We start from the raw sequence: 57671 nt of genomic DNA on the forward strand, positions 1-57671 counted from the left end.
TAACAAAAGACAACTACAGAACGAACAAATATCAATGAGTTGTTAAAAAGAACCAAACATAAAAGTGTAAGAATATTCTGCTATATCTTATTTTCTTTTTTAGGATAAATAAAAATATATTCTTGTTTAAGAAAATAGAGTAAAAATAGGAAAATGTAAAATAATGTAATATATAAGAAAAACGTATTTACTTAGAGATGCCTTCGCGCTTTATACTGAAAGTCGTTATTCACTGGATGATGTATTTTCATAAATAAAAATAATGATGAACATTCTTCATTTAATCTAAATATTATTTTACCTTAATTAAAAGGCACTAGGAGGCGAAGATGGATATATCCACATTCATTCCATTATCTACATACTACTCATATTTAAAACGGTTTGTGATCTCACCAACCACGATGGGTACTATTGCGCCTTCATCTCGTTGGTTATGTTATGAAATGTTAGATAAACTCAATTGGCAACAGGATCTTCAGGTTGCTGAGTTAGGTGCTGGCACAGGTGTTATTACTCAACAGATCTTAAAAAGAATGTCGATAAATTCATCATTAGATGTTTTTGAAATAGAACCCAGTTTTGCGACAGAATTAGATAAAATTAATGATAATCGATTAAGGGTTTATGCTGCATCGGCAGAGAAATTAAATAGTCATTATAATATGATTATTTCAGGGCTACCTTTTTTATCTATTCCTAAAAAAACAGGTTTAAGAGTTTTAAAAAGAGTGCATAACGAGTTATTAAAAACCCAAGGTTGTTTTGTATTATTCCAATATACAACTCGATATGAAAAAACGTTATCTCGTTATTTTCATTTAGAAAAAAAATTAGTTATGCGAAATGTTCCTCCTGCTTGGGTTTATTATTGTACGCCAAAACATAAAATAGGGTAAATACAAAGCTTGCTCGACGTTTATAGGGTAAATAAAAACTAAGAATAAATGTTATTTATTTAGATAATGCTTGAGCAAGCAAAATAATACTCTTTTCAATTTCAATAGGATCATGAGCTGCATATCCTAATAATACGCCTTGTTTCGGGTAAGTTTGAATGCAATAACGAGATAAAGGCTGTATGGCTAATCCAATTTCTCGTGATTTTTTTACAATATATTCTTCTGTATATCCAGCCTGTAGCCAGCAGACAATATGGATACCTGAGTCTGTTGGTTCAACACAGAAAACCTGAGATAAATGTGTTTTTATGGCATTAGTTAACACTTGATAGCGTTCATAGCAGGCTTTTCGTATTCGTCTAACATGGCGTGCATAATGCCCTTGAGAAATAAACAGCGCTAAAGTTGCTTGTTCTAAAAAGCCAGAATGTGAATCGGTATAATATTTAGCCGCTTTAAATGCATCAACTAAAGGTAAAGGAACGACTAAAAAGCCTAAACGAAATCCGGGATACATCATTTTTGAGAATGTACCGGCATAAATAACGCGCTGATATTTATCTAAACCTTGTAGCGATTGAATGGGTTTAGAGTGATAGCGAAATTCACTATTGTAGTCATCTTCGAAGATCCACACATTATTGGATGATGCCCACTCTAATAACGCAATACGGCGTGAAAGTGAGAGGGTATTACCTAAAGGAAATTGATGCGAAGGTGTTGTAAAAACAAGTTTTGCTTCAGGGCATTGCTCTATTCCTTGAGAAATATCCATTCCATCAATATCTGAGCTGATTGGGTGCGATTTTATCCCATAAGATGCGAAGATCCCGCGTGCGCTGTCATAGCCAGGATCATCTAACCAAACAGTATCACCTTCTTTTAATAACACTCTGGCGGTGAGATTAATCGCTTGCTGTGTTCCATTTACAATAATGATTTGTTCAGGTTGGCAATAAAGACCCCGAGTTGATTGCATATATTGGCATATCATCTCTTTTAATGGTGTATAGCCAGTTGGCGAATTAAAGGTTGCGAGTGCTTTTTTTGATTGCCGCCAAACTCGTCCTAATAACCTTCCCCAAAGTTCATGTGGAAAAAGATCAACACAGCCAATACCAACATGAAATATCGGATTACTATTGATATTCGGTTGCGATTGTTGCCAAAAAGCCTGTGCTTTTTGCATATTCGGATTTAGCGTTTCTAAGGGGCTTTCAATTGACGGTAAGGAAGTTGAGTCGGTCGTTTTAAACCATGTATCTGAAATAATGGCATCAGGGATTGTGCTCGCAACAAAAGTACCCGCACCGCGTCGAGTAAATAAATAACCTTCATCAACTAAACGTTCAAACCCGGCAATAACAGAATTACGGGAAATCGACATCATTTCAGCTAAGGTGCGGCTTGATGGTAGACGACTACCTGATGTTAAGCGCCCATCTAAAATAGCCTTTCTGATCGCGTGATAAACCTGAGAGCCAATAGGCCCTTCTTCTAAAACAAGGTTAGGGAAATAAGCTGTTTTTTTCTGTTTCATAAAGTGGACCCTATAAAAACACAAAAAGTGTACCTTATTGAGAGCCAAAATTAAACGTACCATGACCACGATTAAAGGCAGGTGACAACTTGTTATAGCATTTATAAAAGTAGAAGGAAGTGAAGAGATGAGCACAACACCAATAACTGTTTCAATTCAGTTTGTTGAGCAAGAGCATTATGCTCAATGGTTGCCGCATTGGTTAAATTACCAAACATTTTATAAAGTTGAGTTATCAGAAGAAATTACATTAAAAACATGGGCGCGTTTCTTTGACGAAAAAGAGCCTGTTTATTGTGCCATCGCGATGGAAGGTAAAAAGGTATTGGGCTTTGTTCACTATCTTTTTCATCGCTCAACATGGGCTGAAAGTGATTTCTGTTATTTAGAAGATTTATTTGTTTCACCAGATACGCGTGGTCGCCATGTGGGTAAGCAACTTATTGAGTTCGTTAATCAACAAGCAAAACAGCGTAATTGCGCTCGTTTATATTGGCATACGCAGGAAACCAACTTACGCGGTCAACGTTTATATAACTGGGTGGCAGAAAAACCGGGTGTGATTGAATACCGCATGGCGCTGTAAAAGAACATTAGGTAAGACAGATAGGGTATAAAAGAGATGGCAAGATTTACCTTCTCTTTTCTGAGTTAGGGTTATTTATTAGATTTAATTTGGGTTAATTAAACGCTTGTTGGCAATAGAACTCATTGCCAACTTTTTTTGCTTCTTCACAAGCCTACAATTGTGCATTGTGATTTAGTGCTTCTGCACGGATTTGTTCAAACTCTTTTTTCTTATTCTTTAAAAATTAGCATGCAAAGAAGAATGAGAAGAAAAGGGTCATTAAACTGATAAAGGTCGAAATAGATTTAGTCAATATCATGTAGAGTATCATTTGTAATGATTTTGAAAATCTTAACAATAATAATAGTATAAAAGCAGTTTATTTCTTCGACTTAATCAAACAAATAACAATATTGGGAGCGCGATAATGGCGATTGACCTGAGCAATCTTGTCACTGAAAGTAGAAACCATCACAGTGAAAATATAGACACACTTTCAACATTAGATATGCTAAAAGTCATCAATAGTGAAGATAAAAAAGTGCCATTAGCCGTCGAGAAAGTGTTACCTGAAATTGCCCAATTAGTTGATAAAGTTGCAATTGCTTTTTCTCAAGATGGTCGCCTTATTTATTGCGGAGCAGGTACATCGGGCCGATTAGGGATTTTAGATGCTAGTGAATGTCCACCAACCTATGGTACACCTCATGAAATGGTGATTGGTTTAATTGCGGGTGGACACAAGGCTATTTTACAAGCTGTCGAGAACGCAGAAGATAATACTCAATTAGGTGAACAAGATTTACGCCAACTTAATTTTAATGAACAAGATGTATTAGTGGGTATTGCCGCAAGTGGCAGAACCCCTTATGTCATTGGTGCTTTAAAGTATGCAAAATCATTAGGGGCGACAACAGGTGCAATTAGCTGTAATCCTGAAAGCCCTATTGCACAAATTGCGGATATCGCTATTACACCGATTGTGGGAGCCGAAGTGGTCACAGGATCATCACGTATGAAAGCGGGCACAGCACAAAAGCTTATCTTAAATATGATAACAACGGCTGCGATGATAAAAATTGGCAAAGTGTTTGGTAATTTGATGGTCGATGTTGAAGCCACCAATGCCAAGCTTGTTGAGCGTCAAATTCGTATTGTGATGCAAGCAACGGAGTGTGAAAGATCTATCGCTGAAGAAGCATTATCACAATGTCAGCGCCACTGTAAAACGGCAATTTTGATGATTTTAGCAGGGGTAGATGCACTTCAAGCCGCGCAGATGCTTAATCAAAATAAAGGATTTATTAGAAAGGCGTTGGGTGAGTGATGAGTATTTATAAAAAGCCAGCTAATACACGGTATCGGCTGGCTTAATGATGGCTGTAAACAGCTAAGAAATCTTACTCAATATTTTGGATCTGCTCGCGCATTTGTTCAATTAAAACTTTTAATTCAATCGCTGAATTAGTGACTTCAGTATTAATTGATTTCGAAGCTAATGTGTTGGATTCACGGTTAAATTCTTGCATCATAAAATCAAGGCGACGACCTACCGCTTCTTTTTTAACGAGAATTTTGCGTGTTTCTTTAACGTGGGCTTCTAATCTATCCAACTCTTCAGCAACGTCTAAGCGTTGTGCTAACATCACTAACTCTTGCTCTAAACGATTATTATCGATTTGAACCTGCGCTTCTTCTAATTTGCTGGTTAAGCGTTCACGTTGCCATTGTAAAATTTCTGGCATTTGAGTTCTTACTTTAACTACTTCTGCGCTAACCGCATCTAAGCGTTGCTCGATAAGTGCTTTGAGTGATTGTCCTTCAGCTTCGCGGCTTGCAATAAAAGCATCGATTGCTAGATCTAATTCAGCTAAAAGCTCTGTGCCAATTGCATCTAAGTCTTGCTCTTGTGCTGAAATCACACCCGGCCAACGTAAAATATCAAACGGGCTGATAGTGCCTTCATGGCTATGACTTTTTACCCAATTTGCAGAAACAATCAGTTGTTTTGCCAGATTTTCATCAAGATTCAGTTCACCTTGAAAGCGAGCATTAAGATCAAAACGTAAGTTACATTCAATTTTACCGCGCGTTAAGCGATTACGTAGACGTTCACGAATAACAGGCTCTAAACTACGTAATTGTTCAGGTAAACGAATATAAGTTTCAAGGTAACGTTGGTTAACGGAACGCAGTTCCCATGCAGCGCTACCCCAATCTTTTTTGATGTCTCGGCGAGCAAAAGCGGTCATGCTACGGATCATAATAGGGTCTCAATAATGTAAAAGATAAGACGATTATAACCCTATGCATCAATACAAGGATAGGCATAAGCCATTTTAGGTCGTATAATGCGCCCCCAATATGTCAGAGAAAGCGGAGATAACACTATGCGTCCAGCAGACAGACAAGCAAACCAAGTACGCCCTATTACCATTACTCGCCACTATACAAAACATGCTGAAGGTTCTGTATTAGTCGAATTTGGTGATACTAAAGTCTTGTGTAATGCCACTGTAGAAGACGGTGTACCTCGTTTTCTGAAAGGACAAGGGCAAGGATGGGTGACCGCAGAATACGGCATGCTTCCTCGCGCAACAAATAGTCGTAATGCTCGTGAAGCGGCTCGCGGTAAACAAACGGGTCGTACTATGGAGATCCAGCGTTTAATCGCTCGCTCATTACGTGCCGCGGTTGATTTGAAAGCATTAGGTGAATTTACCATCACTGTCGATTGTGATGTTATTCAAGCTGATGGTGGTACACGCACAGCATCTATTTCTGGTGCTTGTGTCGCGTTAGTTGATGCATTAAATAAAATGGTTGAAGACGGTAAACTGAAAAAAAGCCCTCTAAAATCAATGGTAGCTGCAGTTTCTGTGGGTATTGTTGATGGTGAACCATTATGTGACCTTGAATATGTTGAAGATTCAGCTGCAGAAACAGACATGAATGTGGTGATGATCGATGATGGTCGTATGATTGAAGTTCAAGGTACGGCAGAAGGCGCACCATTTAGCCATGAAGAATTACTTGCTTTACTCGCCCTTGCGAAGGGGGGATTAGAGAAAATATTTGAAGCGCAAAAAGAGGCGCTTAAGCAATAAATTCTATTTTTAAAGGCGACTGAGAAGTCGCCTTTTTTATGCCTAAAATTTGTCATCAAGTAACGTAGAGAGGAGAAAGAAATGAAAGCCTACCAACGCCGCTTTATCGAACTAGCATTAGCAAAAAATGTCCTGAAATTTGGTGAGTTCACACTGAAATCAGGAAGGGTGAGTCCTTACTTTTTTAATGCCGGTTTATTTAATACAGGGCGTGATTTGGCTTTGCTGGGGCAGTTCTATGCGCAAACATTATTAGATAATAATGTGTCTTGTGATGTGTTGTTTGGACCCGCTTATAAAGGGATCCCTATTGCCACTACAACGGCAGTCGCATTGGTTGAACATCATGATATCGATATCCCTTACTGTTTTAATCGCAAAGAGGCTAAAGATCATGGTGAAGGAGGAACATTAGTAGGAAGCCCCTTGAAAGGTAATGTAGTAATTGTTGATGATGTCATTACAGCAGGTACTGCAATTCGTGAGTCAATGGAAATCATCAAACAGCATGATGCAACGCTTTCTGCGGTGTTATTAAGTTTGGATAGACAAGAGAAAGGGCGAGAAGAACTTTCTGCGATACAAGAGTTAAAGCGTGACTATCAATGCCAAGTGTATTCGATTATTACTTTGGATGATTTAATTAGCTACCTCAGTGAGAGTGAGACTCTGTCTGAGCATTTACCTGCAGTTAAAGCTTATCGTGAGCGCTATGGTGTGAATTAATAAAGTTAATACGCGATAAACGAGTTGGTCAATTATAGATAAAAAAAAGCCCTCGCCCAATTATGGGCGGGGTGAGTAGTACAATGAATCTTCTGCGACAATTATCACAGATATTGAAATATAAAAAGGACTTTTACAGCAGGGGCAAAGCGAGTCGCTAATGCCACAATGTAGGAACTGCACAAATGCCATTCCTGATAAATATATTTAGGTAACTCTGTACCAGAGGACGCATGTTAACACAAATAAGAAAAAAACGGCATATCTGTAAATTTCAAATTGTTGAGTTAAATCACGAGTCCATCATTTCATTGTAACTGTGCCAAAATTAATGGCCAGCGAGCTTCAAATTCTTGAGTGGGTTGATAGCGAAATTCTGTGCGTACAAAGCGCGCTAGCATACCTTCACAAAAAGCCAGTAATTGTGAAGCTAGCAATGCTTCATCATGTAAGAAGGCATTTCCTTCACGAATTTTACGTTCTTTGATAACTTGTCGAAGCTGGACTTCAATGCGTTCATAAAGTTGGTTTATTCGCCCTTGTAATCTGTCTTGTTCAAACATCAAAGCGTGACCCGTTAAAATACGAGATAGCCCCGGGTTTTTCTCAGCAAAACCGAGGATCAAGATAAGAATTAAGCGAATTCTTGCTACAGTGTCTTTTTCGTCTTTTAAAATCAAATTAATACGGGAGACTAAGCTATCTTCGATAAACTCAATTAAGCTATCAAACATTTTGGTTTTACTTGGAAAATGTCGATAGAGCGCGGCTTCAGATACACCAACCGTGGCGGCAAGCTTCGCTGTTGTAATGCGCTGACTACCGTCACTTGATTCCAACATTTGGGCAAGTGACTGTAAGATTTCATCCCGTCTATTTCTTTTCTTTTTGGTTTCTTTTTCTTCTGCCATGACTGATAAGGCCCCTGCTAAAAGCAAAACAAATCAGTAAACCTTTGCACTAAGGGTTTTAGTGCAAAGGGAGTGATATCGTCATTGATATAATTAATGCAAGACGTCTTTATTATTGGCGGCCGGAGTGACCAAAGCCACCGCTACCACGTTCCGTTGCGGTAAAATCTTCAACAATATTAAATTCAGCTTGAACTACGGGCACGATAATCATTTGAGCAATACGTTCACCTGGTTCGATGGTGAACGCTGTTTGGCCGCGATTCCAAACTGATACCATCAGTTGACCTTGGTAGTCAGAATCGATCAGTCCAACTAAGTTCCCCAAGACAACACCGTGTTTATGACCTAAACCTGAACGAGGAAGCACCATTGCTGCCAATCCTTCATCGGCAATATGTACAGCAAGACCTGTAGGTAATAATTCGGTTTGCCCCGGTTCAAGAACTAATGGTGCATCAAGGCAAGCGCGTAAATCTAAACCAGCAGAGCCTGTTGTGGCATAAGCAGGAAGTGGATATTCTTGACCAATACGTGCATCAAGGATTTTAACATCAATTTTTTTCATCATAATGTTTGGCTATCTCGTCAAGTAGGCGATGGCTAAGTTGTGCTTTACTACTGTGTGGTAAGCGCGTTTCTCCATTAGCCCAAATAAGGTGTAATGCATTGTTGTCACTGTTAAAGCCTTGATTTTCTGCTGAAACATCATTGGCACAGATTAAATCGAGCTGCTTTTGTTCTCGTTTTTTGCGGGCATATTCTTCCACATTCTGTGTTTCAGCTGCAAATCCAACAACAAAAGGACGGTGTTCAACCATTTTTCCAACACTCGCGACAATGTCGGGGTTTTTTACCATAGTGATGGTGACTTCATCACCTTGTTTTTTTATTTTTTCAGTCGCGATAAGTTTAGCGCGGTAATCAGCAACAGCCGCACAACCAATAAAAATATCTTGTGACGGTGCGATTAACATCACTTGTTCATACATTTCTTGTGCGCTTTCAACGTCAATACGTTTAACACAAGCCGGTGTCGGTAATGTGACAGGCCCTGCGATAAGCGTGACATCTGCTCCACGTAATGCGGCTGCATGTGCAATTGCAAACCCCATTTTCCCTGAGCTATGATTGCTGATAAAACGCACGGGATCTAAGGCTTCACGAGTAGGACCTGCGGTTATCGTGATTTTTTTACCTGCAAAGTCTTGTGACTGTAAAGCAAGTTGTTTTTCAGCTAATGCGACGAGTGCTAGAGGATCTAACATTCGCCCCGGCCCTACGTCACCACAAGCTTGACTGCCAGAGTCAGGTCCCCAAATTAAACAGCCCCGTTGTTCTAAAGCTGATAAATTTTCTTGTGTAATTGTGGCTCTGTACATTTGCTGATTCATTGCTGGCGCAATAGCGATAGGTGCGCTACTCGCTAAACAGAGTGTGGTAAGTAAATCATTTGCCATACCCACTCGTAAACGTGCAATAAGGTCGGCAGTAGCGGGTGCAAGTAGAATTAAATCAGCCCATTTGCCTAATTCAATATGCCCCATAGCGGCCTCTGCTGCGGGATCAAGTAAATCATCAGCAACAGGGAAACCAGAAACTGCTTGTAGTGACAAAGGCGTCACAAATGCATGAGCCGCGGGTGTCATTACAACTCGCACAATTGCGCCTTTATCACGTAAACGGCGTACAAGTTCGGGTGCTTTATAGGCCGCAATACCACCACTGATACCAAGAATAATCTTTTTGTCGTGAAGTGTAGTCATGATGAAATGCCTAAGTACATAAATAATTGCCCGTAATTTTACCACAAGGTAATCGTGAATTCGGAATTCTATGTAACTTCATGTTTTATAGATTAAATTTTTGCGATTCATCTCGCATAAATTTGTTATGTGTCTTTTTTATACAAGATTAGCAGTTTATAGTAAATTAACTGTATAAAACAACAGTTGTTTTGCGATTAGCATTTAATGATGAGTAATGTTTCCCCTAAATCCTAATGCTTATGTGAATAAATAAAATAGCTCATTAATACCACTGCCTTTACTTATTAAGGAGTCCACGGATGGAAAATCAATTGAGTAGTGAACTTTTACCTAGAGAAAAACTATTACTTTACGGCGTGGAATCACTCACTGACATTGAGTTATTGGCACTCTTTTTACGCACCGGTACTTATGAAAAATCTGTATTAGAGCTTGCTGCTTTTTTACTTAAAGAGTGTGGTTCTCTTTATCACGTTATTAATGCTGATTATGAAACATTAGGGCGTTTTAAAGGCGTTGGTGTGGGAAAGTTTACCCAGTTGCGAGCTATCAATGAAATGGCTCAGCGTTTTTCTACAACACAATTTATGTATAAAAATGTACTTTCTTCTTCTGAAGACACTAAATATTACCTGCAAAAATTACTTCATTGGCGAGATCGAGAAGTGTTTGTGGTGTTGTTTCTTGATAATCAAAACAAATTGATTGCATTTGAAGAAATGTTTAAAGGAACAATTAACCGAGTAGAGGTTCATCCAAGAGAAATTGTCCGTCAATCGATAAAAAAGAATGCAACATCCATCATTCTTGCTCATAATCACCCCTCTGGTCATTCAGAACCAAGCCTTGCAGATAAACAGTTAACTGAAAAAATTTTTACCGCTTGTCAATTGGTTGGTATAAATGTACTCGATCACCTTGTGATAGGGCATGATAACTGCGTTTCTTTTGCAGAACGTGGTTGGCTATAGCAAATATTTTTGTAATTATTGTCAATCTTTATTTGTACGGGTCTTGAGCGTTGAGGCCATTGGGCGTATACTACGCCACCTTTGAGGATCTTGGGTTTGGCGAGAAGAGCCTATCTCAGCAAGTTTTTTCTGAGGTGTTTACACAGTTTTTCAATCGTTAAAAGTTGCTGAGATGGGCTCCAAAGCCTGACGAGGCGGTCAAACCTGATATTAAAGCTCGAGCTGATTAGATTTTTGGAGAATAGACATGTCCCGAGTCTGCCAAGTTACCGGCAAGCGTCCTGTGAGTGGAAACAACCGCTCTCACGCATTAAACGCGACTAAACGCCGTTTTCTGCCAAACCTGCACTCTCACCGTTTCTGGGTTGAGTCTGAGAAACGTTTCGTAACTCTGCGTGTATCTGCTAAAGGTATGCGTGTGATTGATAAGAAAGGCATCGAATCTGTATTAGCAGATTTACGTGCCCGTGGTGAGAAGTTCTAAGGAGCTGAAAAATGGCTAAAGGTATTCGCGAGAAAATTAAACTCGTTTCTTCTGCTGGTACAGGTCACTTCTATACCACTACGAAGAACAAACGCACTATGCCAGAAAAACTGGAAATGAAAAAATTCGATCCAGTTGTTCGTCAACATGTGCTTTATAAAGAAGCTAAAATTAAATAATTTTAGTTTTCTTAAAAAACCCGACCTTAGTGTCGGGTTTTTTGTTATCTGGAGTCTGCTAAGTATAACAAAGTAAAGCTATTGTGATCTTCGCTTGCTCTTTAGTTATACTATGGCTCTTTTAAAATCATCAGATGAATGGATTGCGGATGAGTAAGTCAGTATTATCAATATTACATACAGAATCATCTTGTGGGTGGGGTGGTCAGGAAATTCGTATACTGACGGAATCTCAGGGCATGATCCGCAGAGGGCACCGAGTTGCATTAGTGTGCTGTCCTACATCCAAAATTGCTAAAGCAGCTCCTGATTATGGTATTGAAGTTTTCACATTACCGATTGAAAAAAAACGTGGTTCAGCATTAAAAGCACTTCGCCAATGGCTGAAACTGCATCGTCACCAATTTGATGTTATCAATACCCATAGTTCAACTGATGCATGGTTAGTTGCCGCTTCTTGTGCCACATTACGCCATTCACCCGTAGTTGTTCGAACTCGTCATGTTTCTACGGATGTTTCACGCTCCTTACCAACACGATGGCTTTATCTTTCATCTTGTGCGCATGTCGTGACAACAGGTGAGAAATTACGCCAGACACTCCATCAGCATAATAAATTTCCATTAGAAAAAATGACATCAGTTCCTACAGGAATTGATTTGCAACGTTTTTTTCCACAAGATAAACAAAAAGCTAGAGAGAAAATTGGAATACCAAATAAACCGACATTAGGTATTGTTGCGACTATGCGGGTGTGGAAGGGACATAAATATTTAGTAGAAGCATGGAAATCATTGCATCAGCAGTTTCCCGGTTGGCAATTAATTTTTGTTGGTGACGGACCTCAACGTAAAAATTTAGAACCCATGGTTAAAGAAGCGGGATTAGAACAAAGTATCTTCTTCCTTGGTAATCGTAATGATGTGCCTGATTGTTTAAATGCAATGGATCTCTTTGCATTACCCTCTTTTGGTAATGAAGGTGTACCGCAAGGTATTATGCAAGCAATGGCATGTGGTTTACCTGTTGTGTCAACGACGGTTGGAGCAATTAGTGAAGCCGTTATTGATGGTAAAACAGGCTTTACATTAGTACCGCAAGAACAAGAATTATTAACCAGTCATTTAGCCAAATTAATGAGCTTAGATGAATTGCGTGAACAGATGGGAAAAGCCGCGCTTGAACATACCATTTCACGATTTGGTTTAGATAATATGTTAGATAAGATGGAAAGGATCTTTATTCAGGCAATCAACGATAAAAATAAATCAGTATGATTAATGTTGATAATAAAGTCGTGAAACGATTATCTCTATTATCAACTTGGTGTATTCATCTTATTGATGAATATTTGTAATACTTTTTAGTGTATAGTCTGAGAAGTAAATGTATCATTTAAGCCAAATAAAAAGCATATGGATCCAAAAAATATATTGGTTATAGCGGTAGCGCGTTTTGGTGATACATTACTTATCACTCCCGTTATTCATGCCTTAAAACAGCGCTGGCCCAATGCTCATATTCATGTATTTGCACATAAGCGTAGCGCATGTATTCTTGAGCATAACCCTGATATTGATAGTATTAGACATTTTTCTAAAAAAAGAGCGGTTTGGACAGGTTGGTTACCTCATAAGCCTTATGACTTGGCTTTGGTGTACGGCAATGATAGTGAGCTGGTGAACTATGCTCGTCGCCAATCTCATCATACCGTTGCTTTTGCTGATATTTCTCAGCAGCAAGGTAATGTGACTTGGGTTGCGCGCCCCAAGTCGCCGATGGTGGCACAAAAAGAACGTGCCTTATTAATTAATGCATTAGGGATTTATCCGAGTTGTTGGCAATTACGTTACTTTGTCAATGATGAAGAAGCGACTTTCGCACAACAGTTTTTAAAAGATAATTCATTAATTAATAAGAATATTATTGGTTTTCAACTGCAAAGTTTTCCGGCTAAAGCCTATCGGGATTGGCCTGTGGAAAATTTTCTACAATTAGCAAAACAGATTATTACCCATGACGCGAGTACGTACTTTTTGCTATTAGGTAGTAAGGAAAGCGAACAATTATCGATTGATTTAGCTAAAAAAATTGGTGAGCAGCATTGTTTAGCCTTAGCGGGTCGAGTTTCAATGCGACAAAATGCGGCAATTATGGCGAATCTATCGCTTTATGTAGGGGTAGATACAGGACCTACACATTTAGCTGGGGCTTTAGATATCCCAATGGTGGCGTTATATCATAGTTATCATCCAGGGTGTTATTTAGCGCCATTACAGCATTCTTGTTGTCAGGTTATCCAACATCCAACGTCGTTGGAAAATGCCCACCGTGAAGATAATATGGCTGAAATCTCGGTTGAGAATGTGTGGAATGCGGTAAGTAATATTATGAATGGAATGAAGGTGAAAAAGTAATCCATGAAGATCGGTATAATTGATGTCACAATCACCATGTCTTATGGCGGGATCCAAACTGCGGTTTGGGAACTGGCTAAGCAATTACATGATGCGGGGCATGAAGTTCATCTTTATGGTGGCAATGGCGATATTCGACACAATCTAGCTGGACGCCAAATACAAATTCATACTTATCCTTATACACCGCGAGATAAAGTGATTGATCTTGGTGGTCGTTTTCGCCGTATTGTTGAACGCTACACTTTTGCACGACACGCTAAAAAAGATGTTATCAGTCAAAAGTTTGATTGGGTTATTTTAACAAAACCTTTTGATTTTTTTTGGCCTTCTATGATGCCTAAATCATCTTCAACACGTTTTTGTTATATGAGTGGAGGCACTAGCTTTTTTAAAGGTGACCGCAGATTAGGTAAAAAGATTTCAGCATGGGTAGCATGTAGCCATTTTAATGCTTGGCAAATCCAACATCATTTTAAGCAATTCCCTCGTGTGATTTATAATGGTGTGGATATTGAAAAATTTAAACCTATGGCGACCTCGTTACGAGAGCAATTAGGAATAAGTGAATCTACTTTTTTACTCTCATTTGCTGGACGATTAGTCGGTTGGAAAGGCTTGAGTGTCGCGATCGATGCTATCGAAAAGCTAAAAGGTGAAGATGTGAAGCTCTTGATTATCGGTACAGGCGATGATCTAGAACGATTGAAGAGTAAATCGATGACAAAAGGCATTGCTGAACAAGTTATTTTTCATCAACCCGTTGAGCATAACCAATTACCTAAATTCTATGCAGCCAGTGATGCGGGTATTTTCCCAAGTACTGGCGATGAAGCATTTGGCATTACGATTGCAGAAGCGATGGCATGTGCCAAACCAGTTATTGCCAGCCATATCGGGGGTATTCCTGAAGTGGTGGGTAATGAGGGCACTGCGGGATTATTGGTTGCCCCTGGCAATGCAGATGAAATTGTGATGGCAATTAATCATCTTCGCCAATTATCCGATAGAGGAAAAGCAATGGGCGAGAATGCACGTTTACGTATAGAAACACATTATACTTGGCAACATTCTGCACAACGTTTATTACAGACATTGGCGTCATAATAATGAAGATTGCCTATCTTGATCCTTACCCAGTTCCTGACTTACGAGTTGCTTCATTGCAAATTTTGCAAAATGTTGATGCTTTTGCCAGAGCGGGAGCAAATGTCACTTTAGTTACACCAAAAGGGCAATATCGAGATAGTGATATATTAGGTCGTTCAATCCATGCTAATGCAAGTTTAGTTTCCTTAAGAGATATTCGTCGTAAATGGTATTTTCCATTTAATTCACAAAAACTTTTCTCATTACAGATAGCGCGTTGGGTTAAGCAAAATAATGTTGATGCGTTGTTTACCCGTAATTTAAAACTGGCTTGTTATCTTTGTGAAAATTATCCAGAAATTCCCCTTTTTTTTGAAAGTCATGAAATATTTGCACAATCTTTCGCAGAGTCTCATTCATTTGAGAAAAAAAAGAATCGTGCGAAATATCATAAGCTATTAAAAATGGAGAAATTGGTTTATAGCCAAGCGACAGGTATTTTTGTTCTTACTTCATTACTCAGAGATGATATTGTTTCGCAATATCAAGTTGCTACACCGATAACCGTCGTTCCTGATGGTGTTGATTTGCATGCTGTAGCGGATTATCAGACTACCTCCCCTTTATTAGATAAAACTATAACTGAAGTGCTGTATTTAGGTAGCCTGCATAAATGGAAGGGCATTCCTACCATGATGCGAGCAATGAAATACCTTGATAACGCGCGATTGAATATTGCAGGGGGAACGCCAGAGCAGATTGGAGGATTAACCTTATTAGCACAAGAAATGGACGTAAAAGATAAGGTTAATTTTTTGGGGTTTATTGATCCGAAAAAACGCTTTGAAGCGATTGCTCAGCACGATATCTGCGTACTCCCGCTTACGTTAACCAGTATTGGAAGCCGTTATACTTCACCACTCAAGTTATTTGAGTATATGGCGATGGAAAAACCTGTAGTAATTTCAGATTTTCCTTCAATCCGTGATGTTGTAGATGAAAAAGCGGTAAGTTTTGCAGATAGTGGCGATGCACAAAGTTTTGCAAAACAGATAATACAGTTAAGAGATAATCCACAACGCGCAAGCGAAAAAACCGCTCATGCCCGCTCATTAGTTGAAAACTATTACAACTGGGATAAGCGGGCTGAGGTGATCCTAAAGACAATAGAGATGCTAATTCAGTGATCTATTGCTGTTTATCTGACGGTGTTGCTGATTGATTATTGAGTAAAGCATGCCGCAGTGCCAACATGAGTCCCACCAAAATACCCACCTGATTGATATAGGCATTCTCAAATAATCCTCGCAGTACATAAACGCCTAAAAATGACATCAATAATACTAAAGCCGCTTGGCGAATAATCCCTTGGTTTTTTCTTATTAACTGAATTCCTTGGGCAATAATCGAAGAACAAAAATAAAGAATACCAAGTAACCCTAAAATACCGCCCGCAAACCAGAAAGCTAAAAAGATATTATGAGGACCAATGGATTTCTTAAATTTCCATTCTGGATGTTCTTTAACACGCTCATTATAGACGTTATGATAAAGTTGATTACCATAGCCATAGCCTTTTATTGGTCGCTCTAAAATAAGATCTAAAGCAGAGCCTTGGGTACCATTATCAAATCGCTGGCCGCTATTTATTTGAGTTAACTTATGTTGAAGTAGTTTACTTACAATTGGGTTTATAGGTAAATTTGTTGCACCTATAAATAATAGAGCACAAATTAATGCACTTATTATCATCAGTAGCCATTGACGATTAATAATTAAAGTAAGTGATGTACTAATTACTAATGCTACCCATGCCCCTCGAGCCAAGGTTCCCACCATAATAAAAATAAATGATAGACTAATAATAGTTAATAAAAGCCAATTAATAGCAGAATTGTTTTTTTTAAATACCCAAAGTATTAATATAATAGGAAAGAAAAAAAGTAATGGATAGGACGCTTCTCTATGATTTAACTGGTTTTTTATTGTAAATAACCAAGGGTTTTTCCGATACTCCAAATAATACTGCACTAACTCCTTAGCTATAATCACCAATAGTCCAATCGCAAACGCTACCATTACCATCTTAGCAATATCGGTCGGTTTTTCTTTATATAATACAATCGGAAAGGTCACAGCAAATAGCAGTAAGCCATTTAAAATAGGCTTATTGACTTCTTTAATACTGATATTGGGTTCGACAGAAATTAGGATGGAATAACCAATCACCAACAATAAAAACAGCAGTGAGTATGACAGATTATTTTTAAAGATTTTGCAGATAGTCTTAAAATCACGTACCAGATACCACAGTGCTGTTGCACCAATCAATCCCATCACAATATTTTTATAACGGGTGATATCCGGTAAGTAGATCAATATAATGTAAAGCCCAATAATGGATAAATTCCACAGGGATTTTTTACTATAGTCTTTAAACACCATCATAATAATCTGCCATCATCCTTTATACTTTTTGATAGAGTGGCGATCATACAATAAAAATGTGTTTATCGCTGTATCTCTTATCTGATAATCATGGAGTCACCCGTGCCTGAATTACCGGAAGTCGAAACCAGTCGCCGAGGTATAGAGCCTCACCTTGTAGGCAATGTGTTGCACTATGCCATTGTACGTAATAGTAAATTACGTTGGCCTGTCTCAGAAAAAATAAAAACGTTACTGGATGAGCCTATTTTAAGTGTAAAGCGACGTGCTAAATATTTGCTAATCGAGCTTAATACAGGATGGATTATTATTCATTTAGGGATGTCAGGAAGTGTACGCATATTATTAGAGGAACAACCTGAAGAAAAACATGATCATATCGATTTGATTTTTCGTGATGGTAAAGTACTCCGCTATACTGATCCACGACGCTTTGGTGCTTGGCTATGGTGTGAAGATTTAGCCACAAGCTCTGTATTAGCGCATTTAGGGCCTGAACCACTTTCTGATGAATTTAACGCCGAGTATCTCTATCAACAATCCAAAAATAAAAAAACGGCGATAAAGCCGTGGTTAATGGATAATAAATTAGTGGTTGGTGTAGGCAATATTTATGCTAATGAGGCGCTATTTTCATCGGGTATCATGCCAGATAGAAAAGCCAATAGCCTAACACAAGAAGAGTGTACGGTGCTGGTAACTGCGATTAAGCGAGTATTAACGCGCTCTATTGAGCAAGGTGGCACGACACTAAAAGATTTTCTGCAATCAGACGGTAAACCTGGTTATTTTGCGCAAGAGTTATTTGTTTATGGGCGCAAGGACAAGCCTTGTTTGATTTGTGGTCAACCGATAGAAAGTATTAAACAAGGGCAACGTAGCACATTTTTCTGCCGACATTGCCAACATGGTGAAAATGAGCGCTAAATCTTACCGAGTTTTTTTAGCATGGCGGTGGTGACAACTTCAGGTAAAAACGTAGAGACATCACCGTCATGGCGCGCCACATCTTTAATTAACGATGAAGAGACAAATGATAGATTTTGAGAGGGCAGTAAAAACACACTATCAAGATCCGGTGCAAAGTGACGGTTCATATTGGCGAGTTGCCATTCATATTCAAAATCAGAAACAGAGCGGACACCGCGAATTAAAATGGTGGCTTGTTGTTGCTTAGCAAAGTTAGCCATCAGTTCACTAAATCCCACCACTTCAACATTAGGTAAATGACCCGTTACCTCTCTAGCTAAATTAACTCGTTCTTCTAAGGTGAACATAGGATTTTTACGGGCGCTATCAGCAATCGCTAATAAAACCGTATCAAACATACCTGCTGCACGGGTTAAAATATCAATATGACCATAAGTGATAGGATCAAAGGTTCCGGGATAGATAGCTTTATTATTCATGATTTACAGTCTTCTGGCTGAGTTCCCATAAAGAGGCGTATTTATTAAAGGTATACTGTGCATTAACAAATGCCAGTACTAATCCCTGTTTCCCATCTAAAAAACCCATTCTTAACAACCACGTCTTAAAAAAAGCACCAGCAGTATGGCTTAAGATAGAACTATAACTCGTTGTTTTGCCTCGTTGATGGCGCTCTTTTGCCCATTCGGAGGCATATTTTAGCTGTTTTTGCTGAAATTCTATTAAATCACGGCAGGTAAGATGCAAAAGATCACCTTGTAAGGTTTTAACAGTCGCACTTTGGGTTTCTAATGATTCATGCACTAAATTATCGTTATATTGATAACGTTCACGAGCATATAAGCGTGTCACTTTATCGGGATACCAACCACTGTGTTTCATAAATCGCCCCATAAATAAATTACGGCGAGCGCAGCTATAAACCACATTTTCTTCAGGTTGTTGTAATACCGCGAGGATACTGGTTTGGAGTTCAGGAGTGACGCGTTCATCACTATCGATCATAAAAATATAATCACCAGTGGCATATTGTTGTGCCAGTTGGCGTTGTTTACCAAATCCCGGCCATTCACTGTTGATAAAGACCTTAGCCCCTTTTTCTGTTGCAATATGACAGGTGTTATCTTGGCTACCTGAATCTAACACAATAATTTCATCAGCCCATTGTACAGAGTCTAAGCACTCGCCAATGATATCAGCGACATTTTTACTGATCATCACCACAGAAAGGCGCTTACTTTGGCTCATTAGTGACTCCGAGGGGGAAGATAAGGTGAAAGTAAGGTAAGTAAACGCAGTAATGCCCCTTGGTTTTCATGAAGCACTTCCACGGCATGGCGGCCGTAATAACGGCGATAATCTTCATCATTAAGCAATGAGGCAATAGCCGTCGCCATTGATTCACTGTCTGTAACAGTAATTAATCCTTCAGCTTGATCAAGCTTGGCACAGATATTTTTAAAGTTAAAAGTATGCGGCCCCATAATAACGGGGATAGCGTGAGCAGCAGCTTCTAAAGGATTATGACCACCACGCTCTACTAAACTCCCACCAACAAAGGCTAAATCTGCAATACCATAGAGTAACATCAACTCGCCCATTGTATCGCCAATAACCACTTGAGTTTGTGCATCAGGCACAGCGTCAGTGCTTCGTAGGGTATATTTTAATCCTGCTTCACGTGTTAATTGTTCGGCTTTAGGAAAACGCTCTGGGTGGCGAGGGACTAAAATTAATAAAAGCTGAGGGAATTGTGTCAGTAGCTTTTTATGTGTCTCTAAAATAATGCTTTCTTCGCCCTCATGGGTACTCGTTGCTATCCACACGGGGCGGTGAGCAGCCCATTGACGGCGCAAAGCAACGGCTCTGGCGGCTAATTCTGGGGTAACAGAAATATCAAATTTTAGGCTACCTGTAACATGCAAATGTGAACGTTTGAGGCCCAGTTCAATAAATCGTTCACCATCTTCCTGATTTTGAGCGGCAATTAAGGTGATTTTTTGGAGCATCGTTTTGACAAAACTGCCCAATTTTTGGTAACCCGCAGCAGAGCGTTCAGATAAACGGGCATTGGCGATAATCAACGGAATTTTTCGTTGATGAAGTTTTGAAATCAAGTTAGGCCATAACTCCGTTTCCATAATGATCACCAATTTCGGGTCAACCGTTTTAAGAAAACGATTAACTGAACCCGGTAAATCATAAGGAAGATAGACATGGTAAACATCATCACCAAATGCGGAGCGTACACGTTCTGAGCCAGTCGGTGTCATGGTAGTGACGGTAATGGGTAAATCAGGATAGTGATGACGAAGGGCGCGAACAAGCGGCACTGCGGCGAGTGTTTCACCAACAGAAACGGAATGCAATAATATCCCTTGAGGTACGACTTTGTCTTTGCAAAAGCCATAGCGCTCTCCCCACCGTTTACGGTAGGCGGGTGCTTTACGGCTGCGTAATAAAAGACGCAACCAAATCAGAGGTTGAATAAGGTAAAGAAGTACCTGATATAAACGCAACAACATGCTATCAAATTCACTTATCTAGACGAACGCTTATAGTATCACACTGTGTGGGAGAAAGTGTGTAAAACAAGTAAGCGCGGATTAAGGAATTAAAGCGATATACTGCTTTAAAATATGGTTTAGTTCAAATTTTGCATAGGATGATGGCAATATTTGAGGTTGTGAATAATACGCAAGGCGAAGTTTTTCTGCGAGAGAGTCACTATCCATTGCAGAGAGGTAATCGGAAAGTTCGTCTGTCATAATTTCGCTGACCCCACCGGGGCATCGGGTACTGACGATAGGCACACCACATATTAATGCTTCAATTAATACAGTAGGAAGCCCTTCACTATCAGAGCTTAATGCAACCACTTTAGCGCCTTTGATTGCTGGGAGAGGGTTTGGGATAAAACCCGCAAGGGTGACTTTCTCCATTAAGTTAAGTTGTTTAATTAGAGTTTCTAATCGCTGTTTAACGGCGGGAGTGCCTTCACCGAGTATAATCAGTTGGCAAGGTAAATCAGCTTTAGCAAAAGCCTCAATTAGTCTGTCTTGTCTTTTTACTTCATGTAATCGACCCACATGCAAGATATAATCTTGTTCAGCAAAGGGATTAGAAAGGGTGGCTTTTTGCTGTATTTCTTCAATATTAAATGGATTATAAATAGTTTTTAGTTGTTCAGCATGAATACCAATGGCATTGATTAGATCATCTTTTACCGCATTAGAAACACAGACGAGGTTTTTATCTCGATAAACTCGTCGGATTTTTGTTTTTTTCAGCCAATATGAAAATCCTGATTTATTGCCAAGATAAGATTGAGAGTAAATGCCGTGAATACAGTACCAAACATTGCAACTTTTTAGTTGTTTAGAGCGACAAACAATGCGGTCTGTTTTATGTAAATTAGAAAGAACGAGAGCAGGGCGGCCTTTTTTAGCAAAAAGTTGAGTGAGTACATTATCAAGCGATTTTGCTCTACGTGATATTTCAGTTAATTTTCTAAAAATTCCACGATAGTTATCATGATCAACAATATAATCAATAAAATCAGGTAGTTCATACGCTAATTTATTATGTAAGGATAATAATGTGACTTGGTATCCAGCTTGATGAAAACCATTAGCTAGCCTGAGCGTGACGTTTTCAGCACCACCACCCGGTAATCCATCAATAATAAAAAGTATATGTTGTTGACTCACAAGGCTAATATCCGTTTATAAAGTGAAATAAGCTCGCCTGATAATCGCTGTGGTGTATAAGGGAGAATGGTTTCTCTCGCCACTTGTGACATCTCAGTCCACGCTGTTTCTTTTGGGATCTGTGTAATTGCATCGGTTAATGCTGAAATATCCAATGCATCACAAACAAATCCATTTTTACCATGTTGAATAAATTCTGCACCACCACAAGTCGTTGAGGTGATCACCGGTAAACCACATGATAATGCCTCAAGAATAACATTAGGAAAAGGGTCATAAAGAGTAGGAAGTAGTAACGCATCCGCTATTTGATAAAAATCGAGTGTTTTTTTCTGCATACCTAAAAAGAAAATGCGTTGTTCACAACCTAATTGTGTTGCGAGTTGTTCATATTTACGCTGATTTTTATCACTTCCAACCACTAACAATATAGCTGATGTCTTTGCTATTGCTGAGATAGCAGCTGCTAAGCCTTTACGCTCGAAGCCTGATCCCACATAAATAAAGCAAGGTACGTCGTGTGGAATATTATATTGTGTTTTTAATCTCTCTTTTTGAGAATTTGTTGCAGGTACGAAAGCATTATGGTCAATTGCATTATAAATGACAGTTATTTTATCGGCAGAAACGCCAAAATCCTCAATAATTTCATTTTTAACCATCTGTGAATTACAGATAACCTGTTTTAATGCGGGATCGGCATACATCTGTTTTTCTGCATTCATGACATAACGGTGGTATCTATCATAAAATAGCCAACGACCTTTCCAATTAGGTAATATTCTTTGGCGTTGTAATAACCATCGGCGATGTACACCATCACCAGCCCGAAAAATATCACAACCTGCGATACGTTCATGGCTTTGAACAATATCAAAATGATTTTCCTGCCAACATGCTCTAGCCGCTTTAGCGAAACCCGATTCTCGGCTAATCCTGCCCAATTTTCGTGGATTGCATAAGTGAATATGCCAATCTGGATTGGTATCACCTTGCCATTCTCGTGTGATCACATTAAGTTCAAGATCATCGTTTGATAATGCATCTAATGCGCGCGCAATAAAGCGCTCAGCTCCCCCATCTGGGCGATATTTTTGTCTGACAATGGCGAGTCGTAACGGGTGATTCATTAAGATAAATGCCTTATAGCTGTGTTGTAAACCACATCAACCGGAATAGCGGAAAGATAACGTTGTTGGGTATCTGTTTTTATATGATCTGGATGTGGAATATCGTCATAATTGCCTGCCCATATTGTTTCACCTACCGCTTGCCAAGGGTGCCAATGTTCAAGTTTAGAAGGGCCAAAAAGAGCAACTAAAGGTGTTTTTAATGCGGCAGCCATATGCATTGCGACAGAATCCACACCAATAAAAAGCCCTGCATTATCAATTAATACTGCAAGTTGAGATAAAGATGTTTGCCCGGCTAAAACCGTTATCACTTCTTTGTTTGGGCAGTGTGCCAAAATAGTTTGTATCATCTCTAATTCTTTTGCTTCTGGGCCAGAAGTTAAAACTACGGAATAATGATTTTGCTGGAGCTTTGTAATTAAAGCCGCCATTTTATCTTCATCCCAGCATTTGAAAAACCAGCGAGAGGTTGGTTGTATAACGATATAGTTTTCAGGGAGATGATATTTTCCAATAGTCTCTGCTAACCACTGTTTATCTGCTTCGCTATAAGCCATCATTACATCTGAAATGATAGGAATATTAAGTGGAGCAAGGATACTCAGATTTTGTTCAACCGTGTGTAGTTGTCCATGATCTGCTGTAGAGACAATTACATTATGGCATTTTTGCCAAAATTGGCTGCCTTTACGCTTTTCAAATTCAAAGCCTAAACGCATTTTTGCTTTGGTAAGTAGAGCAAAAATGGCTGCTTTCCATTGATCAGCTAAATTTACTACTAAGTCGTACTGCTGTTTTTGCAATGTTCGACCAAGCTTCCACTCTTTTTTTAATCGGGTCAATTTACCTTGATGTTTCCAATTACGATCAAGATAAAAAATATTATTGATGAATGGGTTGTGCTCAAGCATAGGTAATGTTTCTTTGTATAATAAAACATCAATCGTTGCATTAGGATAAGCTGATTTTAATGAGCATATAACGGGCGTCGTTAATAACATATCTCCATGATGTTGGAGTTTAATAACCAGTATTCTATTAAATGATTGATTTATATTAGTCATAATTACTTTAGCTTTAGTGAGATACTCTAATTGTAAACAAAACAGCCAAAAGCATCCATAAAACCTAATTTATATTGATTGAATTGATGTTTTACACTGCATGCCATAGTATTAAATATAAATTTATTAGCCTATTATCCATTAATTGGCAGGGTATGCATGAAAAAACCAGCATTTATTATCACATTAGATACCGAAGGCGATAATCTTTGGGAAAATGAATGTGATATCACGACTAAAAATACGCACTTTCTACCCCGTTTTCAGCAACTTTGTGAGCAATTTCATTTTAAACCCGTTTGGTTAACAAACTATGAAATGGTAATGGATGATGCTTATATTGAGTTTGCTCGTGATGTTATTGCTCGTAATACGGGCGAAATTGGTATGCACTTGCATGCATGGAATAGCCCACCACTCGTGCCTTTAACCAATAATGATTTACATCATCAGCCTTATTTAATTGAATACCCTAAAGATCAAATGCGAGAAAAAATCGCGTTAATGACCCACTTGCTAGAAGATAAACTACAAACAAAAATGTTAAGTCATCGAGCTGGTCGTTGGGCATTTAATGAGATTTATGCACAACTTTTAGTTGAATTTGGTTATCAAGTTGATTGTTCTGTAACACCTAAAGTGGATTGGCGTTTTACTAAAGGTGATCCCGCGCAATCAGGTGGAACAAATTATACAAATTTCCCAAGTCATGCTTACTTTATGGATCTAGAGGATATCACTAAAGTAGGAAATTCAACGTTGCTAGAAGTGCCGATGAGCATTCAATATAAGCACTCACCTTTAATGAACAAATTTAAGCAAGGTTATGACAAATTAAGAGGTAAGCAACGAGCGCCTTCAGTAAATTGGTTACGTCCTAAAGGTGGTAATGCACAGCAAATGATTGACGTTGCTGAAAAATCATTAGCTCAAGGTCACTCTCATATTGAATTTATGCTGCACTCATCAGAATTTATGCCGGGTGGTAGTCCCACATTCCGCACAGAAAAAGATATTGAAGGGCTATATAACGATTTGGAAACGCTATTTAGTTTCTTAAAAGATAAAGTGCAGGGCATGACGTTGGCTGAGTATTATCAAAGTAAGGTGCAGGCAAAATAAGATGAAGTTGAAAAAATTAAAATGGGTACATAACTTCTTAAATATCTATAACCCACTTTTTGGCAAGATGAAAAAAACGGATACGTTTTCATCAGATATTCAATTTAACAGTATTCTTATTTTTTCAACAACAGCGCTGGGGGATTTTATGTTTAATACCCCAGCGATAAGAGCGATCCGTGCGCATTATCCAGATGCTCATATCACATTAGTTTCGAGTGAGAAAAATAGGTTATTAGTTGAAAACTATGACCAAATAGACAGTGTGATTTATTGGGATAATAAAATAAAAAACTTACTTCCTATTGCCTTACAGGCAAAAAAGTATAAGCCTGAATTAGCCGTAATTTTACATTCTCATCTCCCTTATGATGTGCTATTCGCAGTAATGGCAGGTTGCCAGTATATTTTGCGTAATACTTTTCATGAACTTCCTAAGTGGTTTACAAAATGGATTGTTGCTGATCATAACACCACACCAGTACATCTTGTTCAAAGTAAATTAGATCTCGTCAGTCATTTAGGCATCACAAATGTAAGCACTGATATGGAGATCCCTTGTAAGATAAAGTTATTACCAAAAGTAGAATATAAAGTCATTGGCTTTCAGATGGGGACGTCAACGCCAGAACGGAGATGGGCTGTCTCTCATTTTGTCGAGTTAGCTCAAAAGTTAATTAACAGTGATAATTCGTTGATAATTAAATTAATTGGAGCACCTCATGAGCAAAATTTATCTGATGAGTTTTTCAAATTACTTCCTGTTAATTATCACAAAAATATAGAAAACTTAGTAGGTAAAACATCATTACCTGACCTATTAAGCCATATCAATATGATGAACGTATTAGTGACTGGTGATACAGGACCCTTACATCTAGCGATTACATTAAAACGACCAACTGTGAGTTTATTTGTCACCGCAAACCCTTGTTCAACGGGTCCTTATCAAGATCTTGAGCTACATACCGTCATTAAGAAAGAGCCTCTCTGTTGTGAAACTCCAGAATTGATTATGGATGTAATTACGGTTGATGAAGTCTTTAATGCAGTCAATAAAACCCTAAAAAGCGAATAACCTTTTAGGGTTTATAAGACTAAATATCAAGAAGGCTAAATACTTGCTGTGGTTTTATCTCCCCAATATCCCCACCATCCGCTTTGATAGCGGTTTGTGCCTTACCGTAACCGCCAATTAAACCGGGATCGGTAGGGCCAAATAAGGTGATATTCGGTTTATCTAAGGCTGCGGTTAAGTGGCTTAACCCTGTATCCACAGAAACCACACTTTTTGCACCCGCAATCACTTGAGCAACCTCCGCGAGCGACATTTTTGGCAACACATCAACATAGTCAAAATCTTTGGCTAGGCGTATAGCGCGTTGATGTTCATGCTCTGCGCCCCAAGGTAACTTAATGCGCAATCCTGAATCAGCAAGTAGGGCGATTAATTCTCGCCAATGAGATTCTGGCCAGTGTTTTTCATCACGAGTTGTTGCGTGCAAGAATACCAAATAAGGGCGTTCATCAAATGATGGAAGAGAGAGAAAATGCTGTGCAATCCCATAATCACCTTGAGATTGTGGAATGGGGTAATTTAAGCTTAAGGCAAACAGCTGGCGAATTCGCTCAACGGCGTGCATTTTTTTACTAACATCGTGGCGAATATCGTAGAAAAAACTGGCTAAAGGTTCACGGGCGCTTTGGCGAGAATAACCGTGTTTAGTGCCTTTGGCGTATCGAGTTACCAAAAATGCACTTTTTAGTAAACCTTGTGCATCAATAACCGCATCGTAATGATGCGCTTGGATCGTTTGACGAAATTGTGCACGCTCAGCACGAATAGGCGCACTAAACCAATTTTTACGCCAACGGCGTATTGCCACTGGAATAACGGTATCAACAGCTTGGTGCCAGCTTGGAATTTGTGCAAAACCTTCTTCAACAGCCCAGTCAAAACGGATATCAGGATATACATTTATTGCATCAGTTAATGCAGGCAAGGTGTGTAAAACATCCCCCATGGAAGAGGTTTTAACAATTAATACCCGCTTCACGCAGATGGCTCCGTTGACAGTAAATTTTCTAATTCAGCAAAAACCTTCTCTGGCTGAATATCAATTAAGCTTTGGTGATAGCCTTGCTCCGCATCCCCTTTACGCACTTTGTGATAACCGGTAATTAAACGGATCACTCGTGCTTTGTGGGATAACGGTGGCGTAAAATCAGGGCTACTTGGACCATAAAGAGCGACTAATGGGCGCTCTAAGGCTGCTGCCACATGCATTAAACCAGAATCATTGCTGATGATGGCTTTACAAGATGCAATCAAATTAACCGCTTGTTCAAGACTGGTTTCACCAGCCAGATTAAAACAGGCTTCGCGGGCTTCTGGCGTTAAGGCTTGTTTTATCTCTTCACCGACTTCTTTATCTTTTTGAGAGCCAAAAAGGAAAATCTGATAACCCTGCTCAGCAATTAATTTTTGTGCTAAAGCCGCATAATGATAATGAGGCCAACGTTTTGCAGGGCCAAATTCGGCACCGGGGCAAAAACCAATGGCAGGGCGCTGTGTCGATAATGAAAATTGAGCTAATGTGGTAGAAATATCATTTTCAGTAACTGATAACTTAGGCCAAAGCAAAGGTTGAGGTAAATCTGTCGCTTTTTGGACTTTTTGCTTGTTATAAGCCAAAGCCACATAGCGTTCAACCATTAAAGGAAATGCGTTTTTATCTAAAGGGCGTAAATCATTTAATAAGCCGTAACGCATTTCGCCACGCCAGCCTGTACGCTTAGGAATATCTGCAAAGAAAGGGACTAATGCAGATTTAAACGAGTTAGGTAATACATAAGCGTGCGTGTAACCATTCTCTCTTAATTGTTTTCCTAAACGACGGCGTTCACCAATCGCTAACGCACCATGACCTAGTGGCATAGGAATGGCATTATCAACTTCTGGCATTTTTTCGAGTAATGGACGGCACCATGCTGGTGCCATCACATCAATGGTTGCCGCAGGATGTAATGCTTTCAATGTACGATAAAGACTTTGAGACATCATCATGTCCCCGACCCATGAAGGTCCTACCACAAAGATTTTCATAAACAGCGATTATTTACCTTGATTTAACCATTGCATATAAAGCTCGACGCCTTCGGCAACCGTTTTAAATGGTGCGGTATAACCTGCTTTACGTAAGTTTGTGAGATCTGCTTGTGTAAAGGCTTGATAGCGACCTTTCAATTTTTCTGGGAACTCAATATGTTCGATAGAGAGATCTTTATCTTTATGATGTGCAATAACGGCATCAGCAACAGCTTGGAATGATTCAGCACGACCTGTACCACAGTTAAAAATTCCCGATACATTATTACGCCAGAACCATAAATTAACCGCAGCCACATCACCGACATAAATAAAGTCACGCTGGAAGGTTTCGCTGCCTTCAAATAATTTTGGATTTTGACCGGCATTTACTTGGTTATTTAAATGGAATGCCACACTTGCCATACCGCCTTTATGTCCTTCACGAGGGCCATAAACATTAAAATAACGGAAGCCACAAATCATCGAATCTGCTTCAGGTAAAATTTGGCGCACATATTCATCGAATAAGAATTTTGAATAACCGTAGACATTTAAAGGTGCTTCGTATTTTCTATCTTCGATAAAATTATCAGTACGACCGCCATAAGTGGCAGCAGAAGAGGCATATAAGAAAGGAATTTTACGCTCAAGGCAAAAATGGAGTAGCTCTTTAGAATATTGATAGTTGTTATCCATCATATATTTGCCATCCCACTCGGTGGTAGAAGAGCAAGCACCTTCATGGAAAACCGCATCAATATCACCAAAATCATCACCAGCAACAATGCTGGCAATAAAATCTTCTTTATCCATGTAATCGGTAATATTTAGATCGACCAAATTCACGAACTTGGTGCCATCTTTAAGGTTATCAACAACTAAAATATCAGTATAACCTTCATCATTTAATGCTTTAACAATATTGCTGCCGATAAAACCTGCACCGCCCGTGACGATAATCATGTGGCTACCCCTTCATATAAAAATCTAAAAATTAGCTCTAGGTCTATAATAACACTGAACAGCGTTAACGGTAGTATTCATCACGGAATAACAGGCTGAAATTCTCGAAAAACACAGTGTGTATTAGTGATCTTAATTACATAAATAACATTATTTATTTACATTTGTCGTTTTTAATAGAACAAAGGAATAGAATAAGAAACAATAACGGCTACATTATAATCAAAAATGTATGTTACCTCTTTTCGCCCTGCAGTCTTAGGAGAAAGTATGTCTACCCACTCTTTCTATCAACAAATTAATCAACAACTCGAACAAATTCGTCAAGATGGCCTCTTTAAAAATGAGCGCATCATCACTTCTTCACAAAGCGCAGATATTGCCGTTGCTGATGGAAGCCATGTTATTAACTTCTGTGCTAATAACTATCTCGGTTTAGCCAATCATCCCAAATTGATTGAAGCGGCAAAAGCAGGAATGGATAGCCACGGTTTTGGTATGGCGTCTGTGCGTTTTATTTGTGGTACTCAAGATTCACATAAAACATTAGAAAATAAAATTGCTGAATTTTTAGGTATGGAAGATGCCATTTTGTATTCATCTTGTTTTGATGCCAATGGCGGATTATTTGAAACATTAATGGGACCTGAAGACGCGATTATTTCTGATGCCTTAAATCATGCTTCTATTATTGATGGTGTGCGTTTGTGTAAAGCAAAACGCTATCGCTACGCGAATAACGATATGGCTGAACTGCGCGCACAACTTGAAAAAGCCAAAGCAGAGAATGCTCGCCATATTATGATCGCCACTGATGGCGTATTTTCTATGGATGGTGTGATTGCTGATCTCAAATCTATCTGTGATTTAGCGGATGAATTCGGTGCATTAGTGATGGTCGATGATTCGCATGCCGTGGGTTTTGTAGGTGAACAAGGTCGCGGAACTCATGAGTATTGTGATGTGATGGACCGAGTTGACATTATCACGGGCACTTTAGGTAAAGCATTAGGCGGTGCATCGGGTGGTTATACCGCTGCACGTAAAGAAGTGGTTGAGTGGTTACGTCAGCGTTCTCGTCCTTATTTATTCTCTAATTCGTTAGCGCCTGCGATTGTTTCTGCTTCTATTGCTGTTTTAGATATGCTGAAAACCGGTGATGAAATACGCGCTCGTTTATGGCGTAACGCTTCGCTTTTCCGTGAAAAAATGAGTGCAGCGGGTTTTACATTGGCTGGTGCAGATCACGCTATTATTCCGGTGATGCTAGGCGATGCAAAATTAGCCCAAGAGTTTGCAACACGCTTACTTGATGAAGAAATTTATGTCACTGGGTTCTTCTATCCTGTTGTACCTCAAGGGCAAGCACGTATTCGTACACAAATGTCAGCAGCACACACGACTGAACAAATTGAGCGTGCAGTGGCCGCATTTATCAAAATTGGCAAAGAACTTAATGTGATTGCATAAGGTTACTCTATGAAAGCATTGTCAAAATTAAAAGCACAAGAAGGTATTTGGATGACTGATGTTCCAGTACCTGAACTTGGTCATAACGATGTGATGATCAAAATTCGTAAAACAGCAATTTGTGGTACTGATGTTCATATTTATAACTGGGACGAGTGGTCACAAAAAACAATTCCTGTTCCTATGGTTGTGGGTCATGAATATATCGGCGAAATTGTTGCGATAGGACAAGAAGTGAAAGGTTTTAATATTGGTGATCGCGTCTCTGGTGAAGGGCATATCACTTGTGGTCATTGTCGTAATTGTCGTGGTGGTCGTACGCATTTATGCCGTAATACCATTGGAGTGGGTGTAAATCGCCCAGGCTGTTTTGCTGAATATCTGGTTATCCCTGCCTTTAATGCCTTTAAAATCCCAGACAATATTCCTGATGAATTAGCCGCTATTTTTGACCCATTTGGTAATGCTGTTCATACCGCGTTATCTTTTGATTTAGTGGGTGAAGATGTGCTGGTTTCTGGTGCTGGTCCCATTGGGATTATGGCTGCGGCAATCTGTAAACATGTGGGTGCGCGCCATGTGGTGATCACGGATGTTAATGAATATCGCCTTGATCTCGCGAAAAAAATGGGGGTTACCAGAGCTGTAAATGTTAGCAAAGAAAACCTAATCGATGTGATGAAAGAATTGGGTATGATCGAAGGTTTTGATGTGGGATTAGAAATGTCAGGCGCACCTCCTGCGTTTCGTACCATGCTTAATACCATGAATCATGGCGGTCGTATTGCGCTTTTAGGTATTCCACCTTCTGATATGGCAATTGATTGGGGGCAAGTTATCTTTAAAGGCTTGTTTATTAAAGGTATCTACGGTCGTGAGATGTTCGAAACATGGTACAAGATGGCGACACTTATTCAGTCTGGTCTTGATCTCTCTCCGATTATTACGCATCAATTCCCAATTGATGAATTCCAAAAAGGCTTTGATATCATGCGCTCAGGTCAATCAGGTAAAGTGATTTTAGATTGGCAGTGATAGGTAACAACTAAGCCCAAAAAGAGCCTTAAAAGGCTCTTTTTTGTTGCATTATTTTTCAACTTCGCCGATTTCCTTTGGCGTAGGCGGTATTTTCTTTTTTTCTGAGGAGCTAAATCCGCTTGATAAGGTATTAATCAACGTGCTTTTTTTCATCGAAATAATGGCTTCTTGTGCGGGTTTTAACCAAGACGCAGGTTTTGGCTCTTGTGGCTGTTCTGTTGGTGGTGTGACTTTGGGTGGTTCTGGTTGTATTGGTTTTTCTGTCTGTGGTTTTAATAGAGCACTCGGTGCAACCAGTTGAATATCCGCAGGTAATAAAGGCAACTGTTGCTGTAATGCTCTAACGGTTGAAGGGTGAGGGTGCCCAATCGCAATTGCAGAGCCATTTTTACGCGCTAAAGCAATCGCACGAGCTAACTGTTGGCGAGTTTCAGCTTCGGTTTGTACGTTATCTAAGAAAACATGACGGCGTAAAGAGGGAACACCCGCAGCTTTTGCAGCAATCGCAGCTTGAGTATTACCAATAGTCACGCTATCTAAAAAATAGAGGTTTGAGTGATTAAGGGCTTTGATGACTCTATCCATTGCTTGTCTATCGGATGTCATCGCACTACCCATATGGTTATTCATACCGACAGCGTAAGGAACATTACTAATAGCATGCTGAATAATGCGGTTAATTTCAGCCTGATCCATAGACGGTTTTAGGGTATCGCGCTCCAGAGGTTGTTTGCTAATGGGCGCCATTGGCATATGGATCAGAATTTCTCGTCCTTGTGCATGGGCTTTTGTTGCCACTTCTTTACCATGAGGAGAATCAGGCAAAATGGCGATAGAAACAGCCGTAGGAAGTTGTAAAACTTGGTTATCTTCTTTTTTTCGATAACCAAAATCATCAATCACAATGGCTAATTTGGCTGCAAATGCGGGAGTGCTCACAACCAGGCTTAGCAACATTAAACTGAGTAGAAAAGAGCGCTTGCGTTGTAATGTGCCAAGTAATTCCAAACCTACCTCCCAAGCCAAGGAACAGGGTTCACTGCTTTTCCTTGACGTCTGATTTCAAAATAGAGTGCTGAACGCTCTTGCCCACCACTGTTACCCACTAAAGCAATAGGTTGACCAGCTTTAACCTGTTGACCAACATTCACTAAAGCACTTTGGTTATAACCATAAAGGCTCATATCACCTTTACCGTGTTCAACCACAACCACTAAACCATAACCTTGAAGCCAGTCAGCTAATAACACTCGTCCATCAGCAATGGCTTTTACTTCTGTACCCTGTGCCGCGGGTATCACAATACCTTTCCAACGTAATTCACCAGAGCCAGAAATAGACTCACCAAAACGGTGTAATAAAGAGCCTCTGATTGGCCAAATCGCTTGTCCGGCTGGTTTACCTAAACCGCCTGTACGTGACATTAATGACTGCTCTTCGGCGGTAGGTTTATAGGTTGAACCGCGTTGTTGGGCTTCACGCTGTTTGGCCGCAATACGTGCCGCTTCTCGGGCTTCACGCTCTGCTCGTGCTTTGGCTTCACGCTCAGCTTGCGCAATTTTATTTCTTAATTGCGCTTCGTTAGCTCGCATCGTCGCTAAGTTTTTCTGATCAGCCTTTAAGGTTGATTCAAGTTGAGTCAGTGTTTTTTGTCGAGCGGCTAAGGCATTATCCAGCTTTTGTTTTTCTTGCTGTTGTTTTGTTAAAGCTTGTTTTTGCTCATTCTGTTTTGCTTGCTGCGCTGCTTTTTCGGCTTCAAGCTCTTTTGAGGTTTGAGCAAGCTCTGCCATTGTTTCTTTCCGCGCATCATTAATATAGCTGTAATACGCTAAAATACGCTCTTCACGCTGACCTTCTTCACCACGAAATAGAAGCTCTATACCTTGGTGCTTACCTTGACGATAAGCCGCATCCATTTGGCGCGCTAATAATTCTTGTTGAGACTGATACTGTTTTTGTAAGCGTGCAATATTGGCGGTAATGGTTTTGATCTCTTTACCCAATGTTTGTAAGCGGTTTTGGGTTTCATGCACAGATCGACCTGCACTAGAGATTTGAGTTTCTTGTGTTTTTAATTGATTAAGAAGGGCTGTACGTTGTTTTTGTTGTTCTTGAACCTGTTTTTCTTTTTCTGCAATCGTAGTTTGTAGATCTTTTAGCTGATTGCGGTTATCCGTTAGTGTGTTAGCAAAAACAGGGGATGCAGAAAAGAGAGCGGTGCTAATAAGCAACGTGATTAACGGTAAAGAAAATACACGATAAGACGGATGTGTTTTTTTTTGAAGATCCATTTTCTCTGCCATCTGACCAACGTACCTTTCATAACAGTTTGTAAGATTATTTCATGTCACCAAACAACTGACCAGCTAACACGAAATAAAGCCGAAATTTCAGATAATACCTAATAGGTAATCTATTCAATTAATAACAGATTATAAAGCAATAATAATAGGAGAGAGGAAAAAAGAGGTATTCTGTGTGACAGCGCAATAGAATATCACGCTGTCCACAAGAGAGATTATTCGACGATAGTACCCCAAAGGTCATATTCGTCAGCATGTTCAATAAGAACACGCACGATTTGCCCCGGCTCTACATCAAATTGCTCATTGAGGTAAACAGCACCATCAATTTCAGGCGCATCTGCCATACTACGGCCAATCGCACCTTCTTCATCCACTTCATCAATCATCACCAGTAACACTTTGCCGATTTTCTCTTGCAGGCGTTCAGTCGAAATTTGTTGCTGTAATTGCATAAAGCGATGATAACGTTCTTCTTTCACTTCTTCAGGCACTTGATCTGCCAGTTCATTTGCTTTCGCACCATCAACAGGGCTGTATTTAAAGCAACCAACTCTGTCTAAACGTGCTTCGGTGAGGAAATCCAATAGCATTTGGAAATCTTCTTCTGTTTCACCAGGAAAACCAACAATAAAGGTAGAACGTAAGGTTAATTCAGGGCAAATTTCACGCCAGCGTTTTACACGCTCTAGAGTACGCTCAACAGAACCTGGGCGTTTCATCAGTTTTAAGACTTTCGGGCTGGCATGTTGCAATGGAATATCCAAATAAGGCAAAATTTTGCCTTCAGCCATTAAAGGAATGACATCATCAACATGTGGATATGGATAAACATAATGTAAACGAACCCAAATGCCTAATTTTGCCAGTTGTTCACATAAACTGACCATACTGGTTTTGACAGGCATACCATCCCAAAAGCCCGTTTGATGTTTAGTATCAACACCATAAGCAGAAGTATCTTGAGAGATAACCAGTAACTCTTTTACACCCGCATTAACTAATCTTTTAGCTTCACCTAATACTTCACCAATAGGACGACTGTCTAAATCGCCTCGCATCGATGGGATAATGCAGAAAGTACAACGGTGATTACAGCCTTCAGAGATTTTTAAATACGCGTAATGACGAGGCGTTAATTTGACACCCTGTTCAGGAACAAGGCTGAGAAAAGGATTGTGATCAGGTTTTGGTACATAGTGGTGAATATGAGATAAAACTTGCTCATAACTATGAGGTCCTGTGATTTCGAGTACTTTAGGGTGGACTTCACGAATTTGGTTCTCTTTTGCACCTAAACAGCCAGTAACAATGACTTTACCGTTTTCATCGAGTGCTTCACCAATCGCTTCTAGCGATTCTTGTACTGCGCTGTCAATAAACCCACAGGTGTTGACGATGACTAAATCAGCATCATTATAGGTAGGAACAACTTGATAACCTTCTGTACGCAGTTCGGTTAGGATACGTTCAGAGTCCACTAAATTTTTAGGGCAACCTAATGAAACGAATCCAATTTTAGGCACTTGATTTGTTTGCGACATGCTCGTGTTCTCAATACTTTTAAATAAATAACAGATAGTTGTTGTATCTCAGACAGGTATAAATCTTACGTAAAATGGGCGATTTTATACGTAAGTAGCCATTATAAGGGATGCTGATTTATTAATAGCTTGCCTGAAGAGGGATCCTGTAGAGTAAAAAGGCAATGCCTTTTTAATTCATCATTTTTCACGGAACCGGCGCTAATGGTACATAAATCCGTCAATAAAAAAAATGATTGTTGAGAAACTTTCCGCAAAAATAGAAAGAGAAACGCAGGAATAGGCTGTAATTGCGCCATGACAAAGGTATACTTTGGCTCTTTGATACTATTTTTAACCAACGAGAGTGATTGCATCCTATGCTGCAAGAAGTAATGCAATTTTTCAACCGGCACACCCTGTTAAGTTTTGTCTGGGTCGCGTTGCTGGTGGCGGTCATTGTATTGACCTTTAAAGGGCTTTTTTCTAAGACGAAAAATATTTCCCGTACAGAAGCGATTTCTTTGATAAACAAAGAGAATGCGGTGTGTGTTGATATCCGTAGCCGTGATGAGTTCCGTAAAGGGCACATCATTGATTCTATCAATTTAACGCCTTCTGAAATCAAAAATAATAATATTGCTGAGCTGGAGAAATATAAATCACAGCCAGTTATTGTTGTGTCACCATCAGGTATTGAAGGTGCAAAACCTGCAGAAAGCCTAACTAAACTCGGTTTTGAAAAAGTCTTTATCTTAAAAGATGGTCTTTCAGGCTGGAGTGGTGAGAATTTACCACTGGCTAAAGGTAAAAAGTAACGAGCGGGCAGATTGAGTTCTATACTTACTGCTATTCAATTAATAAGGATATAAAAAGGTAAGATTATTATGTCAGAACAGCAAAACCAAGAGATGACTTTTCAAATTCAACGTATCTATACAAAAGATATCTCTTTTGAAGCGCCTAATGCCCCACAAGTTTTCCAAAAAGAGTGGCAACCAGAAGTTAAATTAGATCTGGATACTTCTTCTAATACTTTAGCTGAAAACGTCTATGAAGTTATTCTGCGCGTGACTGTAACCGCAACAATGGATAACGAAACTGCATTCCTGTGTGAAGTTCAACAAGCAGGTATCTTTACCGTTGAAGGTATCGAAGGCACTCAACTGGCACATTGCTTAGGTGCATACTGCCCTAACGTTCTGTTCCCTTATGCTCGTGAATGTATCACTAACTTAGTTAGCCGTGGTACTTTCCCACAACTGAATTTAGCACCAGTTAACTTTGATGCGTTGTTTATGAACTATTTACAACAGCAACAAACTGATGCCGCTAATGAAGGGGCTGAAGAAGCTTAATGAACGCTTCTATGACAGTTATCGGTGCCGGTTCATACGGCACCGCTTTAGCGATTACTTTAGCACGCAATGGTCATGACGTCGTACTTTGGGGTCATGATGCTAAGCATGTTGCTGCGTTAGAGCAAGCTCGCTGTAATCAGGCGTTTCTGCCCGATGTTTCCTTTCCTGATAGTTTATACATGGAAGCTTCTTTGCAAAAAGCAATTGAAGCCAGCCGTAATATTCTAGTTGTGATCCCAAGCCATGTTTTTGGTGATGTATTACAACAGATCAAACCCTTTTTACGTCAGGATGCGCGTGTTGTTTGGGCGACAAAAGGACTTGAGGCACATACTGGTCGCTTATTGCAAGATGTAGCGCGTGAAGTATTAGGTAATGAAATCCCGCTAGCAGTTTTATCAGGCCCTACTTTTGCGAAAGAGCTTGCGGCAGGTCTACCTACTGCGATTTCTGTGGCATCAACGGATAATACGTTCTCTGAAGAGCTTCAACAGCTTTTCCATTGTGGTAAAAGTTTCCGTGTTTATAAAAACCCTGATTTTATCGGTGTGCAATTAGGTGGTGCGGTAAAAAACGTGATTGCGATTGGTGCGGGTATGTCTGATGGTATGGGCTTTGGTGCTAATGCACGTACCGCACTGATTACCCGAGGCCTTGCTGAAATGAGTCGTTTAGGGAAAGCATTAGGTGCAGATGCAGCAACGTTTATGGGAATGGCGGGGTTAGGTGATTTAGTCTTAACCTGTACTGATAACCAATCTCGTAATCGTCGATTCGGTATGATGCTAGGCCAAGGCTTTGATGTTGATACTGCCCAAGAGAAAATCGGGCAAGTAGTTGAAGGTTATCGTAACACCAAAGAAGTTCGTGCATTAGCAGAACAAGTTGGTGTTGAAATGCCTATCACTGAGCAGATCTACCAGATTTTATATCAGCATAAAGATGCCAAAGAAGCGGCATTATCTTTATTAGGTCGTGCAACGAAAGATGAGATAGACAGTAATCTGTTCTAAGTCTATTTTAGATAGTCAGCTATTTATTTCTGTTTCAAACATAAGAAGCCTAAGTTTTTACTTAGGCTTCAATGTAAAAGAATGAGAGTGAGTATGTCGCTAGAAGAATTAAAAAGAGTCTGGGATCATATTAAAAATGAAGCAAGATGTTTGGCAGATTGCGAGCCAATTTTGGCCAGTTTCTTCCATGCGACATTACTCAAGCATGAAAATTTAGGCAGTGCTTTAAGTTATATGTTGGCGAACAAGCTGGCAACTCAGACAATGCCTGCGATTGCTGTGCGTGAGATTGTTGAAGAAGCATATCGTAGCGATAATTCTATGATTGAATCTGCCGCTTATGATATTTCTGCTGTTCGTTTACGCGATCCTGCTGTTGATAAATACTCCACACCTTTGCTTTATCTAAAAGGTTTTCATGCCTTACAAGCTTACCGCATAGCCCATTGGTTATGGGGGCAAGATCGTAAAGCACTCGCCATTTACCTACAAAACCAGATTTCAGTTACTTTTGGTGTTGATATTCATCCTGCTGCCCGTATTGGTCATGGCATTATGCTCGATCACGCAACAGGTATTGTGATTGGTGAAACGGCTATCGTAGAGAATGATGTTTCTATTTTACAGTCTGTTACCTTAGGGGGAACAGGTAAAACTTGCGGTGATCGTCATCCTAAAGTACGCGAAGGTGTGATGATTGGTGCCGGCGCTAAAATACTTGGTAATATTGAGATTGGTCGCGGTGCTAAAATTGGTGCGGGATCAGTGGTATTACATGAAGTGCCAGCACACACCACGGTTGCTGGCGTTCCTGCTCGCATTGTGGGTAAACCGACCAGTGACAAGCCTTCACTCGATATGGATCAACACTTTAATGGTGTGGTACCCGGTTTTGAATGTGGTGATGGTATTTAATGGCATTAACCGAAGTCACACTCTCTGAACTTAAGGCTTGTTTACACGCTGAATATATTGGTGATAACAAGCCTTTTAGTTGGATAAGGCTTTTGCACCGTGTTTTTTTCTGCCAACGCTCACGTTATCTATTTTGGTGGCGTGTCGCCCAATTCTTTTATTTCTCTAACCATCGTTTTCTTAAAAAATTAGGCACTCGCATTGGTGCTAACAATAATCGTAAATATTGCAACGATATCTCACTAAGAACACGTATAGGCAAAGGTCTTTCATTACCGCATCCTATCGGGATTGTACTGACTAATTACTGTCAGTTAGGTGAAAACGTGACTTTAATGCAAGGCGTGACAATTGGTGTAAAAGAGAAAGATGGCAAAGCGGATATTCGAGTCGGTGATAACGTTTATATTGGTTGTAACTCATCGATTATTGGCGGAGAGATAGTGGTAGGTGATAATGCCGTGATTGGCGCTCATGCTTTGGTGTTGAAAGATGTAGGGGAAGGGTGTCGGTATATTACGAAGGTTGTTGCTGATATAAAACGACCAGAAATAGATTAAATGACGTTTTAATATCTTTGGATTAAATAAAAAAAAGCGCTTGCTCATTATTAATGAGTAGCGCTTTTTGCATTTCAGTCTCTTAATAATGCACCAGGATAACCTAGTTGACGCCATGCCTCGAAAACTACAACTGCTACAGTATTTGACAGGTTCATACTACGGCTATCTGCAAGCATTGGAACTCTGATTTTCTGTTGTGTTGGCATATTATCCAATACATAAGGTGGCAAGCCACGAGTTTCAGGTCCAAACAGGAGATAATCTCCATCTTGATAGCTCACATTACTATGTGCTGGTGTCCCTTTTGTCGTTAAAGCAAATACACGCGCACCTGTTGGTGATTGTGCATTATCAGGATTTAAACCTTCACTTTCTAAAAAAGCATAGTAATCGTGATGTTGTTTAATATCAGCAAACTCACGATAATCAAGCCCTGCACGACGAAGACGTTTATCATCCCAAGTAAAACCCAATGGTTGGATCAAATGGAGATGAAAGCCTGTGTTAGCACACAGGCGGATAATATTACCCGTATTCGGTGGAATTTCGGGTTCAAATAAGACGATATTGAGCATATAAAGCCTAATACTGGGTATTTAAAATGAGTGTTATTTTAAAACACCTATTTTTTTAGCTAAAGATGGAAATTTAGATCTAAAAAAACCATTGAAAGCATAGTGAGAGAAATAATAAATAGAATGAAAGATATTTAATCTTTCTTCTTCTCTATAAATTCGCCATTGATACTTTGCTGCATTAAGTTTATTGGAAGAGATTGAATTTTCTCTTATATTATAATAACCAAGAGACTCATTTATCCCGTAGGCATAAGGTGTTTGTTTCAGTAGTTTTAGCCAGAGAGCATAATCTTGTCTTTTTCTTATTGATGGCATTGAAAAATCATTAAATTTCTCTTTATCAAACATTACTGTTAAACAACCAATAGAACAGACCTTTAGCATGTCTGAATAACTTACTTTTTCAGGAACCCCAATTTTACAGATAAAAGTGTTATCTTCAGAAACTCTATCATAAGCAGAAAAACAAAAATCTATCTTATTAGATAACATAAAATTAAGCTGTTTTTCTAACTTATCCTCTCGCCAATAATCATCGCTATCTAAAAAGCAAATAAAACGCCCATTAGCAAGTGATAATCCTTTATTACGAGTAATTCCAGCACCTTGGTTAGCTTCATTTTTTAATATTTTGATCCTCTCATCTTTATAAGAGGACACTATTTCAATAGTATTATCATTAGAACAATCATCAATAATTATTAATTCAAAATTTTTATAGGTTTGTCTTAGCACGGAATCTATAGACTTACATATATACTCTCCTGAATTATAGGATGGCATAATGATAGATATTAAAAAATTAGTATTTTTGGATAACATCAGAATTACAGCCTAATCTTAAGAGTAGATATATAATTAATCGTTACCAAAGAGGTCACGAGTATAAACTTTTTCTTCAACATCATTTAGTGCTGATGACATTCTATTAGTAATAATGACATCAGAGATTGATTTAAACTCATTTAAATCACGAACTAATCTCGAATTAAAGAAGGTATCTTCTTTCATTTCAGGTTCATAAATCACCACTTCGATTCCCTTGGCTTTAATTCGTTTCATAATGCCTTGGATTGATGATGAGCGGAAATTATCAGAGCCTGATTTCATAATTAAACGATAAACACCGACGATTTTTGGCGATTTTGAAATAATAGAGTCTGCAATAAAGTCTTTACGTGTGCGGTTAGCTTCCACGATTGCACTAATAATATTATTAGGGACAGAGTCGTAGTTTGCTAATAGTTGTTTAGTATCTTTTGGTAAGCAGTAGCCACCGTAACCGAATGATGGGTTATTATAGTGATTGCCAATACGCGGATCTAAACAGACACCTTCAATAATTTGTTTTGCATTTAGGCCATAAGCCTGAGCGTAACTATCTAATTCATTAAAGTAAGCAACACGCAGCGCTAGATATGTATTGGCAAATAATTTAATAGCTTCGGCTTCTGTTGAATCAGTGAAAAGAACATCGATATCTTTTTTTAATGCACCTTGTTGTAAAAGATCCGCAAATTTTTGTGCTCTTTCGGATTGCTCACCAATAACAATACGAGATGGATATAAGTTATCGTAAAGCGCACGACCTTCACGTAAGAATTCTGGGGAGAAAATAATATTATCCGTATTATATTTCTCTCTCATTTCTTTGGTAAAACCAACCGGAATTGTTGATTTAATAATCATTGTCGTGTTTGGATTATATTCTAAAACATCACGAATAACGGACTCTACAGAAGAAGTGTTAAAGTAGTTAGTTTTAGGATCATAATCGGTCGGTGTTGCAATGATAACAAAATCCGCATCTTTATAAGCGAACTCTTTATCTAAAGTTGCTGTAAAATCAAGATTTTTGGTTGCTAAAAACTCTTCAATTTCTTTATCTGAAATTGGAGAGATTTTTTTATTCAGTAATTCAACTTTTTCTTTATTGATATCTAACGCAACAACTGTGTTGTTTTGGGAAAGAAGTATCCCATTAGATAGACCGACATAGCCGGTACCGGAGATGGTGATTTTCATATTATTCCTGATTAACTTTAAGACATTTATTATTTAGATAGTAATTGGAAAAGATTATCTCAAATGAATAATGCACTAAAAAAGCGTTTGTTTTTTATTAAAGGTTTTATCTTTTTTAATATAAAAGCGATATAAATTAATTTTCCTATTTTAGCCCCATACCAAAAAGAAAACATTTCTAACTTAGCTCGTAGTTTATTATTTGATGAATAAAAATCATTACCAGATGAAATATCCGGATGAAATGAAAAAATATCTTTTGTTTTTATAATAGTGAGTTTTTTTCTTAACATTTCAATTGTGAAAATATATTCTTCACCTGATGGTAGTGGAGTTCCCAAACCAAATTTTTCATTAAAAAATATATTGTTATCAATAATACTTTTCTTTTTTATTAGCATATCAATAGATGATACAGACATTGCGGAATATTCATTAATATATGAAATTTTATTTTTTTTGACAGTCTTGTGATTAAGAATAAACATATCACAATTTTGGTTTTCAGAAATTAGTGAATTTATTTTTTCTTGAGCATCATCTAAAATAGTAACATCATCATCCATTATCCAAATATAGTCAGAATGAGTATTTTTGATGGCTATATTTCTACTTTTTGATAATCCGATTTCATTTGAGCTAATATACCTCACATTCACATCTAAAATACTGTTAATATATAATGAATAATCTTTGTTATTAGTTATTTGATGAACTATTAGATAGTTAAAGTCATTCCTTAACTTAATATTAAATATTCCATCATTTAAGGTTGATATTGCGATTTCTATTGACATTTTTTTCTTCTTTAAGTTTTTCAATTAATATTAGTTTATTTTTTAAAATATAATAAAATCCCAATATAAAAAATATTTTCATGAATGAGATATTAAAAAAAATAATTTCACCTTTATAATGATATATAAAGGCTAATAATGTTATACCTAAAAAGAAATATCTATTGTCGGGGCTGATTTTTTTTCTATTTTTTGCAAAAAAGAAACTTATTAAGATAAAACCAATGTAAGGGATAAGACTTCCGAATAGACCAAAATATAACATAAATCTCATGTAACCAGCATCTGTATGCATGTAATATGTACTATCTATATTAGTATACTTACCATCACCAAATAAAATAGTCCAACTATCATTTGGAAGAAAATACATTTTTTGTAATTTTTCTGTAGATGAAACAGAAAAAGAACCTGTTTCTAAAAATTTATATATAGGTTGAAATGCATAAAGAGAATAGTTTTCTATTGTAGTTCTAAATTCAGGAATACTCATTAATAATATAAATATTAGATATAATAAAAAGGTAATAATTAAGATATTTTTAAGTAGTATAGATGGTTTTAATCTTGGTATATATGCAAATATAAATCCAAAAAGGAAGCCTAAAAATGATGTTCTTCCAGCTGAAAGAGAAGCTATAAAACAAATCAAAAAAATAAGTAAAAATAACGAGGTACTTAATTTTGAATTATTTACTCCCCAATAAAATAATATATATCCTAATAATCCCATTGTAGCTGCTAGACCAAATGCAATAGAACCAGATAAACCTAATCCCCTTACACCACCATAGGTAGCCATTCTATCTATTTCTTCAGTAGTTCTGATATTATCTTGAATGATGACTTTTATATCAGGTGATAGCATCATTAAGATTATGATTATAGATTGAAGGATCAATATAATAGAGAAATATTTCTCTATAGGCTGATTGTTAATAAAAATAACAGCAAAAAACATACAAAAAGATAATGATAATATATTATTTATTAGCGTTTTATAAATTGTAATGTCGTATGACTGATTTATTATGGTACTAAATAAACCGAATGAGATAAATAATAGATAAATAAATAAAGATAAATGAAATAAATTATTTTCAATTAATTTTTTAAGGTAGAGCCATTTTTTTGGATCACATAAAACTATAATAATTGCAATTGCAGCAGAAATATAACCTGAGCTAACTATACCAATAATAGGAAAGTTAAATATAAAAAGAAATAATAAGGTTGAATAAGTTATATTTTTCATATTGTTATATTCTTATTTTGAAAAAAATGAATTAATTTTAATTTTCAATATAAATAAAATCTGGGGCAATAGATATATCTTTCTTTTCTGATAAAAAATAATGGATGTTAAGTTTTTAATATTAATTTCATGAGAGCTATTTATTTTTCTTAGGAAGTATTCTTTTTGAATTTTTAATTTAATATTATTCTGGGCTTCATTATTTTTTCTACTTACTGAGGTTTTTAATATTCGGTATTTTAATAAATATTCTGGAATATTATAAAATTGTATAGATTTATCTAGTGATAATCTAGCCCATAATTCATAGTCTTCAGCATATCTATACTTCTCTGAATAAAAAAGTTGTTCTTTTAACTTTCTTTTATTAAACATAACAGATGGATGTACAAATGGGGAACCAAAAAAACAACTAGATTTAATATAAAAATTATATCTTGGTGGAGTTCTATAGCCTATAATATTATTTTCTTCATCAATAAGTTCACAAAATGAACCGACCACAGATAAATGTGGTTTTTTTCTAAATTCAGCTAATTGTCTTTCAATTCTATTTTCTTTTGCGATATCATCGGCATCCATTCGTAAAATAAAATTCCCTTTTGAATGTTTTAACCCTTCATTTAATGAATAAATTAAACCTTTATTTTCTCTAGAAATAACTATAATTCTCTGATCATTAAATGAATTAATTATGTTTAATGAATTATCAACAGAACCATCATTAATAATAATTATTTGTAGGTTATTGTATGTTTGATTAAGAATTGAATTTATTGATTCAAAAACAAATTTTTCAGCATTGTAAACAGGTAATATGACTGAAACTAAAGGGAGTTCTTTTTTCATAAGTTATTTTGGATATTTTTTAATGTAATTATTAGGTAGTTATATTTTTAGATGTTTATCTATTTTTATAGCAATACTTTTGCAATTATGTAGTTTTATCGCGTATTGTTGAGTTTCTAATTTTTTAGAATATATTTGATCTGGTGCGAGAATTAATTTCTCTAGGGCATCAATTATGCTATCTGGTGTATTATTAATAGAAATAATAGGGCAGTTGCTGATTTTAATATTAGATTGAAATAACTCATTTGCTGGAGCTAATACTACATGACCAGACAACATACTATAGATAGCATTCATTCCATATGAATTACTTTTAGTTTGATCTATAGCTATATCTACTTTCTCCATTAACTGTAAATATTCAGTTAATGGTAGTTTTTCTGGAAATAATATTTCTACTTTATCTTTGTATTTTTCTTCTATTTTCTGAAGTGCTTGTTTTATTACCTTGCTACCTTTAAAGCCTTCCCTATTGATTCCATGCATTATCACTATTTTTTCTTTATCAAAATTCTTTTTATTTATTTTTTTTACATTTCCATCACAAGCTAATGGTATGGTTTCAGTTAATTTATCTTTATATTGAGATAGAGACCATGCTTTATAATAATCATACATTACTGGTATTATTTTTCTTGATGATGAAGAAATAACATAATTAGTTAAAATATCCACTCTTCTATTAAAATAATTTTTTTTAGGAAGTTCGATATCTGTGTAAGGCCAATTTTCAATATTTCCTAATTTCCCTTGCTTAATAAATTCGACATCATCCCCACAACATAGGAGGATAATATTTTTATTCATTAATTTTAACAGTAAAAATATTAAAGGTCCTAAAAATATAGGTTTGAAGAAATCAGGATTCATTACTAAAATGTTTTTATAAGATAAAATTTTAGGGATTAATAAGAATAAGGAAATTAATTTTATGAGCTTGTTTTTTCCTTTTAATTGCATTCCTGTATTTATTTTTTTAAAACCATCACCAGAAAAACTAAGTACTTGAGCAGTGTATCCAATTTCTAAGAAACCTTTAACTAATGATTTACCATATCCACTATATTCACCATAGATAAGAACAGACTTTTTTTTCATTATATTGCTTCTCTAATGTATTTACTTATTAAAAATGACATAGTAAAAAAATAAATAGAATAATTTAAACAATAGGCATAAGTTGCACCAATAGTTCCTGTAAGATATATTAGTAGATAAGAGAATATAATTAAAGATATCGAGAATATGACTTCACTAATAATAAATGTTTTTGTCATAGACTTAGCTAGCATTACATATGCTAATAACCATGATGCAATTTTAAAAATATCACCAATAATTTGCCATGTGAAGAGTGGTTTCATTGGTATAAAATTATCAGAAAATAAGATATAAATTATAAAATCACGCAATATGTATATTGCTAGACCACAAGACATAACAATAGGTAACAATATTTTATAGCCTTGAATAATCTCTCTTTTCAATTCTAGTTTATTAGTTATTTCAGATAAACGAGGTAAGTAATAGGTGCTTAGTGCTGTGGTTACTATCATTAAATAAGTACTTGATATATACCAAACGCCTTGCCAATATCCTGCTTGCTCTAAACCTTGAGTTGTTGCAATGTAATTACGAATAATGAACTGAGATGATGGTATCATTATAGCTGATGTAATCGCCATTGCTGAATAAGAAAATAATTTTTTTGATATATTTTTATCATAGTTGTGACGAAAATTTTTCCATATAATAATCTCATGTTTCCGTAACATATAGAGAGTGATGAAAAAAATAATTGATTGATTTGTTGCTAATGCAATTAAAGCACCTTTTAATCCTAGTATAAGTATTAGTACACTAGTGAATATTAATGAATATAGACTTTGTATTATATTTATTTTTATATAGATTCTAATTTCTTTAAGTCCATTAAGTATAGATAGCAAGAGATTATTCAGGACAAATAATATAATGGTAAAGCCAAATAATATATATAAAAATTTATAGTTGATGTCGTTTAATATATTAACGGAAAGAAAGGATGAGCATATTATTAATATTCCACCAGTGCTGATAGATGTAATTAGGCTTATTTTTAATGCTGTACTAAATAAGAAGGGTAATAATTTATTTTCTTTTCCATATTCAGCTGTATACTTTACAACGCCATTATTTATTGCTCCTTGAGCAACAATCAGTATAAGTTGGCTAAAATTTTGAAATTGACCAATAATAGCCAATCCGGCTGGGCCTATATATACAGATACAGCCTTATTAATAACTAGACCTGATAACATTTTAAAAAAAGTAGCTATCAGGCTTAGTATAGATGTTTTAATTAATGTCATCAGTTGATCACGAATGAATTACATGAATTAATAACTTGATATATCTCTTCTTTATTCATAACTGGGCTTATTGGGATACTTAGGACTTCTTTATGGATCTTTTCAGTTATAGGTAAATTGATATGATTATATTTTTTATATGCTTGTTGTTTATGAGGAGGCGTTGGATAGTGAATTAATGTTTGTACACCACACTCGATCAAGTGTTTTTGTAGAAGATCTCTATGTTCGGTTGCAATAACAAACAAATGCCATACATGATTCTCTTTATTTTTTATATATTCTTCAGTAGTAATTGGTAATTTAATTAGTGGATTTTTGATATTTTCCAGATAGATTAAAGCGATATCTTGACGGATTTTAGTTTCTTTTTCTAAGTAATTTAATTTAACATTTAGTATAGCTGCCTGAATTTCATCTAAACGGCTATTAACACCTTGATATAAATTTAAATATTTTTGATGAGAACCATAGTTGCGTAGCGCTGTTACAACACTCGCTAATTCATCATCATTAGTTGTAATAATACCGGCATCGCCTAAGGCACCTAAGTTTTTTCCTGGATAAAAACTAAATCCAGCAGCATTACCCCAATTTCCTGCTTTTATCCCATCAATACTTGCACCATGTGATTGAGCACAATCTTCTAAAACAAGGAGGTTGTATTCTTTCGCTATTCCCATGATCTCTTTCATTGGATTAATTTGTCCATAGAGATGTACTGGTAATATAACCTTAGTTTTGTCTGTAATGGCTGACTTAATATTTTCTATTGATAAGTTATATGTATTATTATCAGGTTCAATTAAAACTGGTACTAGATTATTTTCTGTTATAGCTAGAATTGAAGCAATATAAGTATTAGCTTGAATGATAACTTCATCGCCAGATTGTAATTTGCCTTGTTCTTTCCATGCACGTAATACCAGAGTTAATGCATCTAAACCGTTAGCAACACCAATTGCATATTTTGCACCGCAATAGTTAGCAAAGTTCGTTTCAAAGCTTTCTAATTCTTTACCTGTAATATACCAGCCAGAATCAATAACTCTTGAACACGCTTCTTTTAATTCTTTATTATGTAGCTCATTTATTTTTTTTAAATCTAGAAAATTAATCATTATTTTTCTCTATTTTATAAAACGAATTATTTTTGCTGGATTACCAATAACAACTGCGTTATCTGGAACATCTTTTACAACAACACTTCCCGCACCAACCATGCAGTTTTCACCCAAGGTGACTCCTGCAAGAATTGTGGCATTAGCACCAATTGAAGCCCCTTTATTTATTTGGGTTATTAAAAATTTTTCAGGGTATTGTTTAGATCTCGGAAAAATATCATTTGTGAATGTTACGGATGGTCCAATAAAAACGTTGTCAGCAATTCTTATTCCATCCCATATATAAACACCTGATTTTACCGTTACATTATTACCAATGATTACATCATTCTCTATGAGAGTGTGAGCGCAGATATTACAATCATTACCAATAATAGCATTTTGAAAAATAATACTATATTGCCACACTCTCGTGCCTGAACCGATACTATTACTTTTTACGTCGCTTAATGGATGTATCATATTGTTATTATGCTCTTTTTAAAGGTATCATAATCTCTAATATAATCAGATTCATCATATATATTATCTGCCAATACAAGTATAATGCAGTCTTCAGAAAAGTTGTGCATTTCATGCCATTGCATTGCATCAATAATTAAACCTACATTAGGTGAGTCTAAAGTAATTTTTTCTCTTTTCTGTCCATCATCCATAATAAAGTCACAACTACCTTTGAGACAAATAGCAAGTTGTTTTAACTCTTTATGGGCATGAAATCCTCTTGATACATTCTTTTCAGTATTAAAAATATAATAAGTTCTTTTTATATCAAACGGTATATTATTGTTATTTTCTAAAGATATAAGAGAGCCTCTTTTATCACCAAGAATTTTAAATTCAATTATTTTTATTAAGTTATTCATGTGTTATTAATTTCTCTAAATATTTACCATAGCTGTTTTTATTATATAGATTTGCGGCTACTTTAAGTTTTTCTTTTGAAATCCACTTTTGTTTATATGCAATCTCTTCTAAACAAGCGATTTTAAATCCTTGTCTTTTTTCTATTGTTTCAACAAATGTACCTGCATCAAGTAAACTATCGTGAGTTCCTGTATCTAACCAAGCAAAACCACGTCCTAGCAACTCAACACTTAATTTATTTTGTTGTAAATAAACTTGGTTAATGGTTGTTATTTCTAATTCACCACGAGAGGATGGTTTGATATTTTTAGCAATATCAATAACCTGATTATCATAAAAATATAAACCAGTGACAGCAAAATTAGATTTTGGTTTTTCAGGTTTTTCTTCAATAGAAATTGCATTTAAATTATTATCAAACTCAACAACCCCAAATCTTTCTGGATCTTGAACTTCATATCCAAAAACGGTAGCACCATTTTTTTTATTAGCTGCATTTATTAATTTTGGTGAAAATCCTTGTCCCCAAAAAATGTTATCTCCTAAAACTAGGCAGACACTATCATTACCAATAAATTTTTCACCAATAATAAATGCTTGGGCTAACCCTTCAGGTTTTGGTTGTACAGCATATTGAATAGAGATACCAAATTGTGAACCATCATTAAGTAGGCGCTGAAAACCATCTTGATCTTCAGGTGTTGTAATAATAAGAATTTCTCTAATACCCGCGAGCATTAATACAGACAATGGATAGTAAATCATGGGTTTATCATAAATAGGTAGTAACTGTTTAGATACACCCATTGTGATTGGATAAAGTCTTGTTCCTGAACCACCAGCTAAAATAATACCTTTCATTTTTAAACCCTAAGAAGGTATATTTATTTTATAGAAAAATAAATATACACAAAATATTTACTAATTTCGTATAATTTAAATATCTTATATTAAAGAAACTATAAATTAGATATAGCCTTTTCTACAAAGCTACCGCACTGGGTTTACGGCCCCCAGAGCGCCAAAATTTATCTCGAAAAGCTCCTATCTGATTGTAATATAAGAGCTTTATTATATAAGCATACTTTAACAATATGCAAAAAACCGCACTGAGAGTAGACTCTTCAAACCAGACGGTCAAGTAATAGCTGGGTATTTTAGCATTGATTGTAGATATATAAATATCGGAATAGCGGTCGATTCAGCCAGATCATTCTGAATTGCATCGTTAGATGCTAACAAAAAGAATATGCCACCTATTCTTCAATAGATGGCAGTATATTTTGATACAACAGTTTAATTACTCTATTAGGTCAATTGCTTATTTATTGCTCGCACCCGCTCTTGGCAACCAAATCTCTACCCTTAACCCACCTAATGGACTGTCATCGGCTTTAACATGGCCTCTGTGTTGGCTCACTGCGGTTTCAACAATCGCTAAACCTAAGCCTGTGCCTCCTGATTCACGATCTCTTGCTTCATCAGTGCGATAGAACGGTCGGAAGATATGCTCTCTATCTTCAGGGCTAACGCCAGGGCCATCATCATCAACAATAATCGTGATGCCTTGGTTTTGCTCAGTAAAGGCCACTTCAATACGAGAGTTGGAATAACGTAGGGCATTACGTACAATATTTTCAAATGCACTAGCCAGAGAATATGGATTGCAATAAATAGGCCATACCCCCGGAGGTGTTGTTACTTGCAGTGTTTTATTACTTTGTTCAGCCTCAAATTTAGCGTTATCTAAAATATCATCCCACAATTCATTGGCTTTTACCGTCTCGCGTAATAACTCGTTTTTATGTTGATTACGAGAAAGAACTAGCAAGTCATTAATCATGCCATCAAGGCGCTGAGTTTCAGTTTCAATACGCTCTAGCTCTTTACTTTCTCCACTACGACGACGTAATAATGCGCTTGCTAATTGTAAGCGTGTTAATGGTGTACGTAACTCATGAGAAATATCAGAAATTAAACGTTGTTGAGCCTCAACCATACGTTCAAGAGCGCTTATCATCTGATTAAAACTGGTGCCTGCTGCTAAAAACTCTTGAGGGCCAGTCTCTAGCTCTGGGTGAGGGCGTAGGTTACCTTTAGCAACATCATCAGCCGCATTTTTAAGTTGTCTTGCTGGTTTTGCTAAGCTCCAAGAAAGCCATACTAATAATGGCGTGCTGATAAGCATGGTGAATATGAGTAGCAATAACGGTTTATCAAATAATAAGTTGATAAAATCAGATTGAGGGCTACTTGAAGGGCGTACGAGATAAAGTTGGTAATGATCTTCACCATCCCTTACAGAAAAAGGCCCTAACATCTCAGAACGGCCATACTTTTTCTTTTTAGGGTGATCAGCGTTATCAGATTGACCAATAAAGTTTCTGACAACCTGCATCTCGTTACGTTGAGCGCCAATAATACGTCCCTCACTGGTGACGATAATTAAACGTTGACCAGGAGGCGCCCATTTATCAATAGCACGAATTAATCGACGCCACCAAAGGAGATCGTTAGCGGGATCTTGAGCTAATTCCGCTTCAATATGTTGTTCTAGCATAACGCCTTGACGGTATTCGCTCTCTAATAGAGGGGTAAGCTGGCGCGAGTCCAGCTTTGGAACCATCATAACTAGCACGAGAACTAATGCTAGCGTCAGCCAGAAAATTGCGAAAATGCGTGCTGACAGACTATTTATCATAAAGAATATTTATCAAGTTATTGAAACCATCAGATAACCGCGGCCACGTAAAGTTTTAAACCAAGGTTGTCCATCTGTTCTTTCTGGTAATTTACGGCGTAAATTAGAAATATGCATATCAATCGCTCTATCAAACGGTGTTAAGCGCTTGCCAAGTACTTCTTGGCTTAGATGTTCACGAGATACGACTTGTCCTAAATGCTGAGCAAGTAAATAAAGCAAAGTAAACTCAGTTCCTGTTAACTCTAGCGGCTCATTATCAAAACTTGCTTCTTGTCGGCCAGGATTAAGTTGTAATTTATCAACCTGTAATGTTGGAGATGTATTGCTATCAGTCTGTTTTTGTTCGCTCCAGTTAGAACGACGTAAAATAGCTCTGATACGAGCAACTAGCTCTCTATCATTAAATGGTTTTGGTAAATAATCATCAGCACCTAGCTCTAGGCCAAGTACTCGGTCAAGATCACTGCCTCTTGCCGTTAACATAATGACAGGGGTCTGGAAATTTTGGCGTAACTCTTTGAGTGTCTCAATCCCGTTTTTACGTGGCATCATGATATCCAGTAATAACAAGTCGATAGAAGCATCCAAAAGTTTAAGTGCTTGTTCGCCATCAGAGGCGATTACAACATTAAAGCCTTCCATTTCAAGCAGTTCTTTCAATAGCGATGTTAATTCGCGATCGTCATCCACTAATAAGATTTTATGCATTCGTCAATTCCTCCAAGAGAAAAATACGATAATAAATAGCGCGAATCTATGACTTTACGTTCTTTTACACGCTCTGACGCTAGTTTGCAGCCGCAACGGTATAGTAATCCACATAGCAAAGAATTACACATATGAATTATACACATTGAAGTCATATTAATTAGGTCGGTATTAATTTACCGAATTAGGAGTGAAGCAATGCGTAAAGTAGCAGTAGTTGCACTAGCATCAATGTTTTTAGCAGCTCCGACGATGGTATTAGCTGAAACCACAAATACCAATCCACCTACTGAGCAACAGTATAATGGTAACTCTCACTGCGGTTATGACTATGGAATGCATGGTGACCGTGATTATCGAGGTCACCGCGGACAACGAGGACATATGATGGATCGCAATTATAGCGAGTCACGTATGTTTAACGGTATCACCCTAACTGAGCAACAACGTACTCAAATGCGCGATTTAATGCGCCAGCATCATCAAGATAGATATAACGGAAACTACCGTCAACATCATGAGAATATGCATAAGTTAGTCACTGCACCTCAATTTGATGAAGCCGCTGTAAGAGCGCAAATGCAAGATATGGATAAACAAGCAATAGAGCGCCATGTTGAAATGGCGAAAGTCCATAATCAAATGTATCAGCTGTTAACCCCTGAACAGAAAGCGCAGTTAGAAAAGAATTACCAACAGAAAATGTCACATTTTGACCAGCAAGGTCAACAGAATCAGTAATGAAGTAAGAGTGTAGTAAAGTAGTACCTAGTTAGAGAGTAAGTAGCAACAACGAAGTTTTTTCCTTGCCATAGACACCATCCCTGTCTTTTGCAGCCCCTCTGGAGAGGGGCTTTTTTTTATTGAGTAACTCTATTTAAAACTACAAAATAAGAAATTTCAAAAGTGTTTTTAAATATTTTATCTGAGTATTTTTCATTATTTTAGTAGCTCTTTTATAAAGAGAATTACTGCTATTTGGGAGCTAAATATTTTTCTGATGCAGCTATTATTTGTTCAACAATATTATTATCTTCATATGTTTTTACATTAGAAACAAAAATCTGTTGAGAATTATCATAGCCGGGTCCCCACAACTTATTATTGTGGATAGCGTCTTTATATATTGCTACTAGAGGACGCTGGAATGTTGCAGAAATATGCACAATTGAGGTATCAGGTGATATAACAAGATCTGCTTTTGAGATTAATGCAATAGTGTGTTGTAGCGATTTTGGTATATATACTTTTGCATGATTAAATGTATTGTCTGGTATTACTTTTTTATGATCTAAAATAATAATATTAATGTCATTATAGAGGGAATTTAATTTTTCATCTATTTCTTTTGCCTGAGTTAAAGATAAACAACGTTCATCACTACCAGCAAATATGTTTACTATGATATTTTTATTGTTTTTAGGTAGAGTAAATAAATAACTCTCTATTTCTTCATCAATATTATTGGGATAGCAAATATCATATTCTATGCTTTCCTCATTAATATTAAACTCCGCTAATAATAGCTCATATGATTTTTTTATATGAGCTAAATTATAATCAAAATAAATTGATTTACTATAATGTTTTAACCAATTTTTTTTATTAAAGCTAAGAACATTTTTTGCTGAAATTTCTTTTAAAAGGCGAGGTCTATGTATAGGAATATTAAACATAGATGGGTCTATGATTAGATCATAATTATTTTCATGTAATTTTTTCACAACGTCTTTACTAACATTGTGGTTGTGTTTCTTCATAAAATCATTAAGAGTTATATTATTGGCAATATATGTATTTCTTATGTTCTTATTGTATTTTAATATCGATTCATTTGTTGATGTAACTAAAATATCAATTATATAGCCGTGTTGAGATAATATTTTTATGATTGCAGTGTCTACAATGACATCACCTATTTTCCCTTCATTACGCAAAATTAGTATTGTTTTTACTGAGTTGAAATCAATAGTTGTTTTTTTAGATTTATCCCAAAGGATTTTTTCTATAAACAAGTTGAAATAATAGCGAATATCTTTCATCACATAATTTCGTTTTCTATTCCAAGCTCTTAATGTTGCAAATTTTTTTTTCTTCATAAAAATACAGCTAATAATAGATATTGTTAATGTATATAGATACGGTTGCATGTAACGGTAACACATAACAATAAATGATTGTATAGTATTTTTATATATAGCCTTGATTATTAATTAATATATTGATTTGATTAAATTAAATGAGTCTCCATTCACGGAGGTGATTACTATAGAAGTATCATAGAATATACTATGATGGTAATACCATAACGTGCATATTCTAGTGCTGCGCTATACACAAATCCTAATTATCCCACCTTACTTGCACTGTAGAAGCTCCAGCCCGGATAACCCGTTAAATCAAATATAAAACCTCCTATTAAGTGTGAGTTTCACTTCAGCCTAGATTGAAAAGCGGTAAATCAACCAGAGAACTTTGTTGTTAGCCACAAATGTACCCTAGATCATTTTTTTCTTTGCAATAATGACATCACAAAATAGAGAGATAAACGGTAGATAGAATATCATATCAGAGAAAACTGAATATTTATCAAAAGATGCCGATGCTATTTTTAGCATAAATAGCGTTTTTTTGAGGTGAATGCAAAAAGGCAGTAAAGTGTCTGTATAAAAAGTGTTAACTTATTGGCGAAATGTATTTGAGATAGGCTAGTATAATATTTATACAGGCTATCTGATTAGTTTAATGCGCATCAAGTTTATGAAAAAAAATGTACGATAATGATGAACTGGCAAAAAATATGCGTACAATGGTATTGTTGAATCAATTCAGCATTTGCGATATCGGAAAATTATACCAGATAAGCCGGTATTGAGATAAAAAGTTATTCCAACAATTTTGCAATAATTACATCGAATAAGAATCAGAGGTAATCATGGTCAATGGGATCAAAAGAATTGGGGTTTTAACAAGTGGTGGTGACGCACCAGGTATGAATGCCGCGATCCGTGGTGTTGTTCGTGCCGCGCTAAGTGAAGGTTTAGAGGTTTATGGGATTATGGATGGCTATATGGGGCTATACGAAAATCGCATGAAAAAACTCGACCGTTTTAGCGTGTCAGACATGATCAATCGTGGTGGTACATTCCTTGGTTCTGCTCGTTTCCCTGAATTCCGTGAAGACAATGTGCGTGCTGTTGCCATCGAAAACATGAAACAAAATGAGCTTGATGCTTTAGTCGTTATTGGTGGTGATGGTTCTTATCTAGGTGCAAAAAAATTAACGGAAGCAGGTTTTCCATGTATCGGTTTACCGGGCACCATCGATAATGACGTTGCGGGTACTGACTACACCATCGGTTATTTCACTGCATTAGAAACCGCTGTTGAAGCCATTGACCGCTTACGTGATACCTCAACATCTCACAAACGTATCTCTATCGTAGAAGTCATGGGACGTTACTGTGGTGATTTAACACTGTCTGCGGCAATCGCTGGGGGCTGTGAGTTTGTTGTTCTGCCTGAATCTGAATTACCTTTTGATCGTGATGAATTACTGGCAGAAATCAAAGCAGGTATTGAACGTGGTAAACGTCACGCCATTGTTGCAATCACTGAACACGTTTGTGATGTGCATGAATTAGCGCGTTTTATTGAAGCTGAAACTAAACATGAAACGCGTGCAACGGTATTAGGTCATATCCAGCGTGGTGGTTCTCCAGTTGCTTACGACCGTATTCTTGCATCTCGCATGGGTGCTTACTCTGTACAACTGCTATTAGAAGGTTACGGCGGTCGTTGTGTTGGTATTCAAAACGAAAAACTGGTTCACCATGATATTATTGATGCGGTTATGAATATGAAACGTGTCTTTAAAGCTGACTGGTATGAAACAGCGAAAAAACTGTATTAATTAATCTTCCGTAATACCAGAGCCTTTCTGAGTTTTATCCTTATTCGTGAACTGCTCTGATACATTTTCCTTGTGTCAGGGCAGCTTCTCGAGTGAAAACATTTCATTTAGCGATCTCTATCCTCCTTGGTTTCTTCTTATCCCCTTTATATTGATAGCTATATTCCTGTTGTGTATATCCATCGGCTTTTTGTTATTTCATCGTTATAAAACTTTCTGTCAGCCTAGTTAAATACTTAACGATAGGGGATGGATAGCTATGTTTAAACGATGGGGTTTATTATCAACGGCTTTAGCGACATTACTTTTTTCTCATATTTTATGGGCTAAAGATATTCAATTATTGAATGTCTCTTATGATCCAACGAGAGAGCTTTATCAGCAGTATAACCAAGCATTTAGCCAGTATTGGGAGCAGAAAACGGGAGATAAAGTCACTATTCGTCAATCACATGGCGGCTCAGGAAAGCAAGCGACATCAGTTATCAATGGCATTGAGGCGGATGTTGTTACTTTAGCGCTGGCTTATGACATAGATGCCATCGCTCAAAGAGGGAGTATTGATAAACAGTGGCTAAAACGACTTCCTGATAACTCAGCCCCTTACACGTCAACGATCGTTTTTCTGGTGAGAAAAGGAAACCCTAAGCAAATAACAGATTGGGATTCATTAATTAAACCAGGAGTTTCCATTATTACACCAAACCCTAAAACGTCTGGTGGTGCAAGATGGAACTATCTTGCGGCATGGGGCTACGGATTAAAAGCGAATCATCAAGACAGTGAAAAAGCTAAGGCATTTGTTAAAGCACTTTATCAGCAAGTTGAGGTGTTAGATTCAGGTGCAAGAGGAGCCACAAACACTTTTGTTGAGCGAGGCATTGGTGATGTATTGATTGCATGGGAAAACGAAGCTTTATTAGCGATTAATGAATTAGGGGCAGATAAATTTGAGATAGTCACACCATCAGTATCTATTCTTGCAGAGCCGACGGTATCGGTAGTTGATAAAGTGGTTGATAAGCGAGGCACGCGAGAAATCGCTACCGCTTACTTAGACTATCTTTATTCACCAGAAGGACAAGAAATCGCTGCGAAAAACTATTATCGCCCTAGAGATAAAGCGATAGCAGAAAAATACCAAAGCAGTTTTCCAAAACTAGAGTTATTTACGCTTAATGACGTTT

General features: G+C 37.2%; 58 protein-coding genes (1 of these 58 only partly in view). 25 read left to right on the plus strand and 33 right to left on the minus strand.

Features of this window, described 5'->3' with window-relative positions:
* Nucleotides 1-329 precede the first annotated feature (329 nt).
* On the plus strand, nt 330-899 hold the full coding sequence (locus BTA34_RS16915) for a class I SAM-dependent methyltransferase (protein ID WP_151436542.1): 570 nt from the start codon (nt 330-332) through the stop codon (nt 897-899).
* 55 nt (nt 900-954) lie between these two features.
* Here the strand turns inward: BTA34_RS16915 and BTA34_RS16920 are convergent, their stop codons facing one another.
* Nucleotides 955-2442 (minus strand): PLP-dependent aminotransferase family protein, encoded by a 1488-nt coding sequence (locus tag BTA34_RS16920; RefSeq protein WP_151436543.1) that lies wholly within the window; start codon nt 2440-2442, stop codon nt 955-957.
* Between the two features lie 127 nt (nt 2443-2569).
* On the opposite strand from BTA34_RS16920, the gene BTA34_RS16925 reads away from it, so the two are divergent.
* Both BTA34_RS16925 and murQ read left to right on the plus strand, forming a co-directional pair.
* Nucleotides 2570-3028, plus strand: coding sequence for a GNAT family N-acetyltransferase (locus BTA34_RS16925; RefSeq protein ID WP_151436544.1), 459 nt, complete (start codon nt 2570-2572; stop codon nt 3026-3028).
* A 409-nt stretch (nt 3029-3437) separates the two neighbouring features.
* Nucleotides 3438-4337, plus strand: coding sequence for an N-acetylmuramic acid 6-phosphate etherase (gene murQ, locus BTA34_RS16930; RefSeq protein ID WP_151436545.1), 900 nt, complete (start codon nt 3438-3440; stop codon nt 4335-4337).
* A 73-nt stretch (nt 4338-4410) separates the two neighbouring features.
* On the opposite strand, the gene BTA34_RS16935 is transcribed toward murQ, so the two are convergent.
* Nucleotides 4411-5274 (minus strand): YicC/YloC family endoribonuclease, encoded by an 864-nt coding sequence (locus tag BTA34_RS16935; protein WP_151436546.1) that lies wholly within the window; start codon nt 5272-5274, stop codon nt 4411-4413.
* Nucleotides 5275-5400: 126 nt separating this feature from the next.
* On the opposite strand from BTA34_RS16935, the gene rph reads away from it, so the two are divergent.
* Nucleotides 5401-6117 carry a ribonuclease PH gene (gene rph / locus BTA34_RS16940; protein ID WP_151436794.1) on the plus strand — a complete coding sequence of 239 codons (717 nt, stop codon included), beginning with the start codon at nt 5401-5403 and terminating at the stop codon, nt 6115-6117.
* Nucleotides 6118-6198: 81 nt separating this feature from the next.
* The gene (gene pyrE / locus BTA34_RS16945; protein ID WP_099073912.1) at nt 6199-6843 is read left to right on the plus strand and encodes an orotate phosphoribosyltransferase; all 645 of its coding nucleotides are present in this window, start codon (nt 6199-6201) and stop codon (nt 6841-6843) included.
* A 308-nt stretch (nt 6844-7151) separates the two neighbouring features.
* Here the strand turns inward: pyrE and slmA are convergent, their stop codons facing one another.
* From slmA to coaBC, 3 genes are all read right to left on the minus strand, one after another.
* The gene (slmA, locus tag BTA34_RS16950) at nt 7152-7754 is read right to left on the minus strand and encodes a nucleoid occlusion factor SlmA (RefSeq protein ID WP_151436547.1); all 603 of its coding nucleotides are present in this window, start codon (nt 7752-7754) and stop codon (nt 7152-7154) included.
* A gap of 112 nt (nt 7755-7866) precedes the next feature.
* Entirely contained in the window at nt 7867-8325 is a 459-nt protein-coding gene (dut, locus tag BTA34_RS16955) for a dUTP diphosphatase (RefSeq protein ID WP_006534255.1), read from the minus strand.
* Complete coding sequence (coaBC, locus tag BTA34_RS16960) at nt 8309-9520, minus strand: bifunctional phosphopantothenoylcysteine decarboxylase/phosphopantothenate--cysteine ligase CoaBC (protein ID WP_151436548.1); 1212 nt, start codon at nt 9518-9520, stop codon at nt 8309-8311. The genes dut and coaBC overlap by 17 nt, the downstream gene beginning before the upstream one ends.
* Nucleotides 9521-9822: 302 nt before the next feature.
* Between coaBC and radC the strand changes: the two genes are divergently transcribed.
* From radC to BTA34_RS17000, 7 genes are all read left to right on the plus strand, one after another.
* Entirely contained in the window at nt 9823-10494 is a 672-nt protein-coding gene (radC, locus tag BTA34_RS16965) for a RadC family protein (RefSeq protein ID WP_151436549.1), read from the plus strand.
* A gap of 247 nt (nt 10495-10741) precedes the next feature.
* Nucleotides 10742-10978 carry a 50S ribosomal protein L28 gene (rpmB, locus tag BTA34_RS16975; protein ID WP_036914542.1) on the plus strand — a complete coding sequence of 79 codons (237 nt, stop codon included), beginning with the start codon at nt 10742-10744 and terminating at the stop codon, nt 10976-10978.
* An 11-nt stretch (nt 10979-10989) separates the two neighbouring features.
* Nucleotides 10990-11157: a 50S ribosomal protein L33 gene (rpmG, locus tag BTA34_RS16980; RefSeq protein ID WP_006534250.1), complete on the plus strand. Its 168-nt coding sequence runs from the start codon at nt 10990-10992 to the stop codon at nt 11155-11157.
* Between the two features lie 149 nt (nt 11158-11306).
* Nucleotides 11307-12434, plus strand: coding sequence for a glycosyltransferase family 4 protein (locus BTA34_RS16985; protein ID WP_151436550.1), 1128 nt, complete (start codon nt 11307-11309; stop codon nt 12432-12434).
* Nucleotides 12435-12572: 138 nt separating this feature from the next.
* Complete coding sequence (locus tag BTA34_RS16990; RefSeq protein ID WP_151436551.1) at nt 12573-13574, plus strand: glycosyltransferase family 9 protein; 1002 nt, start codon at nt 12573-12575, stop codon at nt 13572-13574.
* Nucleotides 13575-13577: 3 nt separating this feature from the next.
* The gene (locus tag BTA34_RS16995) at nt 13578-14681 is read left to right on the plus strand and encodes a glycosyltransferase family 4 protein (protein WP_151436552.1); all 1104 of its coding nucleotides are present in this window, start codon (nt 13578-13580) and stop codon (nt 14679-14681) included.
* Nucleotides 14681-15850, plus strand: coding sequence for a glycosyltransferase family 4 protein (locus BTA34_RS17000; protein WP_151436795.1), 1170 nt, complete (start codon nt 14681-14683; stop codon nt 15848-15850). Before BTA34_RS16995 ends, BTA34_RS17000 begins: the two co-directional genes overlap by 1 nt.
* 1 nt (nt 15851) lies before the next feature.
* Here BTA34_RS17000 and rfaL read toward each other — a convergent pair whose 3' ends face one another.
* Nucleotides 15852-17111: an O-antigen ligase RfaL gene (gene rfaL, locus BTA34_RS17005; RefSeq protein WP_151436553.1), complete on the minus strand. Its 1260-nt coding sequence runs from the start codon at nt 17109-17111 to the stop codon at nt 15852-15854.
* Between the two features lie 102 nt (nt 17112-17213).
* Here rfaL and mutM point away from each other — a divergent pair, with 102 nt between their 5' ends.
* Nucleotides 17214-18038, plus strand: a complete 825-nt coding sequence (gene mutM, locus BTA34_RS17010) for a bifunctional DNA-formamidopyrimidine glycosylase/DNA-(apurinic or apyrimidinic site) lyase (RefSeq protein WP_151436554.1) — start codon at nt 17214-17216, stop codon at nt 18036-18038.
* On the opposite strand, the gene coaD is transcribed toward mutM, so the two are convergent.
* The 6 genes from coaD to rfaQ form a co-directional block, all read right to left on the minus strand.
* Nucleotides 18035-18520 (minus strand): pantetheine-phosphate adenylyltransferase, encoded by a 486-nt coding sequence (gene coaD / locus BTA34_RS17015; RefSeq protein ID WP_151436555.1) that lies wholly within the window; start codon nt 18518-18520, stop codon nt 18035-18037. The two genes, mutM and coaD, sit on opposite strands and share 4 nt — an antisense overlap.
* Nucleotides 18513-19289, minus strand: a complete 777-nt coding sequence (locus tag BTA34_RS17020) for a glycosyltransferase family 2 protein (RefSeq protein WP_151436556.1) — start codon at nt 19287-19289, stop codon at nt 18513-18515. Before BTA34_RS17020 ends, coaD begins: the two co-directional genes overlap by 8 nt.
* Nucleotides 19289-20566 carry a lipid IV(A) 3-deoxy-D-manno-octulosonic acid transferase gene (gene waaA, locus BTA34_RS17025; protein WP_151436557.1) on the minus strand — a complete coding sequence of 426 codons (1278 nt, stop codon included), beginning with the start codon at nt 20564-20566 and terminating at the stop codon, nt 19289-19291. Before waaA ends, BTA34_RS17020 begins: the two co-directional genes overlap by 1 nt.
* 81 nt (nt 20567-20647) lie before the next feature.
* Complete coding sequence (locus tag BTA34_RS17030; protein WP_151436558.1) at nt 20648-21751, minus strand: glycosyltransferase; 1104 nt, start codon at nt 21749-21751, stop codon at nt 20648-20650.
* Nucleotides 21748-22881, minus strand: a complete 1134-nt coding sequence (locus BTA34_RS17035) for a glycosyltransferase family 4 protein (protein WP_151436559.1) — start codon at nt 22879-22881, stop codon at nt 21748-21750. Before BTA34_RS17035 ends, BTA34_RS17030 begins: the two co-directional genes overlap by 4 nt.
* Nucleotides 22881-23948 (minus strand): putative lipopolysaccharide heptosyltransferase III, encoded by a 1068-nt coding sequence (gene rfaQ / locus BTA34_RS17040; RefSeq protein WP_151436560.1) that lies wholly within the window; start codon nt 23946-23948, stop codon nt 22881-22883. Before rfaQ ends, BTA34_RS17035 begins: the two co-directional genes overlap by 1 nt.
* A 159-nt stretch (nt 23949-24107) precedes the next feature.
* On the opposite strand from rfaQ, the gene BTA34_RS17045 reads away from it, so the two are divergent.
* Nucleotides 24108-25070, plus strand: a complete 963-nt coding sequence (locus BTA34_RS17045; RefSeq protein ID WP_151436561.1) for a polysaccharide deacetylase family protein — start codon at nt 24108-24110, stop codon at nt 25068-25070.
* Between the two features lies 1 nt (nt 25071).
* On the plus strand, nt 25072-26148 hold the full coding sequence (locus tag BTA34_RS17050) for a glycosyltransferase family 9 protein (RefSeq protein ID WP_151436562.1): 1077 nt from the start codon (nt 25072-25074) through the stop codon (nt 26146-26148).
* 19 nt (nt 26149-26167) lie between these two features.
* Here the strand turns inward: BTA34_RS17050 and rfaC are convergent, their stop codons facing one another.
* From rfaC to rfaD, 3 genes are read right to left on the minus strand one after another with little or no spacing between them, the layout of a single operon-like run.
* Nucleotides 26168-27127: a lipopolysaccharide heptosyltransferase RfaC gene (rfaC, locus tag BTA34_RS17055; RefSeq protein WP_151436563.1), complete on the minus strand. Its 960-nt coding sequence runs from the start codon at nt 27125-27127 to the stop codon at nt 26168-26170.
* Nucleotides 27124-28176: an ADP-heptose--LPS heptosyltransferase RfaF gene (gene rfaF, locus BTA34_RS17060; protein ID WP_151436564.1), complete on the minus strand. Its 1053-nt coding sequence runs from the start codon at nt 28174-28176 to the stop codon at nt 27124-27126. The genes rfaC and rfaF overlap by 4 nt, the downstream gene beginning before the upstream one ends.
* Nucleotides 28177-28185: 9 nt before the next feature.
* Complete coding sequence (gene rfaD, locus BTA34_RS17065; protein WP_151436565.1) at nt 28186-29124, minus strand: ADP-glyceromanno-heptose 6-epimerase; 939 nt, start codon at nt 29122-29124, stop codon at nt 28186-28188.
* 270 nt (nt 29125-29394) lie between these two features.
* On the opposite strand from rfaD, the gene BTA34_RS17070 reads away from it, so the two are divergent.
* Complete coding sequence (locus tag BTA34_RS17070) at nt 29395-30594, plus strand: glycine C-acetyltransferase (protein ID WP_151436566.1); 1200 nt, start codon at nt 29395-29397, stop codon at nt 30592-30594.
* Between the two features lie 9 nt (nt 30595-30603).
* Nucleotides 30604-31629: an L-threonine 3-dehydrogenase gene (gene tdh / locus BTA34_RS17075; protein ID WP_151436567.1), complete on the plus strand. Its 1026-nt coding sequence runs from the start codon at nt 30604-30606 to the stop codon at nt 31627-31629.
* A 51-nt stretch (nt 31630-31680) separates the two neighbouring features.
* Here tdh and BTA34_RS17080 read toward each other — a convergent pair whose 3' ends face one another.
* From BTA34_RS17080 to rimO, 3 genes are all read right to left on the minus strand, one after another.
* Complete coding sequence (locus BTA34_RS17080; protein ID WP_151436568.1) at nt 31681-32640, minus strand: divergent polysaccharide deacetylase family protein; 960 nt, start codon at nt 32638-32640, stop codon at nt 31681-31683.
* Nucleotides 32641-32642: 2 nt separating this feature from the next.
* Nucleotides 32643-33935, minus strand: a complete 1293-nt coding sequence (gene envC / locus BTA34_RS17085) for a murein hydrolase activator EnvC (RefSeq protein ID WP_151436569.1) — start codon at nt 33933-33935, stop codon at nt 32643-32645.
* A gap of 215 nt (nt 33936-34150) precedes the next feature.
* On the minus strand, nt 34151-35479 hold the full coding sequence (gene rimO, locus BTA34_RS17090) for a 30S ribosomal protein S12 methylthiotransferase RimO (protein ID WP_151436570.1): 1329 nt from the start codon (nt 35477-35479) through the stop codon (nt 34151-34153).
* A gap of 359 nt (nt 35480-35838) precedes the next feature.
* Here rimO and BTA34_RS17100 point away from each other — a divergent pair, with 359 nt between their 5' ends.
* The 5 genes from BTA34_RS17100 (at nt 35839) to BTA34_RS17120 (ending at nt 39307) form a co-directional block, all read left to right on the plus strand.
* A complete protein-coding gene (locus BTA34_RS17100; protein WP_072070515.1) occupies nt 35839-36276 on the plus strand; it encodes a rhodanese-like domain-containing protein in 438 nt (145 codons plus the stop codon).
* 69 nt (nt 36277-36345) lie between these two features.
* Nucleotides 36346-36816: a protein-export chaperone SecB gene (gene secB, locus BTA34_RS17105; RefSeq protein WP_006534205.1), complete on the plus strand. Its 471-nt coding sequence runs from the start codon at nt 36346-36348 to the stop codon at nt 36814-36816.
* The gene (gene gpsA / locus BTA34_RS17110; RefSeq protein ID WP_151436572.1) at nt 36816-37832 is read left to right on the plus strand and encodes an NAD(P)H-dependent glycerol-3-phosphate dehydrogenase; all 1017 of its coding nucleotides are present in this window, start codon (nt 36816-36818) and stop codon (nt 37830-37832) included. Before secB ends, gpsA begins: the two co-directional genes overlap by 1 nt.
* Nucleotides 37833-37925: 93 nt before the next feature.
* Nucleotides 37926-38747, plus strand: a complete 822-nt coding sequence (cysE, locus tag BTA34_RS17115; protein WP_036914561.1) for a serine O-acetyltransferase — start codon at nt 37926-37928, stop codon at nt 38745-38747.
* Nucleotides 38747-39307: a serine acetyltransferase gene (locus BTA34_RS17120; protein ID WP_151436573.1), complete on the plus strand. Its 561-nt coding sequence runs from the start codon at nt 38747-38749 to the stop codon at nt 39305-39307. Before cysE ends, BTA34_RS17120 begins: the two co-directional genes overlap by 1 nt.
* 74 nt (nt 39308-39381) lie before the next feature.
* Here BTA34_RS17120 and trmL read toward each other — a convergent pair whose 3' ends face one another.
* The 14 genes from trmL to cpxR form a co-directional block, all read right to left on the minus strand.
* Nucleotides 39382-39885, minus strand: coding sequence for a tRNA (uridine(34)/cytosine(34)/5-carboxymethylaminomethyluridine(34)-2'-O)-methyltransferase TrmL (gene trmL, locus BTA34_RS17125; RefSeq protein ID WP_036933349.1), 504 nt, complete (start codon nt 39883-39885; stop codon nt 39382-39384).
* A 33-nt stretch (nt 39886-39918) separates the two neighbouring features.
* Entirely contained in the window at nt 39919-40710 is a 792-nt protein-coding gene (locus BTA34_RS17130) for a glycosyltransferase family 2 protein (RefSeq protein WP_151436574.1), read from the minus strand.
* A 36-nt stretch (nt 40711-40746) separates the two neighbouring features.
* Nucleotides 40747-41913, minus strand: a complete 1167-nt coding sequence (locus tag BTA34_RS17135) for a nucleotide sugar dehydrogenase (RefSeq protein WP_151436575.1) — start codon at nt 41911-41913, stop codon at nt 40747-40749.
* Between the two features lie 59 nt (nt 41914-41972).
* Nucleotides 41973-42710, minus strand: a complete 738-nt coding sequence (locus BTA34_RS17140; RefSeq protein WP_151436576.1) for a glycosyltransferase family 2 protein — start codon at nt 42708-42710, stop codon at nt 41973-41975.
* Nucleotides 42676-43965: a hypothetical protein gene (locus BTA34_RS17145; RefSeq protein ID WP_151436577.1), complete on the minus strand. Its 1290-nt coding sequence runs from the start codon at nt 43963-43965 to the stop codon at nt 42676-42678. Before BTA34_RS17145 ends, BTA34_RS17140 begins: the two co-directional genes overlap by 35 nt.
* A 12-nt stretch (nt 43966-43977) precedes the next feature.
* Nucleotides 43978-44814 carry a glycosyltransferase gene (locus BTA34_RS17150; RefSeq protein WP_151436578.1) on the minus strand — a complete coding sequence of 279 codons (837 nt, stop codon included), beginning with the start codon at nt 44812-44814 and terminating at the stop codon, nt 43978-43980.
* A gap of 39 nt (nt 44815-44853) precedes the next feature.
* Entirely contained in the window at nt 44854-45915 is a 1062-nt protein-coding gene (locus BTA34_RS17155; protein ID WP_151436579.1) for a glycosyltransferase, read from the minus strand.
* A complete protein-coding gene (locus BTA34_RS17160; RefSeq protein WP_151436580.1) occupies nt 45915-47168 on the minus strand; it encodes an O-antigen translocase in 1254 nt (417 codons plus the stop codon). Before BTA34_RS17160 ends, BTA34_RS17155 begins: the two co-directional genes overlap by 1 nt.
* The gene (locus BTA34_RS17165; RefSeq protein ID WP_151436581.1) at nt 47168-48289 is read right to left on the minus strand and encodes a DegT/DnrJ/EryC1/StrS family aminotransferase; all 1122 of its coding nucleotides are present in this window, start codon (nt 48287-48289) and stop codon (nt 47168-47170) included. The genes BTA34_RS17160 and BTA34_RS17165 overlap by 1 nt, the downstream gene beginning before the upstream one ends.
* A 9-nt stretch (nt 48290-48298) precedes the next feature.
* Complete coding sequence (locus BTA34_RS17170; RefSeq protein ID WP_151436582.1) at nt 48299-48754, minus strand: acyltransferase; 456 nt, start codon at nt 48752-48754, stop codon at nt 48299-48301.
* The gene (locus tag BTA34_RS17175; protein WP_151436583.1) at nt 48751-49158 is read right to left on the minus strand and encodes a sugar 3,4-ketoisomerase; all 408 of its coding nucleotides are present in this window, start codon (nt 49156-49158) and stop codon (nt 48751-48753) included. Before BTA34_RS17175 ends, BTA34_RS17170 begins: the two co-directional genes overlap by 4 nt.
* Entirely contained in the window at nt 49151-50020 is an 870-nt protein-coding gene (rfbA, locus tag BTA34_RS17180) for a glucose-1-phosphate thymidylyltransferase RfbA (RefSeq protein ID WP_151436584.1), read from the minus strand. Before rfbA ends, BTA34_RS17175 begins: the two co-directional genes overlap by 8 nt.
* A 460-nt stretch (nt 50021-50480) precedes the next feature.
* On the minus strand, nt 50481-51860 hold the full coding sequence (gene cpxA / locus BTA34_RS17185) for an envelope stress sensor histidine kinase CpxA (RefSeq protein WP_151436585.1): 1380 nt from the start codon (nt 51858-51860) through the stop codon (nt 50481-50483).
* 12 nt (nt 51861-51872) lie between these two features.
* On the minus strand, nt 51873-52571 hold the full coding sequence (gene cpxR, locus BTA34_RS17190) for an envelope stress response regulator transcription factor CpxR (protein ID WP_023583423.1): 699 nt from the start codon (nt 52569-52571) through the stop codon (nt 51873-51875).
* A 198-nt stretch (nt 52572-52769) separates the two neighbouring features.
* Between cpxR and cpxP the strand changes: the two genes are divergently transcribed.
* Nucleotides 52770-53312 carry a cell-envelope stress modulator CpxP gene (gene cpxP, locus BTA34_RS17195; protein WP_151436586.1) on the plus strand — a complete coding sequence of 181 codons (543 nt, stop codon included), beginning with the start codon at nt 52770-52772 and terminating at the stop codon, nt 53310-53312.
* A 233-nt stretch (nt 53313-53545) separates the two neighbouring features.
* Here the strand turns inward: cpxP and BTA34_RS17200 are convergent, their stop codons facing one another.
* Nucleotides 53546-54670, minus strand: a complete 1125-nt coding sequence (locus BTA34_RS17200; protein ID WP_265576124.1) for a glycosyltransferase family 9 protein — start codon at nt 54668-54670, stop codon at nt 53546-53548.
* An 836-nt stretch (nt 54671-55506) separates the two neighbouring features.
* Here BTA34_RS17200 and pfkA point away from each other — a divergent pair.
* A complete protein-coding gene (gene pfkA / locus BTA34_RS17205; RefSeq protein WP_151436588.1) occupies nt 55507-56484 on the plus strand; it encodes a 6-phosphofructokinase in 978 nt (325 codons plus the stop codon).
* Between the two features lie 259 nt (nt 56485-56743).
* Nucleotides 56744-57671, plus strand: partial view of a sulfate ABC transporter substrate-binding protein gene (locus BTA34_RS17210; RefSeq protein ID WP_151436589.1) — the 5' portion only. It continues 74 nt past the right edge of the window; 928 of the gene's 1002 nt are visible here — the first part of the coding sequence; its start codon is at nt 56744-56746; its stop codon lies off the right edge, out of view.

Origin of the sequence: Proteus sp. CD3 (assembly GCF_008808075.1) — a bacterium.
In the GTDB taxonomy this organism is placed as follows: domain Bacteria; phylum Pseudomonadota; class Gammaproteobacteria; order Enterobacterales; family Enterobacteriaceae; genus Proteus; species Proteus appendicitidis.

Bases quoted from the DNA above. Each gene is read 5' to 3' on its own strand.
- BTA34_RS16915 (WP_151436542.1), top strand. From the start codon at position 330: ATGGATATATCCACATTCATTCCATTATCTACATACTACTCATATTTA.
- BTA34_RS16920 (WP_151436543.1), bottom strand. From the start codon at position 2,442: ATGAAACAGAAAAAAACAGCTTATTTCCCTAACCTTGTTTTAGAAGAA.
- BTA34_RS16925 (WP_151436544.1), top strand. From the start codon at position 2,570: ATGAGCACAACACCAATAACTGTTTCAATTCAGTTTGTTGAGCAAGAG.
- murQ (WP_151436545.1), top strand. From the start codon at position 3,438: ATGGCGATTGACCTGAGCAATCTTGTCACTGAAAGTAGAAACCATCAC.
- BTA34_RS16935 (WP_151436546.1), bottom strand. From the start codon at position 5,274: ATGATCCGTAGCATGACCGCTTTTGCTCGCCGAGACATCAAAAAAGAT.
- rph (WP_151436794.1), top strand. From the start codon at position 5,401: ATGCGTCCAGCAGACAGACAAGCAAACCAAGTACGCCCTATTACCATT.
- pyrE (WP_099073912.1), top strand. From the start codon at position 6,199: ATGAAAGCCTACCAACGCCGCTTTATCGAACTAGCATTAGCAAAAAAT.
- slmA (WP_151436547.1), bottom strand. From the start codon at position 7,754: ATGGCAGAAGAAAAAGAAACCAAAAAGAAAAGAAATAGACGGGATGAA.
- dut (WP_006534255.1), bottom strand. From the start codon at position 8,325: ATGATGAAAAAAATTGATGTTAAAATCCTTGATGCACGTATTGGTCAA.
- coaBC (WP_151436548.1), bottom strand. From the start codon at position 9,520: ATGACTACACTTCACGACAAAAAGATTATTCTTGGTATCAGTGGTGGT.
- radC (WP_151436549.1), top strand. From the start codon at position 9,823: ATGGAAAATCAATTGAGTAGTGAACTTTTACCTAGAGAAAAACTATTA.
- rpmB (WP_036914542.1), top strand. From the start codon at position 10,742: ATGTCCCGAGTCTGCCAAGTTACCGGCAAGCGTCCTGTGAGTGGAAAC.
- rpmG (WP_006534250.1), top strand. From the start codon at position 10,990: ATGGCTAAAGGTATTCGCGAGAAAATTAAACTCGTTTCTTCTGCTGGT.
- BTA34_RS16985 (WP_151436550.1), top strand. From the start codon at position 11,307: ATGAGTAAGTCAGTATTATCAATATTACATACAGAATCATCTTGTGGG.
- BTA34_RS16990 (WP_151436551.1), top strand. From the start codon at position 12,573: ATGGATCCAAAAAATATATTGGTTATAGCGGTAGCGCGTTTTGGTGAT.
- BTA34_RS16995 (WP_151436552.1), top strand. From the start codon at position 13,578: ATGAAGATCGGTATAATTGATGTCACAATCACCATGTCTTATGGCGGG.
- rfaL (WP_151436553.1), bottom strand. From the start codon at position 17,111: ATGATGGTGTTTAAAGACTATAGTAAAAAATCCCTGTGGAATTTATCC.
- coaD (WP_151436555.1), bottom strand. From the start codon at position 18,520: ATGAATAATAAAGCTATCTATCCCGGAACCTTTGATCCTATCACTTAT.
- BTA34_RS17020 (WP_151436556.1), bottom strand. From the start codon at position 19,289: ATGAGCCAAAGTAAGCGCCTTTCTGTGGTGATGATCAGTAAAAATGTC.
- waaA (WP_151436557.1), bottom strand. From the start codon at position 20,566: ATGTTGTTGCGTTTATATCAGGTACTTCTTTACCTTATTCAACCTCTG.
- BTA34_RS17035 (WP_151436559.1), bottom strand. From the start codon at position 22,881: ATGAATCACCCGTTACGACTCGCCATTGTCAGACAAAAATATCGCCCA.
- rfaQ (WP_151436560.1), bottom strand. From the start codon at position 23,948: ATGACTAATATAAATCAATCATTTAATAGAATACTGGTTATTAAACTC.
- BTA34_RS17045 (WP_151436561.1), top strand. From the start codon at position 24,108: ATGAAAAAACCAGCATTTATTATCACATTAGATACCGAAGGCGATAAT.
- BTA34_RS17050 (WP_151436562.1), top strand. From the start codon at position 25,072: ATGAAGTTGAAAAAATTAAAATGGGTACATAACTTCTTAAATATCTAT.
- rfaF (WP_151436564.1), bottom strand. From the start codon at position 28,176: ATGAAAATCTTTGTGGTAGGACCTTCATGGGTCGGGGACATGATGATG.
- rfaD (WP_151436565.1), bottom strand. From the start codon at position 29,124: ATGATTATCGTCACGGGCGGTGCAGGTTTTATCGGCAGCAATATTGTT.
- BTA34_RS17070 (WP_151436566.1), top strand. From the start codon at position 29,395: ATGTCTACCCACTCTTTCTATCAACAAATTAATCAACAACTCGAACAA.
- tdh (WP_151436567.1), top strand. From the start codon at position 30,604: ATGAAAGCATTGTCAAAATTAAAAGCACAAGAAGGTATTTGGATGACT.
- envC (WP_151436569.1), bottom strand. From the start codon at position 33,935: ATGGCAGAGAAAATGGATCTTCAAAAAAAAACACATCCGTCTTATCGT.
- rimO (WP_151436570.1), bottom strand. From the start codon at position 35,479: ATGTCGCAAACAAATCAAGTGCCTAAAATTGGATTCGTTTCATTAGGT.
- BTA34_RS17100 (WP_072070515.1), top strand. From the start codon at position 35,839: ATGCTGCAAGAAGTAATGCAATTTTTCAACCGGCACACCCTGTTAAGT.
- secB (WP_006534205.1), top strand. From the start codon at position 36,346: ATGTCAGAACAGCAAAACCAAGAGATGACTTTTCAAATTCAACGTATC.
- gpsA (WP_151436572.1), top strand. From the start codon at position 36,816: ATGAACGCTTCTATGACAGTTATCGGTGCCGGTTCATACGGCACCGCT.
- cysE (WP_036914561.1), top strand. From the start codon at position 37,926: ATGTCGCTAGAAGAATTAAAAAGAGTCTGGGATCATATTAAAAATGAA.
- BTA34_RS17120 (WP_151436573.1), top strand. From the start codon at position 38,747: ATGGCATTAACCGAAGTCACACTCTCTGAACTTAAGGCTTGTTTACAC.
- trmL (WP_036933349.1), bottom strand. From the start codon at position 39,885: ATGCTCAATATCGTCTTATTTGAACCCGAAATTCCACCGAATACGGGT.
- BTA34_RS17130 (WP_151436574.1), bottom strand. From the start codon at position 40,710: ATGTTATCCAAAAATACTAATTTTTTAATATCTATCATTATGCCATCC.
- BTA34_RS17135 (WP_151436575.1), bottom strand. From the start codon at position 41,913: ATGAAAATCACCATCTCCGGTACCGGCTATGTCGGTCTATCTAATGGG.
- BTA34_RS17140 (WP_151436576.1), bottom strand. From the start codon at position 42,710: ATGTCAATAGAAATCGCAATATCAACCTTAAATGATGGAATATTTAAT.
- BTA34_RS17145 (WP_151436577.1), bottom strand. From the start codon at position 43,965: ATGAAAAATATAACTTATTCAACCTTATTATTTCTTTTTATATTTAAC.
- BTA34_RS17150 (WP_151436578.1), bottom strand. From the start codon at position 44,814: ATGAAAAAAGAACTCCCTTTAGTTTCAGTCATATTACCTGTTTACAAT.
- BTA34_RS17155 (WP_151436579.1), bottom strand. From the start codon at position 45,915: ATGAAAAAAAAGTCTGTTCTTATCTATGGTGAATATAGTGGATATGGT.
- BTA34_RS17160 (WP_151436580.1), bottom strand. From the start codon at position 47,168: ATGACATTAATTAAAACATCTATACTAAGCCTGATAGCTACTTTTTTT.
- BTA34_RS17165 (WP_151436581.1), bottom strand. From the start codon at position 48,289: ATGATTAATTTTCTAGATTTAAAAAAAATAAATGAGCTACATAATAAA.
- BTA34_RS17170 (WP_151436582.1), bottom strand. From the start codon at position 48,754: ATGATACATCCATTAAGCGACGTAAAAAGTAATAGTATCGGTTCAGGC.
- BTA34_RS17175 (WP_151436583.1), bottom strand. From the start codon at position 49,158: ATGAATAACTTAATAAAAATAATTGAATTTAAAATTCTTGGTGATAAA.
- rfbA (WP_151436584.1), bottom strand. From the start codon at position 50,020: ATGAAAGGTATTATTTTAGCTGGTGGTTCAGGAACAAGACTTTATCCA.
- cpxA (WP_151436585.1), bottom strand. From the start codon at position 51,860: ATGATAAATAGTCTGTCAGCACGCATTTTCGCAATTTTCTGGCTGACG.
- cpxR (WP_023583423.1), bottom strand. From the start codon at position 52,571: ATGCATAAAATCTTATTAGTGGATGACGATCGCGAATTAACATCGCTA.
- cpxP (WP_151436586.1), top strand. From the start codon at position 52,770: ATGCGTAAAGTAGCAGTAGTTGCACTAGCATCAATGTTTTTAGCAGCT.
- BTA34_RS17200 (WP_265576124.1), bottom strand. From the start codon at position 54,670: ATGAAGAAAAAAAAATTTGCAACATTAAGAGCTTGGAATAGAAAACGA.
- pfkA (WP_151436588.1), top strand. From the start codon at position 55,507: ATGGTCAATGGGATCAAAAGAATTGGGGTTTTAACAAGTGGTGGTGAC.